This window comes from Streptomyces poonensis (assembly GCF_014650915.1).
GTDB classification, from domain to species: Bacteria; Actinomycetota; Actinomycetes; order Streptomycetales; family Streptomycetaceae; genus Streptomyces; species Streptomyces poonensis.
In genome coordinates this window covers 170,915-228,037 of record NZ_BMVW01000007.1, presented here as the reverse complement: position 1 = coordinate 228,037, position 57,123 = coordinate 170,915, and the positions used below count along the sequence as shown (strand labels likewise).

At 69.6% G+C, this 57,123-nt stretch carries 53 protein-coding genes and 3 tRNA genes (1 of these 56 running past the window's edge); 19 read left to right on the top strand and 37 right to left on the bottom strand.

The window, feature by feature from the left end; all coding sequences use genetic code 11:
* Positions 1-460 carry the 3' end of a putative hexosyltransferase gene (locus IE242_RS19675; protein ID WP_189861036.1) on the top strand. It extends 851 nt beyond the left edge of the window, so only the last 460 of its 1,311 coding nucleotides appear in the window; the start codon falls outside the window, past its left edge; it ends in the stop codon at positions 458-460.
* A 121-nt stretch (positions 461-581) separates the two neighbouring features.
* On the opposite strand, the gene IE242_RS19670 is transcribed toward IE242_RS19675, so the two are convergent.
* Entirely contained in the window at positions 582-788 is a 207-nt protein-coding gene (locus tag IE242_RS19670; protein WP_189861034.1) for a hypothetical protein, read from the bottom strand.
* 92 nt (positions 789-880) lie between these two features.
* Between IE242_RS19670 and IE242_RS19665 the strand changes: the two genes are divergently transcribed.
* Together IE242_RS19665 and IE242_RS19660 are read left to right on the top strand one after the other, a co-directional pair.
* Positions 881-1,285 (top strand): hypothetical protein, encoded by a 405-nt coding sequence (locus IE242_RS19665; protein ID WP_189861032.1) that lies wholly within the window; start codon positions 881-883, stop codon positions 1,283-1,285.
* A 79-nt stretch (positions 1,286-1,364) separates the two neighbouring features.
* Positions 1,365-2,258 carry a peptidoglycan-binding protein gene (locus IE242_RS19660; protein WP_189861030.1) on the top strand — a complete coding sequence of 298 codons (894 nt, stop codon included), beginning with the start codon at positions 1,365-1,367 and terminating at the stop codon, positions 2,256-2,258.
* A gap of 457 nt (positions 2,259-2,715) precedes the next feature.
* On the opposite strand, the gene IE242_RS19655 is transcribed toward IE242_RS19660, so the two are convergent.
* From IE242_RS19655 to IE242_RS19605, 11 genes are all read right to left on the bottom strand, one after another.
* Complete coding sequence (locus IE242_RS19655) at positions 2,716-6,615, bottom strand: DNA-directed RNA polymerase subunit beta' (protein WP_189861028.1); 3,900 nt, start codon at positions 6,613-6,615, stop codon at positions 2,716-2,718.
* Between the two features lie 96 nt (positions 6,616-6,711).
* Positions 6,712-10,194 carry a DNA-directed RNA polymerase subunit beta gene (gene rpoB / locus IE242_RS19650; protein WP_189861026.1) on the bottom strand — a complete coding sequence of 1,161 codons (3,483 nt, stop codon included), beginning with the start codon at positions 10,192-10,194 and terminating at the stop codon, positions 6,712-6,714.
* Between the two features lie 602 nt (positions 10,195-10,796).
* The gene (gene rplL, locus IE242_RS19645) at positions 10,797-11,183 is read right to left on the bottom strand and encodes a 50S ribosomal protein L7/L12 (protein ID WP_189861024.1); all 387 of its coding nucleotides are present in this window, start codon (positions 11,181-11,183) and stop codon (positions 10,797-10,799) included.
* 110 nt (positions 11,184-11,293) lie between these two features.
* A complete protein-coding gene (rplJ, locus tag IE242_RS19640; RefSeq protein WP_189861022.1) occupies positions 11,294-11,824 on the bottom strand; it encodes a 50S ribosomal protein L10 in 531 nt (176 codons plus the stop codon).
* Between the two features lie 337 nt (positions 11,825-12,161).
* Positions 12,162-13,169, bottom strand: a complete 1,008-nt coding sequence (locus IE242_RS19635; protein ID WP_189861020.1) for an SCO4651 family lipoprotein — start codon at positions 13,167-13,169, stop codon at positions 12,162-12,164.
* Between the two features lie 204 nt (positions 13,170-13,373).
* Positions 13,374-14,252, bottom strand: coding sequence for an SCO4651 family lipoprotein (locus IE242_RS19630; protein ID WP_189861017.1), 879 nt, complete (start codon positions 14,250-14,252; stop codon positions 13,374-13,376).
* A 222-nt stretch (positions 14,253-14,474) separates the two neighbouring features.
* Positions 14,475-15,200, bottom strand: a complete 726-nt coding sequence (gene rplA, locus IE242_RS19625; protein ID WP_189861015.1) for a 50S ribosomal protein L1 — start codon at positions 15,198-15,200, stop codon at positions 14,475-14,477.
* A 103-nt stretch (positions 15,201-15,303) separates the two neighbouring features.
* A complete protein-coding gene (gene rplK / locus IE242_RS19620; protein WP_019756559.1) occupies positions 15,304-15,738 on the bottom strand; it encodes a 50S ribosomal protein L11 in 435 nt (144 codons plus the stop codon).
* Positions 15,739-15,918: 180 nt separating this feature from the next.
* Positions 15,919-16,767, bottom strand: coding sequence for a transcription termination/antitermination protein NusG (nusG, locus tag IE242_RS19615; protein WP_189861013.1), 849 nt, complete (start codon positions 16,765-16,767; stop codon positions 15,919-15,921).
* 77 nt (positions 16,768-16,844) lie between these two features.
* Entirely contained in the window at positions 16,845-17,132 is a 288-nt protein-coding gene (gene secE, locus IE242_RS19610; protein ID WP_030572584.1) for a preprotein translocase subunit SecE, read from the bottom strand.
* A gap of 108 nt (positions 17,133-17,240) precedes the next feature.
* Positions 17,241-17,313: transfer RNA gene (locus IE242_RS19605), tRNA-Trp, on the bottom strand.
* A gap of 248 nt (positions 17,314-17,561) precedes the next feature.
* On the opposite strand from IE242_RS19605, the gene IE242_RS19600 reads away from it, so the two are divergent.
* Positions 17,562-18,788 carry a pyridoxal phosphate-dependent aminotransferase gene (locus IE242_RS19600; RefSeq protein WP_189861011.1) on the top strand — a complete coding sequence of 409 codons (1,227 nt, stop codon included), beginning with the start codon at positions 17,562-17,564 and terminating at the stop codon, positions 18,786-18,788.
* Positions 18,789-18,953: 165 nt separating this feature from the next.
* On the top strand, positions 18,954-20,012 hold the full coding sequence (locus IE242_RS19595; RefSeq protein ID WP_189861009.1) for an adenosine deaminase: 1,059 nt from the start codon (positions 18,954-18,956) through the stop codon (positions 20,010-20,012).
* Here the strand turns inward: IE242_RS19595 and IE242_RS19590 are convergent.
* From IE242_RS19590 to IE242_RS19565, 6 genes are all read right to left on the bottom strand, one after another.
* Entirely contained in the window at positions 20,002-21,057 is a 1,056-nt protein-coding gene (locus IE242_RS19590; RefSeq protein ID WP_189861007.1) for a UDP-N-acetylmuramate dehydrogenase, read from the bottom strand. The two genes, IE242_RS19595 and IE242_RS19590, sit on opposite strands and share 11 nt — an antisense overlap.
* Positions 21,058-21,195: 138 nt before the next feature.
* Positions 21,196-21,624: a MaoC family dehydratase gene (locus IE242_RS19585; protein WP_189861005.1), complete on the bottom strand. Its 429-nt coding sequence runs from the start codon at positions 21,622-21,624 to the stop codon at positions 21,196-21,198.
* A gap of 4 nt (positions 21,625-21,628) precedes the next feature.
* Positions 21,629-22,084, bottom strand: a complete 456-nt coding sequence (locus IE242_RS19580; protein WP_189861003.1) for a MaoC family dehydratase N-terminal domain-containing protein — start codon at positions 22,082-22,084, stop codon at positions 21,629-21,631.
* A 103-nt stretch (positions 22,085-22,187) separates the two neighbouring features.
* Entirely contained in the window at positions 22,188-22,352 is a 165-nt protein-coding gene (gene rpmG, locus IE242_RS19575; protein WP_004571794.1) for a 50S ribosomal protein L33, read from the bottom strand.
* A gap of 88 nt (positions 22,353-22,440) precedes the next feature.
* Positions 22,441-22,513 (bottom strand) — tRNA-Met (locus tag IE242_RS19570).
* Positions 22,514-22,559: 46 nt separating this feature from the next.
* Positions 22,560-22,632 (bottom strand) — tRNA-Thr (locus tag IE242_RS19565).
* Between the two features lie 459 nt (positions 22,633-23,091).
* On the opposite strand from IE242_RS19565, the gene IE242_RS19560 reads away from it, so the two are divergent.
* Positions 23,092-24,363, top strand: a complete 1,272-nt coding sequence (locus IE242_RS19560; RefSeq protein ID WP_189861000.1) for an amidohydrolase family protein — start codon at positions 23,092-23,094, stop codon at positions 24,361-24,363.
* A gap of 132 nt (positions 24,364-24,495) precedes the next feature.
* Positions 24,496-25,152, top strand: a complete 657-nt coding sequence (locus IE242_RS19555) for an SDR family oxidoreductase (RefSeq protein WP_189860998.1) — start codon at positions 24,496-24,498, stop codon at positions 25,150-25,152.
* A gap of 61 nt (positions 25,153-25,213) precedes the next feature.
* Here IE242_RS19555 and IE242_RS37795 read toward each other — a convergent pair whose 3' ends face one another.
* On the bottom strand, positions 25,214-25,420 hold the full coding sequence (locus IE242_RS37795; RefSeq protein ID WP_229859143.1) for a hypothetical protein: 207 nt from the start codon (positions 25,418-25,420) through the stop codon (positions 25,214-25,216).
* Positions 25,421-25,605: 185 nt separating this feature from the next.
* Between IE242_RS37795 and IE242_RS19550 the strand changes: the two genes are divergently transcribed.
* Together IE242_RS19550 and IE242_RS19545 are read left to right on the top strand one after the other, a co-directional pair.
* Positions 25,606-25,848 carry a hypothetical protein gene (locus IE242_RS19550; protein ID WP_189860996.1) on the top strand — a complete coding sequence of 81 codons (243 nt, stop codon included), beginning with the start codon at positions 25,606-25,608 and terminating at the stop codon, positions 25,846-25,848.
* A gap of 349 nt (positions 25,849-26,197) precedes the next feature.
* Positions 26,198-26,686, top strand: a complete 489-nt coding sequence (locus tag IE242_RS19545) for a YajQ family cyclic di-GMP-binding protein (protein WP_189860994.1) — start codon at positions 26,198-26,200, stop codon at positions 26,684-26,686.
* Positions 26,687-26,849: 163 nt separating this feature from the next.
* On the opposite strand, the gene IE242_RS19540 is transcribed toward IE242_RS19545, so the two are convergent.
* Positions 26,850-27,116, bottom strand: a complete 267-nt coding sequence (locus IE242_RS19540; protein ID WP_189860992.1) for a GlsB/YeaQ/YmgE family stress response membrane protein — start codon at positions 27,114-27,116, stop codon at positions 26,850-26,852.
* 252 nt (positions 27,117-27,368) lie between these two features.
* On the opposite strand from IE242_RS19540, the gene IE242_RS19535 reads away from it, so the two are divergent.
* Positions 27,369-28,637, top strand: coding sequence for an APC family permease (locus IE242_RS19535; protein ID WP_189860991.1), 1,269 nt, complete (start codon positions 27,369-27,371; stop codon positions 28,635-28,637).
* Between the two features lie 76 nt (positions 28,638-28,713).
* On the opposite strand, the gene IE242_RS19530 is transcribed toward IE242_RS19535, so the two are convergent.
* From IE242_RS19530 to IE242_RS19470, 13 genes are all read right to left on the bottom strand, one after another.
* Positions 28,714-29,280: an SMI1/KNR4 family protein gene (locus IE242_RS19530; RefSeq protein ID WP_189860989.1), complete on the bottom strand. Its 567-nt coding sequence runs from the start codon at positions 29,278-29,280 to the stop codon at positions 28,714-28,716.
* Positions 29,281-29,395: 115 nt separating this feature from the next.
* On the bottom strand, positions 29,396-29,791 hold the full coding sequence (locus IE242_RS19525) for a YccF domain-containing protein (protein ID WP_189860986.1): 396 nt from the start codon (positions 29,789-29,791) through the stop codon (positions 29,396-29,398).
* Positions 29,788-30,651: a zinc metalloprotease HtpX gene (gene htpX / locus IE242_RS19520; RefSeq protein ID WP_189860985.1), complete on the bottom strand. Its 864-nt coding sequence runs from the start codon at positions 30,649-30,651 to the stop codon at positions 29,788-29,790. Before htpX ends, IE242_RS19525 begins: the two co-directional genes overlap by 4 nt.
* A gap of 221 nt (positions 30,652-30,872) precedes the next feature.
* Positions 30,873-32,384 (bottom strand): NADH-quinone oxidoreductase subunit N, encoded by a 1,512-nt coding sequence (locus IE242_RS19515; RefSeq protein WP_189860983.1) that lies wholly within the window; start codon positions 32,382-32,384, stop codon positions 30,873-30,875.
* Positions 32,381-33,964, bottom strand: coding sequence for an NADH-quinone oxidoreductase subunit M (locus IE242_RS19510; RefSeq protein ID WP_189860981.1), 1,584 nt, complete (start codon positions 33,962-33,964; stop codon positions 32,381-32,383). Before IE242_RS19510 ends, IE242_RS19515 begins: the two co-directional genes overlap by 4 nt.
* Positions 33,965-33,970: 6 nt before the next feature.
* Positions 33,971-35,962: an NADH-quinone oxidoreductase subunit 5 family protein gene (locus IE242_RS19505; RefSeq protein WP_189860979.1), complete on the bottom strand. Its 1,992-nt coding sequence runs from the start codon at positions 35,960-35,962 to the stop codon at positions 33,971-33,973.
* Positions 35,959-36,375, bottom strand: a complete 417-nt coding sequence (nuoK, locus tag IE242_RS19500) for an NADH-quinone oxidoreductase subunit NuoK (protein WP_189860977.1) — start codon at positions 36,373-36,375, stop codon at positions 35,959-35,961. Before nuoK ends, IE242_RS19505 begins: the two co-directional genes overlap by 4 nt.
* Positions 36,375-37,136, bottom strand: coding sequence for an NADH-quinone oxidoreductase subunit J (locus IE242_RS19495; RefSeq protein ID WP_189860975.1), 762 nt, complete (start codon positions 37,134-37,136; stop codon positions 36,375-36,377). Before IE242_RS19495 ends, nuoK begins: the two co-directional genes overlap by 1 nt.
* On the bottom strand, positions 37,133-37,879 hold the full coding sequence (locus tag IE242_RS19490; RefSeq protein WP_189860973.1) for a NuoI/complex I 23 kDa subunit family protein: 747 nt from the start codon (positions 37,877-37,879) through the stop codon (positions 37,133-37,135). Before IE242_RS19490 ends, IE242_RS19495 begins: the two co-directional genes overlap by 4 nt.
* Positions 37,880-37,881: 2 nt before the next feature.
* On the bottom strand, positions 37,882-38,850 hold the full coding sequence (locus IE242_RS19485) for a complex I subunit 1/NuoH family protein (RefSeq protein ID WP_189860971.1): 969 nt from the start codon (positions 38,848-38,850) through the stop codon (positions 37,882-37,884).
* Complete coding sequence (locus IE242_RS19480) at positions 38,847-40,232, bottom strand: NADH-quinone oxidoreductase subunit C (RefSeq protein WP_189860969.1); 1,386 nt, start codon at positions 40,230-40,232, stop codon at positions 38,847-38,849. Before IE242_RS19480 ends, IE242_RS19485 begins: the two co-directional genes overlap by 4 nt.
* Positions 40,229-41,071, bottom strand: coding sequence for an NADH-quinone oxidoreductase subunit B (locus IE242_RS19475; RefSeq protein ID WP_229859141.1), 843 nt, complete (start codon positions 41,069-41,071; stop codon positions 40,229-40,231). Before IE242_RS19475 ends, IE242_RS19480 begins: the two co-directional genes overlap by 4 nt.
* Positions 41,062-41,484, bottom strand: coding sequence for an NADH-quinone oxidoreductase subunit A (locus IE242_RS19470; RefSeq protein ID WP_189861270.1), 423 nt, complete (start codon positions 41,482-41,484; stop codon positions 41,062-41,064). The genes IE242_RS19475 and IE242_RS19470 overlap by 10 nt, the downstream gene beginning before the upstream one ends.
* A gap of 607 nt (positions 41,485-42,091) precedes the next feature.
* Here IE242_RS19470 and IE242_RS19465 point away from each other — a divergent pair.
* The 5 genes from IE242_RS19465 to IE242_RS19445 all read left to right on the top strand — a co-directional run bounded on the left by IE242_RS19465 (position 42,092) and on the right by IE242_RS19445 (position 49,365).
* Positions 42,092-43,303 (top strand): sensor histidine kinase, encoded by a 1,212-nt coding sequence (locus IE242_RS19465; RefSeq protein ID WP_189860968.1) that lies wholly within the window; start codon positions 42,092-42,094, stop codon positions 43,301-43,303.
* Between the two features lie 386 nt (positions 43,304-43,689).
* Positions 43,690-45,045 carry a sensor histidine kinase gene (locus IE242_RS19460; protein WP_189860966.1) on the top strand — a complete coding sequence of 452 codons (1,356 nt, stop codon included), beginning with the start codon at positions 43,690-43,692 and terminating at the stop codon, positions 45,043-45,045.
* Positions 45,046-45,413: 368 nt separating this feature from the next.
* Positions 45,414-46,073, top strand: coding sequence for a response regulator transcription factor (locus IE242_RS19455; protein ID WP_276530289.1), 660 nt, complete (start codon positions 45,414-45,416; stop codon positions 46,071-46,073).
* Between the two features lie 279 nt (positions 46,074-46,352).
* On the top strand, positions 46,353-48,293 hold the full coding sequence (locus IE242_RS19450; protein WP_189860962.1) for a 2-oxoacid:acceptor oxidoreductase subunit alpha: 1,941 nt from the start codon (positions 46,353-46,355) through the stop codon (positions 48,291-48,293).
* A complete protein-coding gene (locus tag IE242_RS19445; protein WP_189860960.1) occupies positions 48,286-49,365 on the top strand; it encodes a 2-oxoacid:ferredoxin oxidoreductase subunit beta in 1,080 nt (359 codons plus the stop codon). The genes IE242_RS19450 and IE242_RS19445 overlap by 8 nt, the downstream gene beginning before the upstream one ends.
* Positions 49,366-49,566: 201 nt before the next feature.
* On the opposite strand, the gene IE242_RS19440 is transcribed toward IE242_RS19445, so the two are convergent.
* On the bottom strand, positions 49,567-49,968 hold the full coding sequence (locus IE242_RS19440; RefSeq protein WP_189860958.1) for a winged helix-turn-helix transcriptional regulator: 402 nt from the start codon (positions 49,966-49,968) through the stop codon (positions 49,567-49,569).
* A gap of 88 nt (positions 49,969-50,056) precedes the next feature.
* Between IE242_RS19440 and IE242_RS19435 the strand changes: the two genes are divergently transcribed.
* Positions 50,057-50,911 carry an SDR family oxidoreductase gene (locus tag IE242_RS19435; protein WP_189860957.1) on the top strand — a complete coding sequence of 285 codons (855 nt, stop codon included), beginning with the start codon at positions 50,057-50,059 and terminating at the stop codon, positions 50,909-50,911.
* A gap of 205 nt (positions 50,912-51,116) precedes the next feature.
* Entirely contained in the window at positions 51,117-52,124 is a 1,008-nt protein-coding gene (gene rarD / locus IE242_RS19430; RefSeq protein ID WP_373299547.1) for an EamA family transporter RarD, read from the top strand.
* A 107-nt stretch (positions 52,125-52,231) separates the two neighbouring features.
* On the opposite strand, the gene IE242_RS19425 is transcribed toward rarD, so the two are convergent.
* The gene (locus IE242_RS19425) at positions 52,232-52,900 is read right to left on the bottom strand and encodes a hypothetical protein (protein WP_189860953.1); all 669 of its coding nucleotides are present in this window, start codon (positions 52,898-52,900) and stop codon (positions 52,232-52,234) included.
* Between the two features lie 148 nt (positions 52,901-53,048).
* On the opposite strand from IE242_RS19425, the gene IE242_RS19420 reads away from it, so the two are divergent.
* Entirely contained in the window at positions 53,049-54,368 is a 1,320-nt protein-coding gene (locus tag IE242_RS19420; protein ID WP_229859137.1) for an amidase, read from the top strand.
* Between the two features lie 162 nt (positions 54,369-54,530).
* Positions 54,531-55,118 carry a flavodoxin family protein gene (locus IE242_RS19415; protein ID WP_189861266.1) on the top strand — a complete coding sequence of 196 codons (588 nt, stop codon included), beginning with the start codon at positions 54,531-54,533 and terminating at the stop codon, positions 55,116-55,118.
* 16 nt (positions 55,119-55,134) lie between these two features.
* On the opposite strand, the gene IE242_RS19410 is transcribed toward IE242_RS19415, so the two are convergent.
* Both IE242_RS19410 and IE242_RS19405 read right to left on the bottom strand, forming a co-directional pair.
* The gene (locus IE242_RS19410) at positions 55,135-56,136 is read right to left on the bottom strand and encodes an ABC transporter permease (RefSeq protein WP_189860949.1); all 1,002 of its coding nucleotides are present in this window, start codon (positions 56,134-56,136) and stop codon (positions 55,135-55,137) included.
* Complete coding sequence (locus IE242_RS19405; RefSeq protein WP_229859135.1) at positions 56,123-57,112, bottom strand: ABC transporter ATP-binding protein; 990 nt, start codon at positions 57,110-57,112, stop codon at positions 56,123-56,125. Before IE242_RS19405 ends, IE242_RS19410 begins: the two co-directional genes overlap by 14 nt.
* Between the last annotated feature and the right edge of the window lie 11 nt (positions 57,113-57,123).

Here is a 57,123-nt window from a genome sequence, read left to right as displayed (position 1 = left end):
CGTGGCCTGGGTGGGCCTGCGCATGGGCGATCTCACGGCGTACTTCACGCTCCAGCGCGAGGGGTGGGCGCACTTCTTCGACTACGGCGCCCACACGCTCGACGTCCTGGGCAACACGGCGGTCGGCAGACGCGACTACCTCTTCGCCTTCTCCGTACCGGACCTCATCGGCGTACAGCTGGTGCTGGCGCTGCCCTTCCTGCTGACGCTGATGCTGCGCAAGCGGCCGCCGCTGGTGCTGACCGCGTACACCCTGGCGACCGTGGTGACGGTGCTCGGCACCCAGCAGATGTTCGCCAACACCTCGCGCTACCTGCTGCCCGCCTTCCCGCTGCTGCTGGCCCCGGCGGCGGCGATGAGCCGGCTGAGGCTGCCGAGCCTGATCGTGTTCTTCACGACGGCGGCGGTGGCGTCGGGGTGGTACGCGCATTACGTGATCTTCGAGTTGGGGATTCCGTAGACCGGTCGGTCGTCGATCCGGTCGGTCCGGTCGGTTCGGTTGGTCCGGTCGGTCCGGTCGGTCCGGTCGGTCGTCGGTCCGGTCGGTCTACGTCCTCCGGCCGGAAGCGCCGGACCCGCCCTCAGGAGCGGTCGCGGCGGCGCGAGGGCAGGCGGGGGATGGTGGGCACCCTGGATTTGCGGCTCTTGGCGTCGAGTACCGGTCTGGGCGGTTCGGCGCCGTGGCCGTCGCCGGCCCGGTCGTGCCGGTCACCGTCCCGGTCGTCCTGGGGGAACGGGATGACCGCGGCCTGGCCCGGTGTGCGGCCGACCAGACGCAGGCGCCTCACCTGCTGAGATGGTCCGCAGGTGTGCGCGGTTGTCCACTGCTGTCCATCGGCGTTTTCACGCAGTCAGACGCCTCACCAACCTCGTCTTCTACGTGCCGGGATACGTGGGTGGCACGCTCAGCACCAGGTCCTGCGCCGGCCTCCACACGGACACCGGCACCCGGGTCGGCCTCACCGCCCCGTTGAACGGTCTGCTGACCGCGACCGAGGGCAAGACCTTCGTGCTCCCGCTGACCACCGCGTACCAGGCCGCCGCCGGGAACCACTGGGTGGCGCTGCTGGTCAGCGGCCCGACGACGAAGCAGAACGGTCCCGCGGTCATGGTGGGCTCCGCCAAGGGCGAGGCCCCGGGCAGCAGCGCCCGGATGCCGGGCGCGTTCATCCGCCACGGGCGGCTGTCGGCCACCGGCCAGACCTCCCTGCCGACCTCGTTCCCCGTCTCGTCGGTCTCGTCGGTGGTCGCGGACTCCAACGCCATCTGGGCCGCCGTCTCCTGACCCCGGCGGCCCCGCACTCCCTGCCCCGCCCCGTATCCGCCCCGGGTACGGGGCGGGCCCGTCCTGGAAGGCATCCTCCATGGCCACTCCCCTCACCGCCGACCGGCTCGTCTCCGCCCTGCGCGCCGAAGGCGTCACCGTCGTGGAACACACCGGCTGGCGCACCAACAACCGCAAGCACAAGGGAAGCTGGGGCCCGGTCAACGGCGTGATGATCCATCACACCGTCACCTCCGGCACCACCTCCACCGTCAACCTGTGCTTCAACGGCCACTCCGGCCTCCCCGGCCCGCTCTGCCACGGCGTCATCGCCAAGGACGGCACGGTCCACCTGGTCGGCCACGGCCGCGCCAACCACGCGGGCACCGGCGACCCCGACGTCCTGTCCGCCGTCGTCGCCGAGCGCACCGCCCTGCCGTCCCCCCACCAGCGCACGGCCGACGGCAACACCCGCTTCTACGGCTTCGAGTGCGTCAACCTCGGCGACGGCGAGGACCCGTGGCCCGAGGCCCAGCTCGACGCCATCGCCCGTGCCTCCGCCGCGCTGTGCCGGGCGCACGGCTGGAGCGCCGCGTCCGTGATCGGCCACAAGGAGTGGACCAGCGCCAAGATCGACCCGCGCGGCTTCGCCATGGCGGACCTGCGCGCCCGTATCGCCGAGCGCCTGACCGGCCGCCCCTCCGCGCAGCCCGGCAGCACCGCCCCGGCCACCCCTCGGTACCAGCCCTTCCCCGGCGCCGACTGGTTCCGCAGACAGCCGAAGTCGCCCGTCGTCACCGCCCTCGGCAGACGCCTGGTCGCCGTCGGCTGTTCCGCCTACGCGTCGGGCCCCGGCCCGCAGTGGACCGAGGCCGACCGCCGCAGCTACGCCAAGTGGCAGCGCAAGCTCGGCTACACCGGTACGGACGCCGACGGCTGGCCGGGTGCGAAGTCCTGGGCGGCCCTGAAGGTGCCGTACACCTCCGGGGCGTGAAGCGCATGGGGAGGAGCAAGGAAAAGAGCACCACGTGCACGATCCGCTCCCCCTCCGCGTCCCCCCTCTCCGACCCGGCCGTGGTGGCCGTCGAGCTGGAGCGGTCGCGCGGCACCGTCGAGGCCGGCTTCGCCCGCGTCGACGGATCGCTCGCGCTGCTCGTCCAGTGCAGCGACCAGACCGACCAACAGCTCGCCGACCACGAGCCTCGCCGACCACGAGCAGCGGCTGCACGCCCTGGAGCGCTCCCGCCGGCCGCTCACCGGCATCGGCGCCCTGCCCGCGGTGGCGACGGTGGTCGTCCCCACCCTGGAGCTGACCGCCCGCTGACCCACGCTCCACCGAGACACGCTCCACGAGACACGCACCGCCGAGACACGCCGAAGGGCGGTCACCCCGGACAAACCCGGAGTGACCGCCCTTCAGTGCGTCAGACGCTCAGACGTACGCCTTCGCCTTACTGGTTGTACGGACCGTAGTCGTAGTCCTCCAGCGGAACGGCCTGGCCGGAGCCCGTGCCGAACGGCGAGTAGTCGATGTCGTCGTAGCCGACGGCCGAGTACATGGCGGCCTTGGCCTCCTCGGTCGGCTCGACCCGGATGTTGCGGTAGCGGGACAGACCCGTACCGGCCGGGATGAGCTTACCGATGATGACGTTCTCCTTGAGGCCGATCAGGGAGTCGGACTTGGCGTTGATCGCCGCGTCCGTGAGGACCCTGGTCGTCTCCTGGAAGGACGCCGCCGACAGCCACGACTCGGTCGCCAGCGAGGCCTTGGTGATACCCATCAGCTGCGGACGGCCGGAGGCCGGGTGGCCGCCTTCCTGGACCACACGACGGTTCTCGGTCTCGAACTTCGACCGCTCGACCAGCTCGCCGGGCAGCAGCTCGGCGTCGCCGGACTCGATGATCGTCACACGGCGCAGCATCTGCCGGATGATGATCTCGATGTGCTTGTCGTGGATCGACACACCCTGCGAGTTGTACACCTTCTGGACCTCGCCGACCAGGTGGACCTGGACGGCACGCTGACCCAGGATGCGCAGCACGTCGTGCGGGTTGGTGGCACCCACGGTGAGCTGCTGGCCCACCTCGACGTGGTCGCCCTCGCGGACCAGGAGCTTGGCGCGCTTCGAGATCGGGTACGCCGTCTCGTCGCTGCCGTCGTCCGGGGTGACGACGATCTTCTTCGTCTTCTCGGTCTCCTCGATCCGCACGCGGCCGGCGGCCTCGGAGATCGGGGCGACACCCTTCGGGGTACGGGCCTCGAAGAGCTCGACGACACGCGGCAGACCCTGGGTGATGTCGTCACCGGCCACACCACCGGTGTGGAAGGTACGCATCGTCAGCTGGGTACCGGGCTCACCGATGGACTGGGCGGCGATGATGCCGACCGCCTCACCGATGTCGACCAGCTTGCCGGTGGCCAGCGAGCGGCCGTAGCACATGGCGCAGGTGCCGACGGCGGACTCACAGGTCAGGACCGAGCGGGTCTTGACCTCCGAGACGCCGTTGCGGACCAGCTCGTCGATGAGCACGTCACCGAGGTCGGTGCCGGCCGGGGCCAGCACACGGCCGTCGACGACGATGTCCTCGGCGAGGCAGCGCGCGTACACGGACGTCTCGACGTTCGTGGCCTTGCGCAGCACGCCCTCGGCGTCCCGCTCCGCGATCTCCAGGCGCAGACCGCGGTCGGTGCCGCAGTCCTCCTCGCGGATGATGACGTCCTGGGAGACGTCGACCAGACGACGGGTGAGGTAACCCGAGTCGGCGGTACGCAGAGCGGTGTCCGCCAGACCCTTACGGGCACCGTGGGTGGCGATGAAGTACTCCAGAACGGTCAGACCGTCGCGGTACGACGCCTTGATCGGCCGCGGGATCGTCTCGTTCTTGGCGTTCGACACCAGACCACGCATACCGGCGATCTGACGCAGCTGCATCATGTTTCCTCGCGCGCCCGACTCGATCATGATGAAGATCGGGTTGGTGCGCGGGAAGTTCGCCTGCATCGCCTCGGCGACCTCGCTGGAGGCCTTGTTCCAGATGACGATCAGTTCCTGCGTGCGCTCTTCCTTGGTGACGAGACCACGCTCGAACTGCTTCTGGATCTTGAGGGCCTGCTCCTCGTAGTTCTCGAGGATCGACGGCTTCTCCGGCGGACCGACGATGTCGGAGAACGCGACGGTGACGCCGGAGCGGGTGGCCCAGAAGAAGCCGGACGCCTTCAGGTTGTCGAGCGTCGCCGCCACGATGACCTTCGGGTAGCGCTCGGCGAGGTCGTTGACGATCTCCGAGAGCTGCTTCTTGCCGACCTCGTAGTCGACGAACGGGTAGTCCTCGGGCAGCAGCTCGTTGAAGAGCGCGCGGCCCAGCGTGGTGCGCAGCGTGAAGCTGTCACCCTGCTGCCACTCCGGCTCACCCTCCTCGCGCGCCGGCGGCGTCCATCCGCGCGGCGGGATGGTGCCCACCGGGAAGCGGATGTCGACCTTCGACTGGAGCGACAGCTCGCCCGCGTCGAACGCCATGATCGCCTCGGCGACGGACGCGAACGCCCGGCCCTCGCCCTTGACGTCGCGCATCTCGCCGTCGGTCGTCAGGAAGAACAGACCGAGGACCATGTCCTGGGTCGGCATCGTCACCGGACGGCCGTCGGCGGGCTTGAGGATGTTGTTCGAGGACAGCATCAGGATGCGGGCCTCGGCCTGCGCCTCCGCGGAGAGCGGCAGGTGGACGGCCATCTGGTCACCGTCGAAGTCCGCGTTGAACGCGGTGCAGACGAGCGGGTGGATCTGGATGGCCTTACCCTCGACCAGCTGCGGCTCGAAGGCCTGGATGCCGAGGCGGTGCAGGGTGGGGGCACGGTTCAGCAGAACCGGGTGCTCCGCGATGACCTCTTCCAGCACGTCGTACACGACCGTGCGGCCGCGCTCGACCATGCGCTTGGCGCTCTTGATGTTCTGCGCGTGGTTCAGGTCGACCAGGCGCTTCATCACGAACGGCTTGAAGAGCTCCAGCGCCATGGCCTTGGGCAGACCGCACTGGTGCAGCTTGAGCTGCGGGCCGACGACGATGACGGAACGCGCCGAGTAGTCGACTCGCTTGCCGAGCAGGTTCTGACGGAAACGACCCTGCTTACCCTTCAGCATGTCGCTGAGGGACTTCAGCGGACGGTTGCCCGGACCGGTGACCGGCCGGCCACGACGGCCGTTGTCGAAGAGGGCGTCGACCGCCTCCTGGAGCATGCGCTTCTCGTTGTTCACGATGATCTCGGGCGCGCCGAGGTCGAGAAGCCGCTTCAGACGGTTGTTGCGGTTGATCACACGGCGGTACAGGTCGTTCAGGTCGGAGGTCGCGAAGCGGCCACCGTCCAGCTGCACCATCGGACGCAGGTCCGGCGGGATGACCGGCACGCAGTCGAGCACCATGCCCTTGGGGCTGTTGCTGGTCTGCAGGAACGCGGAGACGACCTTGAGGCGCTTGAGCGCACGGGTCTTCTTCTGGCCCTTGCCGGTACGGATGATCTCGCGGAGCTTCTCGGCCTCCTCCTCGAGGTCGAAGGACTCCAGGCGCTTCTGCAGCGCCGCGGCACCCATCGAGCCGTCGAAGTACGTGCCGAAGCGGTCCCGCAGCTCGCGGTAGAGGAGCTCGTCGCCCTCGAGGTCCTGGACCTTGAGGTTCTTGAACCGGGTCCACACCTCGTCGAGGCGGTCGATCTCGCGCTGCGCACGGTCGCGCAGCTGCTTCATCTCACGCTCGGCACCCTCGCGCACCTTGCGGCGCACATCGGCCTTGGCGCCCTCGGCCTCGAGCTCGGCCAGGTCGGTCTCGAGCTTCTTGGCGCGGGCCTCGAGGTCGGCGTCCCGGCGGTTCTCGACCTGCTGGCGCTCGACGGAGACGTGGGCCTCCAGCGAGGGCAGGTCGCGGGTACGGCGCTCCTCGTCGACGTACGTGATCATGTACGCCGCGAAGTAGATGACCTTCTCCAGGTCCTTCGGGGCGAGGTCGAGCAGGTAGCCGAGGCGCGACGGAACGCCCTTGAAGTACCAGATGTGGGTGACGGGAGCGGCCAGCTCGATGTGGCCCATCCGCTCACGGCGCACCTTGGCGCGCGTGACCTCGACGCCACAGCGCTCACAGATGATGCCCTTGAAGCGGACACGCTTGTACTTGCCGCAGTAGCACTCCCAGTCCCGGGTCGGACCGAAGATCTTCTCGCAGAAGAGTCCGTCCTTCTCGGGCTTGAGCGTGCGGTAGTTGATGGTCTCGGGCTTCTTGACCTCGCCGTGGCTCCACTGCCGGATGTCGTCAGCGGTGGCCAGGCCGATCCGGAGCTCGTCGAAGAAGTTGACGTCGAGCACTATGCGTCAATCCCTCTCAGGGTTGTAAGTCTTTGGGTCTGAAACGGGGTCCCGGGGTCGGCGGGCCTTCCTAGAGGGAAGGCCCGCCGGACTCCGTCAGACCTCTTCGACGCTGCTCGGCTCGCGCCGGGACAGGTCGATGCCGAGCTCCTCCGCGGCGCGGAAGACGTCCTCGTCGGTGTCACGCATCTCGATGGACATACCGTCGCTGGACAGCACCTCCACGTTGAGGCACAGGGACTGCATCTCCTTGATGAGCACCTTGAAGGACTCGGGGATGCCGGGCTCGGGGATGTTCTCGCCCTTGACGATGGCCTCGTAGACCTTCACGCGGCCGGTCACGTCGTCGGACTTGATGGTCAGCAGCTCCTGGAGGGCGTAGGCCGCTCCGTACGCCTCGAGTGCCCACACCTCCATCTCGCCGAAACGCTGGCCACCGAACTGGGCCTTACCACCCAGCGGCTGCTGGGTGATCATGGAGTACGGACCGGTCGAACGGGCGTGCAGCTTGTCGTCGACCAGGTGGTGCAGCTTGAGGATGTACATGTACCCGACCGAGATCGGGTCCGGGAACGGCTCACCGGAGCGGCCGTCGAACAGCCGCGCCTTGCCGGACGGGAGCACCATGCGGTTTCCGTCGCGGTTGGGCAGGGTGTTCTCCAGCAGACCGGTCAGCTCGTCCTCACGGGCACCGTCGAAGACCGGGGTCGCGACGTTGGTCCGCGGGGCGACCTGGTCGGCGCCGATGACCTGGAGGCGCTGCGCCCACTCGTCGGCGAGACCGGAGACGTCCCAGCCCTGGCTGGCGAGCCAGCCGAGGTGGATCTCCAGAACCTGTCCCGGGTTCATTCGGGACGGCACACCGAGCGGGTTGAGGATGATGTCGACCGGAGTTCCGTCCTCGAGGAACGGCATGTCCTCGATCGGAAGGATCTTCGAGATGACACCCTTGTTGCCGTGGCGGCCGGCGAGCTTGTCACCATCGGTGATCTTGCGCTTCTGCGCGACGTAGACGCGGACCAGCTGGTTCACGCCCGGCGGCAGCTCGTCGCCCTCCTCGCGGTCGAAGACGCGGACGCCGATGACCTTGCCGGTCTCGCCGTGCGGCACCTTCAGCGAGGTGTCACGGACCTCACGGGCCTTCTCACCGAAGATCGCGCGCAGCAGGCGCTCCTCCGGCGTCAGCTCGGTCTCACCCTTCGGGGTCACCTTGCCGACGAGGATGTCGCCGGCGATGACCTCGGCACCGATGCGGATGATGCCGCGCTCGTCGAGGTCGGCGAGGACCTCCTCGGAGACGTTCGGGATGTCCCGGGTGATCTCCTCGGGGCCGAGCTTGGTGTCACGGGCGTCGACCTCGTGCTCCTCGATGTGGATCGAGGAGAGGACGTCGTCCTGCACGAGGCGCTGCGACAGGATGATCGCGTCCTCGTAGTTGTGACCCTCCCACGGCATGAACGCGACCAGCAGGTTCTTGCCGAGCGCCATCTCGCCGTTCTCGGTGGCCGGACCGTCGGCGAGGACCTGGCCCACGATGACGCGGTCGCCCTCGTTGACGACGACCTTCTGGTTGACCGAGGTGCCCTGGTTGGAGCGGGCGAACTTGGCCAGGCGGTACGTGATGTACGTGCCGTCGTCGTTGGCGGTGGTGATGTAGTCCGCGGAGACCTCCTGGACCACACCGTCCTTCTCGGCCTTGACCACGTCACCGGCGTCGACGGCGGAGCGGTACTCCATGCCGGTGCCGACGAGCGGGGCCTCGGACTTAATCAGCGGCACGGCCTGACGCATCATGTTCGCGCCCATGAGGGCGCGGTTGGCGTCGTCGTGCTCGAGGAACGGGATCATGGCGGTCGCGACCGACACCATCTGGCGCGGCGAGACGTCCATGTAGTGGACCTCGTCACCCGGCACGTAGTCGACCTCGCCGCCGCGGCGGCGGACCAGGACGCGCTCGGTGAAGCGCATGTCCGCGTCCAGCGGCGCGTTGGCCTGGGCGATGACGAACCGGTCCTCCTCGTCGGCGGTCAGGTAGTCCACCTCGTCGGTGACCTGGCCGTCGACGACCTTGCGGTACGGGGTCTCGACGAAACCGAACGCGTTGACCCGGCCGTACGAGGCGAGCGAGCCGATCAGACCGATGTTCGGGCCTTCGGGCGTCTCGATCGGGCACATGCGGCCGTAGTGCGAGGGGTGCACGTCACGGACCTCGAAGCCGGCCCGCTCACGGGAGAGACCACCCGGGCCGAGCGCGGACAGACGACGCTTGTGCGTCAGCCCGGACAGCGGGTTGTTCTGGTCCATGAACTGGGACAGCTGGCTGGTGCCGAAGAACTCCTTGATGGAGGCGACGACCGGCCGGATGTTGATCAGGGTCTGCGGCGTGATCGCCTCGACGTCCTGCGTGGTCATGCGCTCGCGGACGACACGCTCCATACGCGCCAGACCCGTACGGACCTGGTTCTGGATGAGCTCGCCGACGCTGCGCAGACGACGGTTGCCGAAGTGGTCGATGTCGTCGGTCTCGACGACGATCGTGTCGCCGTTGTCGGCGACCGTCTCGGTCTCGCCGGCGTGCAGCTGCACCAGGTACTTGATCGTCGAGATGATGTCCTCGACGGTCAGGACACCCGCGTCCAGCGGCGCGTCCGCACCCAGCTTCTTGTTGACCTTGTAGCGGCCGACCTTGGCGAGGTCGTAGCGCTTGGGGTTGAAGTACAGGTTCTCCAGCAGCGTCTGCGCGGCCTCACGCGTGGGGGGCTCGCCCGGACGCAGCTTGCGGTAGATGTCGAGCAGCGCGTCGTCCTGACCCTGGGTGTGGTCCTTCTCCAGGGTGGCGCGCATGGACTCGTACTCGCCGAACTCCTCGAGGATCTGCTCGGTGCTCCAGCCGAGCGCCTTCAGGAGGACGGTGACGGACTGCTTGCGCTTGCGGTCGATACGGACACCGACCATGTCGCGCTTGTCGATCTCCATCTCCAGCCAGGCACCCCGGGACGGGATGATCTTGGCGGAGAAGATGTCCTTGTCGGAGGTCTTGTCGATGGAGGAGTCGAAGTAGACACCTGGCGAACGGACCAGCTGCGACACGACGACACGCTCGGTGCCGTTGATGACGAAGGTGCCCTTGTTCGTCATGAGCGGGAAGTCGCCCATGAAGACCGTCTGGGACTTGATCTCGCCGGTCTCGTTGTTGGTGAACTCCGCCGTGACGAAGAGCGGCGCGGCGTACGTGAAGTCGCGCTCCTTGCACTCGTCGATGGAGTTCTTCGGCGGCTCGAAGCGGTGGTCACGGAAGGTCAGCGACATCGACCCGGAGAAGTCCTCGATCGGGGAGATCTCCTCGAAGATCTCCTCGAGGCCGGACTTGGTGGGGACGTCCTGACCGTTCTCCAGAGCCTCCTCGACCCGACTCTGCCAAGCGGTGTTGCCGAGCAGCCAGTCGAAGCTCTCGGTCTGCAGCGCGAGCAGGTTGGGAACCTCGAGAGGCTCCTTGATCTTTGCAAAGGAGATGCGCAGCGGGGCGGTGCTGGCGGCGTTGTTCGTATTCGCGGTCGAGGCAGTGCGCGAGGCGGCCAAGAGGGGTCCTTCCGAGGGCTCGGACTCACTACGCGCGTACCGGCCCCCCGACCGGGCACAGGAGTGGAAGTCCCAGGTCAAGGACGGTTCCATCGTCGGTGCTCGAGCGAGGGCATGCCCCTGGTGACGGGCAGGAGGCAGCTAACAGGCAGCGCAAAGGGTCAGTGTAGCCAGTTGGCCCACTGATGTCCAGTTCGGGTTTGCGGAACCTCGGAAACCCTCGTTGTTTCTCAACACCTGCGGCAAGCCACGCCCTCGATGCACATCGATCCTGCCCTCTTCGCCGTCGATCCATGCCTCGGATGCGGATCGTTGTGACGACGCGTCCTGAGAATTGCGCGCTGCGTGCAGTTCGTCAAGGCCCCCATGCCCGAAGCACATGCCGCGATCGTCACTCGCGACAGGACACCGGGGGTGCTCGGGAGGCACGACGAAGATCACCATACTCGCCGCGGCCGACAGTGCAAGGCGACCGTCCCCGGAGGTCCGGGAACGCCGAAGGGCGACCACCCACTTGGGTGATCGCCCTTCAGTACGTCTGCGTTACAGCTCCACGGAAAGAACTGCGCGGCGAGCGTGAGTCCCTGCGGACCCGTGAGGTCTTACTTGACCTCGACGGAGGCGCCGGCGCCCTCGAGGGCCTCCTTGGCCTTGTCCGCGGCCTCCTTGTTGACCTTCTCCAGGACCGGCTTCGGGGTGCCGTCGACGAGGTCCTTGGCCTCCTTCAGACCCAGGGAGGTCAGCTCACGCACGACCTTGATGACCTGGATCTTCTTGTCGCCGGCGCCGGTGAGGACGACGTCGAACTCGTCCTTCTCCTCCTCGGCGGCGGCGGCCGGGGCACCCGGGACGCCGGCGGCGGCAACGGCGACCGGGGCGGCGGCGGTGACGTCGAACTTCTCCTCGAAGGCCTTCACGAACTCGGAGAGCTCGATGAGGGTCATCTCCTCGAACTGCGCGAGCAGGTCTTCCTGGCTGAGCTTCGCCATGATGGGCGATCCTTCCACTAATTCGGCTGGTGCCGGATGTACATGTGAGGCGGGCGTACGTGCGGCCCGCTACGGCCTGTGCCTAGGCGGCACGGCCATGACGAGCCGAGTTACTCGGCACCGCCCTGCTCGTCCTGCTTGGCGCGCAGCGCGTCCACGGTGCGGACGAGCTTCGACGGCAGTGCCTGGAAGACGGCAGCAGCCTGGGACTGCTTCGCCTTGAAGGCACCGGCCAGCTTGGAGAGCAGAACCTCGCGGGACTCGAGGTCCGCAAGCTTCTTGATCTCGTCGGCGGACAGCGCCTTGCCGTCAAGGACACCGCCCTTGATGACGAGATTCGGGTTGTCCTTGGCGAAGTCACGAAGACCCTTCGCCGACTCCACCGGGTCACCGGTGACGAAGGCGACCGCCGTCGGACCGTTGAACAGGTCGTCGAGCGTCGTGATCCCGGCCTCGTTGGCCGCAATCTTGGTCAGCGTGTTCTTCACCACGGCGTACTGGGCGTTCTCACCGAGCGAACGACGCAGCGTCTTGAGCTGCGCCACGGTGAGACCCCGGTACTCGGTCAGCACAGCGGCGTTCGAGCTGCGGAACTGCTCCGTCAGCTCGGCTACCGCGGCAGCCTTGTCGGGCCTTGCCATAGAGCGTCGGCCTCCTTCCGGGTGATGGGACCGCTCGGAAGGGGCTGGGGTAAACGAAACGCCCCGGCGCAGGCGCACGGGGCGTAGCTCGACCGAACGGATTCCGTAAGGACAGGAACCGGTCCAGGAGCTCTTCCACAGTCACCTGCGCGGGTCGTCCGCTGTTCAGCGGATCCTTCGGCCACCGTGCCCTCTCGCGAGCGCACGGCAACGACCAGCGGTCTTTGGCTTCTCAAGGAAGGTACCTGACCGGTTCGCCGTCAAGCAAATCCGGTCAGCGAACCGTCGTCGCGGCAGGAGCCGCCGCTGCATCGCGGCCCGGCGGGGCCGCCACCGCTCAGACGCCGGAGCCGGACTCCAGCGACTCCAGCTCGGACTCCAGCGACTTGAGGTCGGACTCCAGCGACTCCAGCTCGGCCAGCTCCTCGTCGAGGGCGTCCTCGTCGAGGGAGCCCGCGTCGTCGGCCATCCCGCCCAGCCCCTGGAGCATCTCGAACAGGTCGAGCGTGTCGTCGGCCGGCGGTACCTCGACCTCGGTCTTGGCGCCGTAGTCCGAGAGCTTCATGCTCATGTCGATGTCGCCCTCGGGGGACTCGATCGTGACGTCCATGCGGACCGGCAGGTCGTCCTCGTTGACCCAGACCTCGGTGTCGTAGCCCTTGATGCCCGCCTTCTCGATGCTCTCGAAGAGCTGCTCGCGCTCCTTGGGCTTCAGGACGTCCAGGCTGTCGTTGCTCTCCATCATCTCCTTGACGGTGAGCGTGCCCTTGTAATGCTCGGCCTCGACGCCGTCGATCTTCTCGCTGCCGAGGTGCTTGAGGTTGGGCGACTCCAGGAGCATGGCGAGCTGCTCGGTCGGGTCCTGGTTCATGTTCTGCAGCTCGGACGTCATCTGCTTGGCCAGTTCCTCGTCACCGGAGGCCTCCGCGGCGGCCGCCAGGTCGACCTTCATCCAGCGCTTGCCGTCCATCTCCTTGGCGGACGCGGCCCCCATGTCCATGTACATGACGTCGTCCTGCCAGATCATCCGGGTCTGCTCCGGGGCATCCGCGCCGGCACCGAGCATCGATCCCTTCATGGTCAGGTCCATGACGGTCGGGTCCCAGCCCATGACGCCGCTCATGGTCATGTCACCGCCGCCGTCCATCGCGGCCGGCGTCGACATGGTCATCTCGACCTTGGCCGACTTCGCCTCGGCCGTTCTCTCGAAGGCCGCGGTCAGCACCTGCTGAACGGTCCGTTCGGAGCCGTCCCCGGTGCCGCATCCGACGGCCCCTCCGGCCACGACCAGTGCCGCGATCCCCGCGAGCTGCGCCCCGCCCCGCTTACGTACGGAAAGCCCCATTGTTCCCCCCAGGAACACAAGAAAGAGTTTGCCAAGTACATGAAAACTCTTTGAGCTTAGCCCAGTGAGCGCTATGACTCCGCTGAATATCCGCTGTGCCACCCGCCTCACCGCAAGCGGCGGGACGGCACGCTCGCGGGGCCGCGGGCACGCCGCTGTCGCCCCGGCCGTCGGCGCCGGGGCGGTGCGAGCATCTCCCGCCGGCTACGCCGACGGCTGGGTCTGGACCAGCTCCTTGAAGTCCACCGTGTCGTCCGCCGGGGGCTCCTCGGCCGAGACCTCGACGCCGTAGTCGGTGTAGAACGCCGTCTGGGACAGCGTGCCAGAGGTCATCTCGCCCTTTTCGACCTTCTTGACCAGCAGGTCGTCCTCGTTGATCCAGATGTCGATGGTCTCCGTGGTGATGCCGGCCTGCTCCAGCTGCTTCTTCAGGTCGGCCAGCTGGCTCGCCGTGAGGCCGGAGCTCTTGGAGGCGAGGTCCGCGACCTCGACCGCGCCGGAGTAGTGCGTCGTCCTCTGGCCGCGCACGGTCTCCTCGCCCACCTTCTGCACATCACCGGAGGCGAGCAGGAGCTTCACCGACTGGTTGGGCGTCGTGTTCTGCATCTGGTCCTTCATGTACGCGCCCGAGCCGCCGGCCATGTCCGCCAGGGCGTCGTAGTCGTACTTGATCCACTGCTTGCCGCCCGTCTGGCGGGCGAACGCGTCGCCCATGTTCGCGTAGTAGGCGTCCGGCAGATAGCGGGCCTCCATCGAGGTGCTGCCCAGCTGGCGCATCTGGTCGGCCATCGCGCCGCCCGTGTACTCGATGGTCATCGTGCCGGTGTAGCCGTCGGCCCAGTCGAGGACGCCGTCGGCCTTCATGGACATCATCGTGCCCATCGTGGTCGTGGACTCCACCCGCGCGGAGTCGGCCCCGCTCGTGGACTTGTCCGCCAGGCGCAGGGCGGCGACGGGGCTGAGTGCCGACCCGCCCTTCGCCTCCTTGTCGCCGGACCCCCCGGAGCCGCAGGCCGCCACCCCGGTCAGCGCGGTCACCGCAGCGATCGAAACGGCCATCCGGCGCACGTTCGTGCTCGTCATCGTCCCTACCCCCAAGCCTCTCCAGTGCCCCGCACGTTAGCGGAGGCCACTGACACTGGTATCCGGTTCACGGCTCGGGGAACGCGGTCGGGAGCGGTCCGCTAACCTTGCGCGGCCGTCTCCGAAGCATCCCCACAGGAACGGGGACGGGCCCCGCACCTCGAAAGGTTGCGGGGCCCGTCCTGGTGCGCGTGCGCGACGCGGCTACCGGTGAGCGTGGGCTCAGACGGCGGCCGGGTCCTCCTCGACGAGGAGGTTGCGGGTGCGGTTCGGGTCGACCGGAATGCCGGGGCCCATCGTGGTGGTGATGGCGGCCTTCTTGATGTAGCGACCCTTGGCGGCGGACGGCTTCAGACGGAGGATCTCCTCCAGCGCGGCGCCGTAGTTCTCCACCAGCTTGGTGTCGTCGAAGGACGACTTGCCGATGATGAAGTGCAGGTTCGAGTGCTTGTCGACGCGGAACTCGATCTTGCCGCCCTTGATCTCGGTGACGGCCTTGGCCACGTCGGGGGTGACGGTGCCGGTCTTCGGGTTCGGCATCAGACCACGCGGGCCGAGGACGCGGCCGAGGCGGCCGACCTTGCCCATGAGGTCCGGGGTGGCGACGACGGCGTCGAAGTCCAGACGGCCCTTCGACACCTCGTCGATGAGCTCGTCGGCGCCGACGATGTCGGCGCCCGCGGCACGAGCGGCCTCGGCACGGTCACCGGTCGCGAAGACCAGGACCCGGGCGGTCTTACCGGTGCCGTGCGGGAGGTTCACGGTGCCACGGACCATCTGGTCGGCCTTGCGCGGGTCGACGCCCAGACGGAAGGCGACCTCGACGGTGCCGTCGAACTTGGTCGTGGAGGTCTCCTTGGCGAGACGGACGGCCTCGAGCGGGGCGTACAGCTTGTCCCGGTCGATCTTGGCGTCCGCAGCGCGGAGAGCCTTGCTGCGCTTGCTCACAACTGCTCCTGTGGGTTCTGAAAGGAGGCGTGGTACGGGCCGAGCAGGCCCTGCCACGTGCGGCTGCTCGTACGGCAGCTGCATGTTTCTACGAAGGTGAGGGTCAGCCCTCGACCGTGACGCCCATGGAACGGGCGGTGCCGGCGATGATCTTCGCGGCAGCGTCCAGGTCGTTGGCGTTGAGGTCGGGCAGCTTGGTCTGGGCGATCTCGCGGACCTGCGCCTCGGTGATCTTGGCGACCTTGGTCTTGTGCGGCTCGCCGGAGCCCTTCTCGACACCAGCGGCCTTGAGGATCATCTTGGCGGCCGGGGGGGTCTTGGTGATGAAGGTGAAGGAACGGTCCTCGTAGACCGTGATCTCCACCGGGATGACCCAACCGCGCTGCGACTCGGTCGCGGCGTTGTAGGCCTTGCAGAACTCCATGATGTTGACGCCGTGCTGACCCAGCGCGGGGCCGACCGGCGGAGCCGGGTTGGCGGCGCCGGCCTGGATCTGGAGCTTGATGAGCCCCGTGACCTTCTTCTTCTTGGGAGGCATTGCTCTCTCCGGGTCCTAGTGAGAGTTTTCAGCCCGCTCATCCGAATCCATCCGGATGGAGGCATACCGCACAACGATAACGGGTATCCATGCGCGGCTAAAAACCGAGCAGGTCAGACCGGCTGTGGCAGCCGCTCTGACCTGGTCGGAGGCATGTGGTCCAGAGGTACCGAGGACGGCTCAGTTCTTCTGGATCTGGTCGAAGCTCAGCTCGACCGGGGTCTCGCGACCGAAGATCTCGACGAGGCCCTTGACCTTCTTCGAGTCGGCGTTGATCTCGTTGATGGTCGCCTGGAGCGTGGCGAACGGGCCGTCGGTGACGGTGACCGAGTCGCCGACCTCGAAGTCCAGCACCTGGACCTCGACCTTGCGCTGCGGCGCCGGCTTGCCCTCGGCCTCGGCGGCCTCGCGGGCGGCCTTCTCCTCGGCCTCCGGAGCGAGCATCTTGACGATCTCGTCGAGGGAGAGCGGGTACGGGTCGTAGGCGTTGCCCACGAAGCCGGTGACGCCGGGCGTGTTGCGGACGACGCCCCAGGACTCGTTCGTCAGATCCATGCGGACGAGCACGTAACCGGGCAGCTTGTTCTGCCGGACGGTCTTGCGCTCACCGTTCTTGATCTGGACGATCTCCTCCTCGGGGACCTCCGCCTGGTAGATGAAGTCCTCGACGTTCAGGGAGACGGCGCGCTGCTCCAGGTTTGCCTTCACGCGCTTCTCGTAGCCGGCGTACGTGTGGATGACGTACCACTCGCCGGGCAGCGTGCGCAGCTCCTCGCGCAGGGCGGCGACAGGGTCGACGGGCTCGGACGGCTCCTCGGCCTCGGCCTCGGTCTCCGCCTCGTCGTCCTCGACCTCGTCCTCGTCCACGACGTTCACGGCAGCCTCTTCGGCGGGCTCCCCGGCGGCGTCGTCCGCAGCCTCGGCCTCGTCGACCACGTCCGCGCCCTCGAGGATGTCGAGCTCGTCGTCCACGGACTCGACATCGTCCCCGCGAGGCTCCATGGCGTCGTTCACGTTGGGGTCAGACACGGTGGCTGCTTCTTCCTCGATACATGGGGGTGGAACACGCGAAAGGGGCGCCGGGTAGGGCGCCCTTCGCTTTCGGCTCAGCCGAAGACGTACTTGGCGGCCTTGTCGAGTCCGAAGTCAATCACAGTCACCAGACCGATCATGATGACCACGAAGATGATGACTACCGTCGTGTACGTCGTCAGCTGCGAACGGGTCGGCCAGACGACCTTGCGGAGCTCCGCGACGATCTGGCGGTAGAACAGCGCCAGACGCTTCAGCGGGCCCTTCTTGGCGCGCTTGCCGCCCTTGCGGGTCTTCTTCTTGGACTCCGGCGCCTCGTCCTCGGCATCAGGCATGTCGATGGAGCCCACGGCGTCCGTCACTCGTCCTCACCTGATTCCGGGTCGTGGCCGTGCCGCGCCCGGTCTGAGCCGCACGGCGGTGCATTGCTGTACGTACATGCGCACACATCCTGGCGAAGGTGTGTGTAGCAGGGCCGGAGGGACTTGAACCCCCAACCGCTGGTTTTGGAGACCAGTGCTCTACCAATTGAGCTACGACCCTTTGGTTCCCCCAACGTACCGCATCCACCCGGATGCTCGGTGTGCACCCGACGAGTGCGGCCGGTGAGAGGCCAACGAGGTGAGAGTGTACGTGTTCCGGGGCCGGTCGTCGAACAGAAAATGGCGGTACCGGCGTCGTCCGCCGAAGATCGGCCGGTGGCGGGCCGCGGTCCGGCCGGTGGTCCGGCAGGTGTTCAGTCCGTGAAACCCGTGTGCCGGGGGCATTTCGGGTCTGAAACGATGGGTGCCATGAGCGCTGCAACCCCTCCCACCGAGCGCCGGGTCTCCGCCCGAGTCGGCGCGATCTCCGAGTCCGCCACCCTCGCCGTGGACGCCAAGGCCAAGGCCCTGAAGGCCGCCGGGCGTCCGGTGATCGGCTTCGGCGCGGGTGAGCCCGACTTCCCGACCCCGGACTACATCGTCGAGGCCGCGATCGAGGCCTGCAGGAACCCGAAGTACCACCGCTACACGCCGGCGGGCGGCCTGCCCGAGCTGAAGGCCGCGATCGCCGCGAAGACGCTGCGGGACTCCGGCTACGAGGTCGAGGCCTCCCAGGTCCTGGTCACCAACGGCGGCAAGCAGGCCATCTACGAGGCCTTCGCCGCGATCCTCGACCCGGGCGACGAGGTCATCGTCCCCGCGCCGTACTGGACGACGTACCCGGAGTCGATCCGCCTCGCCGGCGGTGTCCCGGTGGAGGTCGTCGCCGACGAGACCACCGGCTACCGGGTATCGGTCGAGCAGCTGGAGGCCGCGCGCACCGAGAAGACCAAGGTCGTCCTCTTCGTGTCCCCCTCCAACCCGACCGGCGCCGTCTACAGCGCCGAGGAGACCGAGGCGATCGGCCGCTGGGCCGTCGAGCACGGTCTGTGGGTGCTGACGGACGAGATCTACGAGCACCTGGTGTACGGGGACGCGAAGTTCACCTCGCTGCCCGCGATCCTGCCGGAGCTGCGGGACAAGTGCATCGTGGTCAACGGCGTCGCCAAGACGTACGCCATGACGGGCTGGCGCGTGGGCTGGATCATCGGCCCGAAGGACGTCGTCAAGGCCGCGACGAACCTCCAGTCGCACGCCACGTCCAACGTGTCGAACGTCGCCCAGGCGGCCGCGATCGCCGCCGTCTCCGGTGATCTGACGGCCGTCGCCGAGATGCGCGAGGCCTTCGACCGCCGCCGCAGGACGATCGTGCGGATGCTGAACGAGATCGACGGCGTGGTCTGCCCGGAGCCCGAGGGCGCCTTCTACGCGTACCCCTCGGTCAAGGCGCTCATCGGCAAGGAGATCCGCGGCAAGCGCCCGCAGAACTCGGTCGAGCTGGCCGCCCTGATCCTGGACGAGGTCGAGGTCGCGGTCGTCCCGGGCGAGGCCTTCGGCACGCCGGGGTACCTGCGGCTGTCGTACGCGCTCGGTGACGAGGACCTCGTCGAGGGCGTGAGCCGGATCCAGAAGCTGCTGGCGGAGGCGCGCGACTGACGCGTCTTCGGCGTTCTCGCGTCTCCACGCGCGCGTGCGGGCCTCGATCTGCTCCTGATAGCAGATCGAGGCCCGCTTCGTCGTTTCCTCGGGTCTTTGTGCGAACAAGAGCACGATCGGGGAAAGCGCTACCGGCGCGACCGCGACGTGCGGCAGGATCACGGAATGGAGCACGTACGTGATGTCTCTGAGCTGCCCAAGGCCCATCTCCACCTGCACTTCACCGGTTCCATGCGGCCTTCCACCCTCCTCGACCTCGCGGACAAGTACGGTGTACGGCTGCCCGACACGCTGACCGACGCCCTCGCCGGCGGGGAGCCGCCGCGGCTGCGGGCGACGGACGAGCGGGGCTGGTTCCGCTTCCAGCGGATGTACGACGCGGCGCGGTCCTGCCTGAGAGAGCCCGAGGACATCCAGCGGCTGGTGCGTGAGGCGGCCGAGGAGGATGTCCGGGACGGCTCCGGCTGGCTGGAGATCCAGGTCGACCCGACGTCTTACGCTCCCCGGCTGGGCGGGCTCATCCCGGCCCTGGAGATCATCCTGGACGCGGTGGACACGGCGTCGCGCGAGACGGGTCTCGGGATGCGCGTCCTGGTCGCCGCCAACCGTATGAAGCACCCGCTGGACGCGCGCACGCTGGCCCGGCTGGCCGTGCGCTACAGGGACCGCGGCATCGTCGGCTTCGGGCTCTCCAACGACGAGCGGCGGGGCATGGCTCGGGATTTCGACCGGGCCTTCCACATCGCCCGGGAGGGCGGGCTGATGTCCGCGCCGCACGGCGGTGAGCTGACCGGCCCGTCGTCGGTCCGCGACTGCCTGGACGACCTGCACGCGTCGCGGATCGGGCACGGGGTGCGGGCGGCGGAGGACCCGCGTCTCCTCCAGCGGCTGGCCGACCGGCAGATCACGTGCGAGGTGTGCCCGGCGTCGAACGTCGCCCTCGGGGTCTACGAGAAGCCGGAGGACGTGCCCTTGAGGACGCTGTTCGAGGCCGGGGTGCCGATGGCGCTCGGTGCGGACGACCCGTTGCTGTTCGGCTCGCGGCTGGCGGCCCAGTACGAGATCGCCCGTCGGCACCACGCCTTCACGGACGCGGAGCTCGCCGAACTCGCGCGCCAGTCGGTACGGGGCTCGGCGGCTCCGGACGACGTCAAGCGAAAGCTGCTGGCCGGGGTCGACGACTGGCTGACCGCTCCCGGAGCCGAGGACGGGCTCAGAGGCTGACGCCCACCGTCACCGGCTCGTTGACGAGGGTGATCCCGAAGGCGTCCCGGACCCCGGCGACGACCTCGCGCGCGAGGGTGAGCAGGTCCTCGGTGGTGGCGCCGCCCCGGTTGGTGAGGGCGAGGGTGTGCTTGGTGGAGATACGGGCGGGGCCGGTGCCGTACCCCTTGGTGAAGCCCGCCTTGTCGATCAGCCAGGCCGCGGAGGTCTTGGTGTGCCCGTCGCCCGTGGAATAGGCGGGCGGCACGACGTCGTCGCCCAGACGCTCCCGCACGCGCGCGTGGAACGCCGTGAACTCCTCGTCCGTGAGGATCGGGTTGGTGAAGAACGATCCGGCCGACCAGGTGTCATGGTCCTCGGGATCGAGGACCATGCCCTTCCCCGCGCGCAGCTTCAGCACCGTCTCTCGGGCGTCGGCGAGGGGCACCCGGTCACCGACCTCGACGCCCAGTGTGCGGGCCGTCTCCGCGTACCGGACGGGCGCGGACAGGCCGCCCGCGTCCTCCAGCTCGAACCGCACCCGCAGTACGACGTACCGCCCGGGATCGGCCTTGAAGCGGCTGTGGCGGTACGAGAACGCGCACTCGGCGTTCGGGAGGGTGACCGTCCGGCGGTCGACGCGGTCGTAGGCGACCACCTCGGTGACCGTGGACGCGACCTCCTGGCCGTACGCGCCGACGTTCTGGATCGGTGTCGCGCCCGCGGAGCCGGGGATCCCGGCGAGGCACTCGATGCCCGCGAGCCCGGCCTCAACGGCGCGGGCCACCGCGTCGGTCCACACCTCGCCGGCGGCCAGTTCCAGCCGGGTGCCGTCGAGCGAGAAGCCCTCGGTCGCGACGACGAGCGCGGTTCCCGCGAAGCCCTTGTCGCCGATGACCAGGTTCGATCCGCCGCCGATGAGCAGCAGCGGCGTACCGGAGTCGTCGGCCTCCCGGACCGCGGCGATCACTTCGGCGTCGGTCGTCGCGGTGATCAGCCGGTCCGCGGGACCGCCGAGCCGGAAGGTGGTCAGCGGGGCGAGCGGGGCATCGTGGAGTTCCTGCACGGGCACAAGGGTACGAGACGGTGTCGGGCCACCATGTCGTGCCGGGGAAGCCTCACTGGCGTAGTGGGTAAGGCCCCCCATTGGTGCCAGGTAAGGGGCGCCCCGCCATGGAGGGCGCCCCTTACCTGTGCGTCTCTCTCAGGCCAGCCGTACGACGGCCCGGGACATCCCGAGAACCTTCTGGCCGGCGCTCCTCGCCAGGAGGTCGACGCGGACGGTGTTGTCGTCCAGCTTGGCCGCGACCTTGCCGCTGACCTCGATGGACGCGCCCTGGTCGTCGTTCGGGACGACGACCGGCTTGGTGAAGCGGACGCCGTACTCGACGACCGCTCCGGGGTCGCCCACCCAGTCGGTGACCACCCGGATCGCCTCGGCCATGGTGAACATGCCGTGCGCGATGACGTCCGGCAGTCCGACCTCCTTGGCGAACTTCTCGTTCCAGTGGATCGGGTTGAAGTCCCCGGACGCGCCCGCGTACCGGACGAGAGTGGCGCGGGTCACCGGGAAGGACTGGGCGGGCAGCTCGGTGCCGACCTCGACGTCCTCGTACTGAACCTTGGCCGTCATCCGCTCAGGCCTCCTCGTCCTCGCCGCGGGCCACCAGCTTGGTCCACGCGGTCACCACGTGCTCGCCCGCCTCGTCGTGGACCTCGCCACGGACGTCCAGGATGTCGTGGCCGGCCATGGTCTTGATCGCCTCGATGGTGGAGGTGACCGTGAGCCGGTCACCGGCGCGCACGGGGCGCCGGTAGGCGAACTTCTGGTCGCCGTGCACCACACGGTCGTAGTCGAGGCCCAGCTGGGGGTCGTCTATGACCTGTCCCGCGGCCTTGAACGTGAGGGCGAACACAAAAGTCGGAGGGGCGATCACATCGGGGTGCCCGAGCGCCTTGGCGGCCTCGGGGTCGGTGTACGCCGGGTTGGGGTCCCCCACCGCCTCAGCGAACTCCCGGATCTTCTCCCGGCCGACCTCGTAGGGGTCGGTGGGCGGGTAGGTCCGCCCCACGAAGGACTGGTCGAGCGGCATGAGCTCGGCACCTCCTGTGTTGTTCGGTACTGGCCGGTATCGGCTCGGGAACGACACGAGGCCGCCCCCCTTCAACGGGGGCGGCCTCGTGTACGAGCCTGAATCAGCGCGTCTCGCGGTGCGCGGTGTGCGCGTTGCAACGCGGGCAGTGCTTCTTCATTTCAAGACGGTCCGGGTCGTTGCGCCGGTTCTTCTTGGTGATGTAGTTCCGCTCCTTGCACTCCACGCAGGCCAGCGTGATCTTCGGGCGGACGTCGGTGGCAGCCACGTGAGTGCTCCTTGACGAACGGATGGGCTTGATTAACGCAAAAAGAGTAGCCGATCGAAGGACCGACCCCGCAATCGGCTACTGTGAGTAGCGGTGACCGGACTTGAACCGGTGACACAGCGATTATGAGCCGCTTGCTCTACCGACTGAGCTACACCGCTGCGATGCGATCGGTCCCCGCCTGACGGCGGGTACCTTTCACACCAGAGCCCCAAAACGGAATCGAACCGTTGACCTTCTCCTTACCATGGAGACGCTCTGCCGACTGAGCTATTGGGGCGAGCGATGAAGACATTACACGTCCCACCGCCGTTCCCCCAAATCCGTTCCGCGGGCCCTGCCCGGACCCGATCCCGTAAGCGCTCTGTCGGCCTCTCCCACCTCACAGGCCACAACCACGCAGGGAGTGCCCGCCGGAGCCGGCCCAGGTGAGCGATCGATGCCGGAACGATTGCGCACTGGAAGCCGGGGCGGACACGTGATGCGGGGTGCCGCGTGCGGGCCCCTGAGGAATGCGCGATGCGAAGCCGGGACGGGCGGCAGGCGCGGGTGCGCGACGGCTGCGACCGGAACAGCAACTTCCGCCCAGTACGGGTTCCCGGCACACCTGTACCGCCAGGAACCACACCGGTACGACTATTGCGCTCCTCCCCGACGCCAGGGACTCACCGTCCTAGGCTCGTCTCACGCTGCGTGATCAGGCGTCCTCTCCCCGCAGCAGCCCTACCCCAGGAGTGCGATGCCCGACAGCCAGCCGCAGCCTTCCCACTCCCCGTCAGACCCCTCGCCGGAACAGGCCGCGGGTTCCGCGCTGCTGCTGTGCGGGGCGCGGCTCACCGACGGCCGGACCGTGGACGTGCGGCTGGGTGGCGGGCGCATCGAGGCGGTCGGCACCGCGGGGAGCCTCACGGCGGGCGGCACCGGGCACCGGGGCACGTCCACCGCACGCGTGGACCTCAGCGGCTACCTGCTCCTGCCGGCCCCCGCCGAGCCGCACGCCCACAGCGACACGGCGCTGTCGGCCGACGCCGCCGGACCGGTCTCGTACGACCCCCTCGAGGTGCAGCGGCGCGCCACCGAGGCGGCTCTGCTGCAGCTCGGGCACGGGGTGACGGCACTGCGATCACACGTCCATGTCGGTGACGTACAAGGGCTGGGCGCACTCGCGGCGGTACTCAAAGCGCAACGGTCACTGCGCGGGCTGGTGGAGCTGACGACGGTGGCGATGCCCCGTGTCCTGACCGGGATCGCGGGGGCGGACGGGCTGGCGATGCTGCGGGACGCGATGAAGATGGGCGCCTCCGTGGTGGGCGGCTGCCCGGACGCGGATCCGGACCCCACGGGGTACGTGGAGACCGTCCTCAAGATCGCCTCCGAATACGGCCGTCCGGTCGACCTGCATGTCGACGGCTCCGATCCCGCCCGGCTCGGCCGCCTCGCGACGATGGCCGGAGGCCTGCGGCCGGGCGTGGCCCTCGGACCCTGTGGGGGACTTGAGGGTCTGTCCCAGGATGCGGCGGCGCGTGCCGCGGACCAGCTGGCCGCGGCCGGGGTGACCGTCGTGTGTCTGCCGCAGGGCGGCTGCGGGGGCGTGGACGGGCACGGCACGGCTCCCGTACGGCTGCTGCGGGCGGCCGGCATCCCGGTGGCTGCGGGCAGCGGGGCGCTGCGCGACGTGTCGAACCCCGTGGGCCGCGGGGATCCGCTGGAGGCCGCGTACCTGCTGGCCTCGCGGTACGGGCTGCGCCCCGAGGAGGCCTACGACGCGGTCAGCGCGTCCGCGCGGAAGGCGCTCGGGCTGCCCGAAGTCCGGGTGGAGGCCGGCTTCCCCGCCGAACTTCTCGCCGTTCGGGCCGACCGGCTGGCGGGGGCGCTGTCCCTGGGGTACAGCCGGATCGTGGTGCACCAGGGGCGCGTGGTGGCACGGACCAGCGCGGTCCGGGAGTACTGCCACTCACCGGCGGTCGCGGCGCTGGATCTGCCGCGGCAGGGACGGGGAGAGCTGTCGTAGTGGTCCTGGCCGTCGGCCGATCGGCCGGCTGAGTGGCTGACCGCTCGGCCGGTCGGCCTGTCGGCCATACGACCGCACGGCGGTTGCGCGGTCGTTCGGCGGATGGGCCCGTGCGGGCGTACGGTCGAAGACATGCGCATTGTCATCGCTGGAGGTCATGGTCAGATCGCGCTGCGGCTGGAGCGACTGCTCGCCGCGCGCGGCGACGAGGCGGTGGGGCTCGTCCGCCGTGCCGAGCAGGGCGACGATCTGCGGCAGGCCGGTGCCGAACCGGTGCTGTGCGACCTGGAGTCGGCCTCTGTCGAGGAAGTCTCGGAACATCTGCGGGGCGCGGACGTGGCTGTCTTCGCGGCGGGCGCGGGGCCGGGCAGTGGTGCGGCCCGCAAGGAGACGGTGGACCGGGCGGCAGCGGTGCTGTTCGCGGACGCCGCGGTACGCGCGGGCGTGCGCCGCCACATCGTCGTGTCGTCGATGAACGCCGACCCGAAGCACCCGGGCGACGAGGTCTTCGACGTCTACCTGCGCGCCAAGGGCGAGGCCGACGAGTACATCCGGAGCCTGGACGCCCTGGACTGGACGATCCTGCGTCCCGGCATGCTCACGAACGACGCCGGCACCGGTCTGGTCCGGCTGGAGGCCCACACCGGCCGCGGCCCGATCCCTCGGGACGATGTCGCCGCGGTCCTCGCGGAGTTGGTCGACACGCCTGCCACGGCCGGCCTGACCCTGGAAGCCATCAGCGGCTCGGCTCCCGTCTCGGTGGCGGTGAAGTCGGTGGCCGGCAACTGACGGCGGGAAAGATACTGACGGCTCAGGACGCTCGGCCAGCACACTCGATCAAAACGCGCGATCAGAACAACGGCAGCTGACCGGGGAACTCGGGCACGACATACCCGTCCAACGTCGGCTGGGCGGCCCCCAACTGCGCCGACGTGCGCGACCCGGGGCACGACACGAGCTCACCGCTCGCCCCGGGCGGATCGTGACGCGCGAACCGCCCGGCGACCACGGCGATCTCCCGGCGGCACACGGGGCAACTCCTGCGACGCGATGACATGGAGCCAGTGTGCCCCGTGCACGAAGGGCCGCATCGAACACGTCGACGAAAATCGACCCGCCCGACGGTTGCCCGCCTGGAACCTGCATGGCCGACAGTCGCCCACGCGAGCATGGATTGCCCGGCAGGGGGTATTACGGCACGGTTAGTCCTTCCGAGGGGGAGATCCGACGGGGAGGCTCAGGATGACCACACCACCCGGAGAGTGCGTCGTACTCGACATCCCGCAAGGACTGCGGCTGGACCTGCTGGGCCTCGTGGTCGAAGTCGGCCAGGTCCGCATCGTCGCCGACCGGGCAGGCCTGCTCGGCGGCCTCATCGCCTCCCTGACGTGCGGTGGGGGCGCAGCCGCAGCTCAGAGCCTCGAGGCGATGGCACAGATGCTCCGGTCCCAGGAACAGGCCGGAGGAGTCGATCAACGGCCGTAAGGACGGACGACGGCCATAGGGAACGAAGAAACCCCCTCCGATCTGCGTTTCCGCAGATCGGAGGGGGTTTTCCCCAGTGTGGCGGCGCCAGGATTCGAACCTGGGAAGGCTGAGCCACACCGCCGGGGTCGCTGCCTCTTCGAACCGCTTTTCGGCGGTGCTCCGTGGCAACGACGTAAACGATACCTGATGCACAGGGGTGCTTCGCCACTCGATTGATCGGCGCTCGGCGGGAAGCGGATGGCTAGGCTTATGCGGATGCGGCCCGGGACCTACACCGGGCTCGGCGGCCTCCCTCACGCACGCCGATCCGCACCCGATATTCACCCGATACAAGGAGCCACAGGACATGGCCGACTCCAGTTTCGACATCGTCTCGAAGGTCGAGCGGCAGGAGGTCGACAACGCCCTCAACCAGGCCGGCAAGGAGATCTCGCAGCGCTACGACTTCAAGGGCGTGGGCGCCTCCATCTCGTGGTCCGGCGACAAGATCCTGATGGAGGCGAACTCCGAGGACCGGGTCAAGGCGATCCTCGACGTCTTCCAGTCCAAGCTGATCAAGCGCGGGATCTCGCTGAAGGCGCTGGACGCGGGCGAGCCCCAGCTGTCCGGCAAGGAGTACAAGATCTTCGCCTCGATCCAGGAGGGCATCTCCCAGGAGAACGCCAAGAAGGTGGCGAAGATCATTCGCGACGAGGGGCCGAAGGGCGTCAAGGCCCAGGTGCAGGGTGACGAGCTCCGCGTCAGCTCCAAGAGCCGGGACGACCTGCAGGCCGTGATCGCCCTCCTGAAGGGCAAGGACTTCGACTTCGCCCTGCAGTTCGTGAACTACCGGTGATCGAGCCGGCGTCACTGCCGGAGGATCCGGTCTGAGTGGCCGGTCTCCCACCGGGCGGCCTTGTCCGCTTCACCGACAACGGCACGGGTCGGTCCGGCACCCCCTGGGGCGTCGGACCGGCCCGCGTCGTCTCACCTGCTGGCCACGGGTTCGAGGCACCTGATCAGCGGCGCGAGTGACCGAAGAGGATGCGGTAGGCGATCAGCAGGACGAGGGAGCCGCCGATGGCCGCCAGCCAGGTGGCACCGTCGTAGAAACTCTCGTTGATCGGGTGCTCGAGCCAGCGGGCGGAGATCCAGCCGCCGATGAACGCTCCGGCTATGCCGATGAGGGTCGTCCCGATGAGGCCGCCCGGGTCGCGGCCCGGCAGCAGGAATTTGGCGATGGCCCCGGCCAACAGTCCCAGAATGATCCAGCCGATGATGCCCATGCCGTGAACCTGCCCTTTCGTTCTCTGCTTGTGCTGTGCTCCTGCCCCGGCCGGGCTGTGCCCGAACGGTCCGTCCGTGTGTGACACAGAGGCCGCTCGGCTACCGGAGAGTCACAGCGGTCGCGCGCCGTCCCCCGCACCGTGCCGTCGCCGACTCGTTTGTCGAGGTCTTGTTCGTTCGTTGATGTCCTGTTATCGGTGAGGACGCCTGCACGGTGTCTTCCGGTTGCGCAGATCAGTAGGGTGCGGCGCATGACACAGCCAGGTGGGGAGCTCGGACTGCGGCGCACCCTCGGAGTCGGGGACGCGGTGGTCATCGGTCTCGGCTCAATGATCGGCGCGGGTATCTTCGCTGCTCTGGGGCCCGCCGCCCATGCGGCCGGTTCCGGACTGTTCCTCGGTCTGGGGTTGGCCGCCGTGGTCGCCTACTGCAACGCCATGTCCTCGGCACGGCTGGCCGCCGTCCACCCCGAGTCGGGCGGCGCGTATGTGTATGGGCGCGAGCGGCTCGGTGAGTTCTGGGGCTGTCTGGCGGGCTGGTCGTTCGTGGTGGGCAAGACGGCCTCCTGCGCGGCCATGGCGCTCACCGTCGGCGCGTACGTCTGGCCGGACCATGCGCACGGTGTCGCCGTCGCGGCCGTCGTGGCGCTGACCGCGGTGAACTACGGCGGTGTCCAGAAGTCGGCCTGGCTGACGCGGGTGATCGTGGCCCTGGTCCTGGCGGTCCTCGCTTCCGTTGTGGTCGTGTGCCTTACGTCCGCCGAGTCCGACGCCGGGCAGCTGGACATCGGGATGCCGTCGGGGGCCGACGGGGTGCTGCAAGCCGCTGGTCTGCTGTTCTTCGCGTTCGCCGGCTACGCGCGGATCGCGACTCTCGGCGGCGAAGTGCGTGATCCGGCACGGACCGTTCCGCGCGCGATCCCGCTGGCGCTGGGCATCGCGCTGGTGGTGTACGTCGCTGTGGCTGTCGCTGTCCTCTCCGTGCTGGGGCCGGGCGGGCTCGCGGGCGCCACCGCCCCGCTGGCCGACGCCGTACGGGCCGCCGGCGCCCCCGAACTCACTCCTGTGGTGCGGTTCGGTGCCGCCGTGGCCGCGCTGGGGTCGCTGCTGGCGCTCATTCTCGGTGTTTCGCGGACGACCCTGGCCATGGCCCGGAACCGGAATCTGCCCGGTGTCCTGGCCGCTGTGCACCCTCGCTACCGAGTGCCGCACAGGGCGGAACTGATCGTCGGCGCGGTGGTCGCCCTGCTGGCCGCCACCACGGACGTGCGGGGCGCGATCGGCTTTTCCTCCTTCGGTGTCCTCGCGTACTACGCCATCGCCAACGCGTCGGCCTGGACGCTGAGCCCTGCACCGGCGGCACGCATAGTGCCGGTTGCCGGACTCATCGGCTGCGTGACGCTGGCATTCGCGCTGCCGGGCGTGTCGGTGGCCGTGGGCGCCGCCGTCCTCGGCGCGGGTGCGGTCGCGTACGGGGCTAGGCGGTGGTGGGCATCGCGAAGACGGGCAGCGGCAGGCTGAGTTCTTGTGGCGGCCCTGTTCCTGTGATGGCTCTGTTTCCCATGAGGCTTGCGCGGCTCCCGTGGGCGCAGTTCCGTCACAGAGAACGCACGGCTCCCGTGCGTATGCGGAACTCGGTCCACGGTGCCATGTCCGTCCCGGCGTCGGGCTCGTCGTACCAGCCGTTGCCGTTGATCCAGACGTGCAGCCAGTCCGCCAGAGTGGGCGCATCCACGTACCAGGCGTCAGCGGCCCGGCCGGCGTTCGGCTCGTAGAGCAGGACCGTGCCGTCGGGGGTGCTGCAGTCCACGCACGCGTACATTCCGCAGCCCCAGTGGGATATCGGCAGGACTCGGTCGGGCCAGGGCCAGTCGGGGTCCTCTTGACCGCTTCTCAGGTTGGCGAGGTACTGGGTGACTGCGGCCGGCTCGGCCGCGGGCGGACTGTCGAGGAGGGGCAGCAGTCCGTATTCAGGGCCAAAACCCCCGTCGCCTATCCGCAGGTAGAGGGCGGCGAGCAGCGGCGGCAGGGGGAAGCCCAGGACCGACTCGGCTCGGGCGAGCGTGTCCGCGTCCGCGGGGTCGGGAAGTGCGGGCCAGCCCCATGGTCGGGTGGTACGGGCCTTTCCCGCCACCTTCCCCAGCAACTGCTCGGTCTCGGTCATGGATTCATCATGCCGCCCGGCACTGACAATCGAGCGGCCTGTGGATAAGTGAGCGTGCGCTCAGGCGAGTTGCTCCCCGGCGGCGCGCTCCTCTCCGCGCCGAGCGGGCGCCCTGCTACCAGCGCTGGCCGAACGCCTGGTCCGTGCGCACGATCTCGCGCCCCAGGGGCAGCAGCGAGACCGGGATCAGCTTGAAGTTGGCGATGCCCAAGGGGATACCGATGATCGTGACGCACAGGGCCAGCCCCGTGACGATGTGCCCGAGCGCCAGCCACCAGCCCGCGAGGACCAGCCACAGCACGTTGCCGATACAGGAGGGGGCACCCGCGTCACGGCGCTCGACCGCGGTGTATCCGAAGGGCCACAGGGCGTAGACCCCGATGCGGAAGGCAGCGATGCCGAACGGGATTCCGATGATCGTGACGCACAACAGCAGACCGGCGACCATGTAGGCGAGGAACAGCCAGAAGCCGCTCAGGAACAGCCAGATGATGTTCAGGATTGTCTTCACTGGTGACGACCTGCCATCTGCTCGAGCCGGGCGATGCGCTCCGCCATCGGCGGGTGGGTGGAGAACATCTTGGACAGTCCCTGGCCCGGGCGGAAGGGATTGGCGATCATCATGTGGCTCGCGGTCTCGATGCGCGGCTCGGGCGGCAGCGGAAGCTGTTTGGTACCCGCTTCGAGCTTGCGCAGGGCGCTCGCGAGGGCCAGGGGGTCGCCGGTCAGCTGGGCGCCCGAGGCGTCCGCCTCGTACTCCCTGGAACGGCTGATGGCGAGCTGGATGACGCTTGCGGCGAGCGGACCCAGGATCATGATCAGCAGCATGCCGAGGAGCCCGGGCCCGTCGTCGTCGTTCGAGCGGCCCACGGGGATCAGCCAGGCGAAGTTCACCAGGAACATGATCACCGAGGCCAGGGCACCGGCGACCGAGGAGATCAGGATGTCGCGGTTGTAGACATGACTGAGTTCGTGGCCGATCACGCCGCGCAGTTCACGCTCGTCCAGGATCCGCAGGATGCCGTCGGTGCAGCACACGGCGGCGTTGCGCGGGTTGCGGCCCGTCGCGAACGCGTTCGGCGCGTCGGTCGGGGAGATGTACAGGCGGGGCATCGGCTGGCGCGCCTGGGTGGAGAGTTCACGGACCATGCGGTACAGGGCGGGGGCCTCGAACTCGCTGACAGGCCGGGCGCGCATCGCGCGTAGAGCCAGCTTGTCGCTGTTCCAGTAGGCGTACGCGTTCGTGCCGATCGCCACGAGGAGCGCGACGACGAGGCCGGTACGCCCGAAGAAGCTGCCGATGACGATGATGAGTGCGGACAGCCCACCGAGGAGTACGGCGGTCTTGAGCCCGTTGTGCCGGCGGTGCACGGTACGCCCTCCAAGTCGTGCGGCAGGGGAACCCTTGCTTGCTGATGCTGTCGATGCCACTTCTCAGTGGACTCTTCCCTCCTGGTCAACGGCGGGGAGGAGGGACTAGTTCCCTTGTGCGCACTGGGGCGCCCCCTCCGCCTTCGGATGACCGGGCAGACGCCGCACGCGCGCGTGAGGGTCCGGGTTCCCTGCACGCGCGCGTGAATGCGGTCCGTGGCTCAGAAGAGGCCGGTGTCGGCGAAGCGCAGGACGAGCTGCGGTGCTCCGGAGAGGGCGATGCCCAGAATCCCGGTGAGGGCGATGGCTGCCGTCAGCGGGGCCGTGGCGCGGTACTTCTCGGGTGTGCCCTCGGGGGCCCGGAACAGCAGGGCCGTCCACTGGAGGTAGTAGAAGAGGGCGATCACCACGTTGACGGCCATGACCACGGCGAGCCAGCCGAGGCCCGCGTCGACGGCGGCCGAGAAGACGGTCACCTTGGCGAAGAGCCCGATGATGCCCGGGGGCAGCCCTGCGAGGCAGAGCAGGAAGAAGCCCAGGAGCAGGGCGGTGAGCGGACTGGCGGCGTACAGGCCCCGGTAGTCGCTGACGCGGTTCAGCGGCTTGGTTCGGGCGACCAGGGCCGCCACCGCGAAGGCGCCGAGGTTCACGGCGGCGTACATCAGCGCGTAGGCGACGGTGGAGCCGATCGGCTGCTGGGCGTCGTCGGAGTACGCGGCCGCCGCGATCGGCACGAGGAGATAGCCTGCCTGGCCGACTGAGGACCAGGCGAGGAGCCGTACCGCGCTGTACGCGCGCGTGACCTGCTGGCGAAGGGCACCGACGTTGCCGACGGTCATGGTGAGGGCCGCCAGAGCGGCGAGCGCCGGGCCCCAGACGTCCGCGTACGACGGGAGCGCGACGACGGTGACGAGGATCAGCCCCGAGAAGCCGACCGCCTTGCCGACGACCGACAGGTAGGCGGCCACGGGGATCGGCGCGCCCACATAGGTGTCGGGCACCCAGAAGTGGAACGGCACCGCGGCCGTCTTGAAGGCGAAACCGACGAGGGTCAGGACGACGCCGGCCTGGGCGAGCGTCTGAAGCTGTCCGTCGACGTTCTGGATGCCGTCGGCGATCTCGGTGAGGTACAGAGTGCCCGTGACCGCGTACACGAAGCTGATGCCCATCAGACTGACAGCGGTCGCGGTGACCGAGGACAGGAAGAACTTCAGGGCCGCTTCGGAGGAGCGTCGGTCGCCGTACCGGAGGCCGACGAGGGCGAAGGCCGGCAGGGAGGCGATCTCCAGCGCGACGATGAGGGTCGCGAGGTCGCGGGAAGCGGGCAGGAGCGCGGCGCCCGCGGCGGACGACAGCAGCAGGAACCAGAACTCCCCTTCGGGGAGTTCTCTGCGCGCGTCCTTCAGAGCCGTCATCGACAGCAGGGCGGCCAGGAGAGCGCCGCCGAGCACCAGGAACTGGATGACGAGCGCGAACCGGTCGGCGGTGTAGCTGCAGACGCCGGCGTCGCGAGCGAGGCAGAAGGTGGAGCGGTCGCCGTCCAGCAGAGGCAGCAGGGCCAGCACCGAGACGGCAAGGCCCGCGACCGACACCCAGCCGAGCAGGGCCTTCCTGTGGTCGCCCACGAACAGGTCGGCGACGAGCACGACCAGTCCGACGACCGCGGCGATGGTGGGCGGGGCGATCGTGAGCCAGTCGACGGACTGGACCACGGACTGGGCCAGGGAGCTCATCGGGTGCCTCCTGCGAGGAGCTGCTGCACGGCCGGGTCGGTCAGGCCGAGGAGCGCCGCGGGCCAGAGGCCGGCGACGACGGTGAGGACGACGAGCGGGGTCCAGGCCGCGAACTCGTACGTCTGGACGTCGGTGAGCTCCGGGCGGCTCCGGTCCTCGTGCGGCAGCGCGCCCATGCAGACGCGGCGTACGACGACGAGCAGGTACGCGGCAGTGAGGAGGGTGCCGAACGCGGCGATCGCCATGAACGTGAGGAAGGCCGGGCGGCTGAGACCGTCGGCGGGCCGGAACGCGCCGAACAGCGCCAGCATCTCGCCCCAGAACCCGGCGAGGCCCGGCAGCCCGAGCGAGGCCACGGCTGCGAAGGCGAGGAGGCCGCCCAAGCGCGGTGCCCGGCCGTAGAGAGCGGCGCCGGTCTCCTGGGCGAGGGTGTCGAGGTCGGTCGTGCCGGTGCGGTCCTTCAACGCGCCGACCAGGAAGAACAGCAGGCCGGTGATGAGGCCGTGGGCGATGTTCGCGAAGAGGGCGCCGTTCACTCCGGTCGGGGTCATCGTGGCGATGCCGAGCAGGACGAAGCCCATGTGGCCGACGGAGGAGTACGCGATGAGGCGCTTGAGGTCGCCCTTCGCGCCCTGCCGGGCGAGAGCGAGGCAGGCCAGGGAACCGTAGATGATGCCGACGACCGCGAAGGCCGCGAGGTACGGGGCGAAGGTGCGGAAGCCGTCGGGTGCGACCGGCAGCAGGATCCGGACGAAACCGTACGTACCCATCTTGAGCAGGACACCGGCCAGCAGGACGGAACCGACGGTCGGCGCGGCGGTGTGGGCGTCCGGGAGCCAGCTGTGCAACGGCCACATCGGCGTCTTGACCGCGAGCCCTACACCGATCGCCAGAACGGCGATGACCTGCACGGATGTGGTGAGCGACCGGCCGTTGTCAGTGGCGAGTGCCACCATGTCGAACGTGTCCGCCTTGAGTCCGATCAGGAGCAGGCCCAGCAGCATGAGCACGGAACCGAGCAGTGTGTAGAGGATGAACTTCCAGGCGGCCCGGGTCCGCTCCGCACCGCCCCAGCGGGCGATGAGGAAGTACATCGGGATGAGCACCGTCTCGAACGCCAGGAAGAACAGCAGCAGGTCGAGGACGGCGAAGGTCGCGAGGGTGCCGGACTCGAGGACGAGCAGCAGCGCCACGAAGGCCTTCGGTGCCGGGCCCGCGGGCGGCTTGAAGTACGAGTACAGCGCGCAGAGGAAGGTCAGCAGCGCGGTCAGGACCAGGAGGGGGAGGGAAATGCCGTCGACGCCCAGGTGGATGCGCACGTCGAGTGCGGGGATCCAGCTGATGTCCGTGCTGGCCTGCATCCTCGACGGGTGGTCGTGGTCGAAGCCGAGCGCGAGCACGACCATGGCGATGAGGATCGCGCCGGTCACGGTCACGCCGTGGCGTAGCACGGCCTGCTCCGGTGACTTCCCCTTCAGCCCGGGCGGGGCCGGCAGGAGGGCGGCGACCGCTCCGAGGAGCGGGCCGACGACGATCAATGCCAGAAGGAACTGCATCACGGACTCGCTGATATCGATCACGCCTGCTCACGCTCCCGTGGCGACGAGGAGGGCGGCGACCACCAGGACGACGGTGCCGGCGAGCAGCGCGCTCACATAGGTCTGCACATTGCCGGTCTGGGCACGCCGGACGGCCGCGCCGAGCAGGCGGGGTACGGCACTCGCGCCGCGTACGTAGGTGTCGACGACCTCGCGGTCGAGGAAGCGGACGAGACGCGCCGCGGCCTGGACCGGGCGGACGAAGAGGGCCGCGTACACGGCGTCGAGGTGGAAACCGGCGGCCGCGGGCCGGTGCAGCGGGCCGAGCAGCAGCCGGCCCGGGTCGGCCGGATCGGCTGCGGAGGCCACATCCCCGTAGGCGGGCGTGTGGCTCGCGATCGCCTCGGCCTCCACCTTGCCCGCGTCGGCCTCCGGGTGGGCGGCGACCGCACCCAGCGGGACGCTGCCCGCGAGGGCGGTGGTGTGCCGCCAGGTGCCGTACGTGACGAGTCCGCCGACCAGGGCGAGACCCGTACCGAGGACGGACGTGGTCAGGGTCGGGGTCAGGTCACGGCCGTCGAACCAGTCGGGCAGCACCCCGGTGGCCAGGCCGAACGCGATCGATGGCACCGCGAGGAGCCAGAGCACGGCGTTCATGGCGACCGGCTGCCTGCCGTGGTCAGGGGCTTCGGCCCCGCGGCCCCGGAAGGCGAGCAGCCACAGGCGGGTGGCGTAGGCGGCGGTGAGCAGGGCCGTGAGCAGGCCGGCGACGAGCACGATCCAGCCGACGGCGCCGGGGACGTGCTCGGCATGGCCGGTGGCCGCGTGCTCGGCGGCTCCGAGGACGGCTTCCTTGGAGAAGAAGCCGCTGAAGGGCGGGATCGCGGCGAGGGCGAGGAGTGCCACGGTCATCGTCCAGTAGGCGTCCGGGACGCGGGTGCGCAGGTCCTTCATACGGGACATGGCGGCCAGCGAGTTGGTGCCGGCGGCGTGGATGATCACGCCGGCCGCGAGGAACAGCAGCGCCTTGAAGGCGCCGTGCGACAGGAGGTGGAAGACGGCGGCACCGCGATCACCGACGGCGAGGGCGCCCGTCATGTAGCCGAGCTGGCCGATCGTCGAGTACGCGAGGACGCGCTTGATGTCGTCCTGGGCGAGCGCGGCGAGCGCCGAGCCGGCCATCGTGACCGCGGCCATGACGGCGAGGACGAGCAGGGCCGCCGAGGATGCGGCGAACACCGGGAGGAGCCGGGCGATGAAGTAGACACCGGCGGCGACCATCGTCGCTGCGTGGATCAGCGCGGAGACGGGCGTGGGGCCCGCCATCGCGTCGGGGAGCCAGGTGTGCAGCGGGAACTGTGCCGACTTGCCCGCCACACCGGCGAGGAGCAGCAGGGCGATGAGCGTCGGATGGTCGAGCCCGCCGCTCGCGACCGTGCCCAGGACGGTCGTGATGCGGAAGGACCCGGCGTCCACGGCGAGCGCGAACAGACCGATGAGGAACGGGACGTCGCCGAGCTTGGTGACGAGGAAGGCCTTGATCGAGGCGGCGCGGGCCTCGGGGGTCTCCCAGTAGTGGCCGACGAGGAAGTAGGAGCAGATGCCCATGATCTCCCAGCCGACCAGCAGCACCATCAGGTCGCCCGAGTAGACGACGAGCAGCATCGCGGAGGTGAAGAGGGAGACGAGAGCGGCGTACGAGGGGTAGCGCGGGTCGTCGCGCAGATAGCCCGTCGAGTAGATCTGCACGCAGGTGGCGACCAGGCCGACCAGAACGGCGACGAGCGCGGCGAAGCCGTCGATGTGCAGGGCGAGCTCGATGGGGATCGAGCCGGTGGGCGTGAGTTCCGTGGCGGCGTCCACGGCCCGGCCGCCACCCTGGCGCACGGCGACCAGCACGGCGAGGGCGAGGGCCGCGAGGGCCGGCAGGACGGCGAGGGGACGGACGAAGCCGGGGGCCGTGCGGCCCAGGAGCAGGCCTGCGGCGGCGCCCAGGAACGGAAGGAGGGGGACGAGGACGGCGAGGGTGGTGGTGGTCACGCGGTGGCCTCGGCCTTCTCGGCGGCCGTCCCGGTCGCGGAGGTCGCGGGGGCGTCGCTGTCGGAACCGTCGCTGCTGGGGCCGTCGTGCTCGTGGCCCTCGGCGGTGTCGCGGAGCTTGTCGATGTCCGCGGTGCCGCGGTTGCGGTGGACGGCGAGGACGATCGCCAGGCCGATGCCGATCTCGGCGGCGGCGATGGCGATGGTGAAGAGGGTGAGTGCCTGGCCGGAGTGCAGGGTCTCCTGGGCGGCCTTGCTGAGCCAGACGTCGAAGGCGACGAGGTTCAGATTGACGGCGTTGAGCATGAGCTCGACCGACATCAGGACCAGAATCGCGTTGCGGCGGGCGAGGACTCCGTACAGGCCCGTGCAGAAGAGGAGGGCGGAAAGCACGGCGGGGTAGGCGAGGTGCATCAGCGGGCCCCTTCCTGGGGCGAGGGCTGCCCGTTGGAAGCGGAGGAGCGCCCGTCGGAGGCTGAGGAGCGCCCACCGGGGGCGGGCGAGGGACCGTCGGAGGTCCCGCGGCTCGGGGTGGCTGCTCCGGTGGGGGTGCGCGTCGTGGTGCCGTTGCCGGGGGTGGGGCCGGTCGGAGTGGCGTCGGCAGAGGCGGCGCTGGTGGGGGTGGCCTTCGCCTTGCGGGACAGGACGATGGCGCCGACGAGAGCGGCGAGGAGGAGAACGGAGAGAGCCTCGAACGGGAGGACCCAGTTCTGGAAGAGGGCTTCGCCGGTCACCTCGGTGGAGCCCGCGGCGCGCCCGTCCAGATCGATCCAGGTCGTACGGAAGGCGTCGACGACGACCCAGACCAGAGCGGCAGCCGAGGCGACGGCCACGGCGAGGGCGGCCCAGCGGTTGCCGGAGTCGGCGTCCGGTGAGCGTCCGATGGGGGCTTTGGTGAGCATCAGACCGAACAGAAGGAGGACGACGACGGAACCGACGTAGATGAGGACCTGCACCCAGGCGATGAACTCGGCTGTGAGCAGGAGGTACTCGACGGCGAGGCCACCGAGGGCCACCACGAGCCACAGTGCGGCGTGCACCAGCTGCCGGGTGGTGACGGTGACGACGGCGGCGCCGAAGGTGACCAGGCCGACGAGGAGGAAGGCGATCTCCACGCCGGTCGGCGAGAGGAAACCTTGAGTGTGGGAAAGGCCGGCGGCCGCTGCGAGGGTCATTCCCGGTCCTCCTGCCGCGGCTGGTCCGTCTGCTGCTGGGAACCGCCCATCGGCCGGGTCGGCCGTTCGGCGGCTCGGGCCTGCTCGTCCGCGTGCGGCTCCGTCCCGGTCGGGGAGGTGGCCGAGGGCGGGGAGGGGGCGACGGGCTGAGCAGCCGCGGTCTCCTGCTGGGCGGCCAGCTTCTCGGCAGCCTTGCGAGCGGCGGCGATCTCCTTCGGCTCCTCCGCACCGGGGTCGAGGGCGGGCGGGGCCGGCACCGTCCACATCCACTCGCGGAGCTTGTCGCGCTCGTGGGTGAGGTCGCGGATGTCGGTCTCGGCGTACTCGAACTCCGGGGACCAGAAGAGGGCGTCGAAGGGACACACCTCGATGCAGATACCGCAGTACATGCAGAGGGAGAAGTCGATGGCGAAGCGGTCGAGGACATTACGGCTGCGCTCGCGGCCGCCCGGGGCGGCAGGCGGGACCGTCTCCTTGTGGGAGTCGATATAGATGCACCAGTCCGGGCACTCGCGGGCGCACAGCATGCAGACCGTGCAGTTCTCCTCGAAGAGACCGATGACTCCGCGGGTGCGGGGCGGGAGGTCGGGCTGCACCTCCGGATACTGCTCGGTGACGGTCTTCTTCATCATCGTGCGCAGGGTGACGGCCAGACCCTTGGCCAGGCCGGACCCGGGAATCGGCCGACGGGACCGCTCGGCAGACGTCGGCGAGGTGTGGTGGTCGGACAGCGGGCGGGACATCGTTACTGGATCACCACCTTGACGACGCCGGTGAGGGCGATCTGGGCGAGGGCGAGCGGGACCAGGAGGGTCCAGGAGAGCTTCTGCAGCTGGTCCTCGCGGAGCCGGGGGTAGGTGACGCGCAGCCAGATGACGACGAAGGCGAGGATGGCGGTCTTCAGCAGGGTCCAGACCCAGCCGAGGCCGTCAGCGCCCCAGGGTCCGTGCCAGCCACCCAGGAAGAGGACGGTGGTCAGGCCGCACAGGACGACGATCCCGGCGTACTCGGCGAGGAGGAAGAGAGCGAAGCGCAGGCCGGTGTACTCGGTGTACGCACCGAAGATGATCTCCGAGTCGGCGACCGGCATGTCGAACGGCGGGCGCTGCAGCTCGGCGAGGCCGGCGACGAAGAAGACGATCGCGCCGACGATCTGCCACGGCAGCCACCACCACTGAAAGGCGTCGACGATGCCGGGGAGGGAGACGGTGCCGGCCGCCATGGCGACGGAGGCGGCGGCGAGCAGCATCGGGAGTTCGTAGGCGAGGAGCTGAGCGGCGGTGCGGAGGCCACCGAGGAGGGAGAACTTGTTGGCGGAGGCCCATCCGGCCATGAGGGAGCCGAGGACGCCCACGCCCATCACGGCGAGGACGAAGAAGATACCCGCGTCGACGGCCTGACCGACCGCGCCCTCGCCCGGACCGATGGGGATGGCGAGGAGCACCAGGAGGTACGGCAGGAGGGCTACGGCGGGGGCGAGCTGGAAGATACGGCGGTCCGCTCCTGCGGGGACGACGTCTTCCTTCTGGGCGAACTTGACTCCGTCGGCGACGAGCTGGGCCCAGCCGTGGAAGCCACCGGCGTACATGGGGCCGAGGCGGCCCTGCATGTGGGCCATGACCTTGTGCTCGGTCTGACCCACGATCAGAGGAAAGGCGAGGAAGACGACGAAGACGACGAGGAGTCGCAGAGCGACGTCGAGAGCGTCGTTCACTGCGTGCCTCCTGCGGGGGCGTCGGGGGTCGGGGGGGCGGGGTCGGACGGCTCCGATGGTGCGTGTGGCGCTGGCGCTGGCGCTGGCGCTGACGTCGGCGTCGACGCCGAGGGGGTCTGAGGCGGGGTCGACTCGGTAGCGTGGTCCTGCCTTGGCTCGGGGTTCGGCTCGGGTTTCGGCTCCGGCTTCAGCTCGGGCTCGGGCTTCGGTTCCAACTTCAGCTCGGACTCGGGCTTCGGCTTTGGCACCGGCTTCGCCTCGGGCTTCGGCTCGGGCTTCGGCTCGGGCTTCGGCTCGGGCTTCGGCTCGGGCTTCGGCTTCGGCTCGGGTTCATCGAAAGTAGGGCGGGCATGGTGCCAAGGCGCGTCCGCGCTGCGGGGTGCCGTGGGGGCCTGCGGGCCGGGGCGCTCGGTGCGGGGCGAGGGCTCACCCGGACCGGAGGCCGGGCGCTGGCTCGCCGAGCCCTCGGAGGCACGGCGAGCACGTCGCGGCCCAGCGGCCGGGGATGCCGGATCGGTCGGCGGCGCAGGCTCGGCCGAGGGCGTCGCTTCCGGTGCAGCTGCGCTCCGGGCGCGCTGGCTGGCCGAGCCCTCGCTCGCGCTGCGCGAACGACGTTGACCAGCGGGAGGCGGCGTCGGCTCGGAGACAGCCGCCGCTTCCGGCGCAGCTGCGTCCTGAACGCGCTGGCTGGCCGACCCCTCACTCGCGGTGCGGGCGCGGCGTACCGGGCGGTCACCAGCGGCGCGAGCAGGTCGGGCAGGACGGTCGCCGGCCGCGCGGGAGGGGCGGTCACGGGTGGGGCGGGCCGGGGCTGGGGGAAGCTGGCCCTTCAAGGGGCCCCACTCGTTGGGGTCCGGCACACCTGGAGGCAGCATCTGACGGCGCTTGGGGCCGCCGTGGTCCGATTCGCCCGGCTCCTTGGCGCCCGGCCATGCTTTCGCGACCCGCGCAGCCAGGACGAAGTCTTTGCGCAGCGGGTGCCCCTCGAAGTTCTCGGGCAGGAGGAGCGGGTCGAGTCCGGGGTGGCCGTCGAAGGTCACGCCGAACATCTCGTGGGTCTCGCGTTCGTGCCAGGCCGCGCCCGCGTAGACGTCGACGGCCGAAGCAAGGACGGGAGCGCCGTGCGGAACCGTCGTGCGCAGGAGCAGGCGGCGCACCGGGGACAGGGCCACCACATGAGCCGATACGTGGAAGCCGGTGCCGGGCTCGTCGACCGCACTGAGCCAGTCGAAGTACGTGCAGCCCAGGCGTGAGTGGGCCGTTCGCAGTGCGTCCGTCCAGGATGCGGACGGGACGTCCACGGTGAGGACGCCGTAGGACTCCTCGGCTGCGGCGTCCGGGCCGAAGAGTTCCTCGACGGGGGCGGGGAGCCAGCCGGTCACCGGTCTCCCTCCCCTTCCGCGAAATCGGCGGACGCGGAGTCGGCGGACGCGGACGCGGAGTCGGAAGCGGCAGCGGATGAGGAAGGGGCAGCGGATGAGGAAGCGGAGATGGTGGCAGCGGAGGTGGTGGCAGCGGCCGTGGCGTCCGCCCCTCCCGGCATCGGCGACGGCGGGCGCACGAGCCCGCTCTGGAGAGCGGCCGTCGAGGGACGCACGCCGGTGCCGTTGCCGTACCGCTCCCCCAGGGATTCGCGTGCGATCTTCTCCTGAAGCTTCAGAATGCCCTGGAGCAGAGCCTCCGGACGCGGCGGACAGCCGGGGACGTACACGTCGACGGGGATGATCTGGTCGACGCCCTTGGTCACGGAGTACGAGTCCCAGTAGGGGCCGCCGCAGTTGCTGCACGCGCCGAACGAGATGACGTACTTCGGCTCCGGCATCTGCTCGTACAGACGCTTCACGGCCGGCGCCATCTTGTCCGTGACGGTGCCGGAGACGACCATCAGGTCGGCCTGGCGCGGGCCCGGCGCGAACGGGATCACACCGAGGCGGATGAAGTCGTGGCGGGACATCGACGCGGCGATGAACTCGATGGCGCAGCACGCGAGGCCGAAGTTGAAGACCCAAAGCGAGTAGCGGCGGCCCCAGTTCAAGACCACTTTCATCGGCTCGGGAGCGAGGCGGGCGAGTGCGCCCAGGCGCTTCGGCTCCGGTAGCAGCACTGGCCGAGAGGTCTCGGAGGCACTGGAGTCGCCGGAGATTCCGGAGGTGCCAGAGGTACCAGAGGTACCAGAGGTACCAGAGGTACCAGAGGTGCAGGTCGAGTGGGTCACGTCCATGCCAGGACGCCCTTCTTGTATGCGTACAGCAGGCCCACGGCGAGGAAGCCCAGGAAGACGAACATCTCCACCAGAGTCGTCGCGCCGTAGTCGCGGTCGGCGAAGACCGTCGCCCAGGGGAACAGGAAGATCGAGTCGACGGCGAAGATCACGTACAGGAACGCGTAGACGTAGTAGCGGACCTGAGTGTGGGCCCAGCCCTCGCCGACGGGGTCGACCCCGCACTCGTACGTCATGAGCTTCTCAGGCGTGGGCACGACCGGGCGCAGCAGGCGGCCCGCGGCGAAGGCGACAGCCACGAACAGCACGCCGACGACAGCAAGCAGTCCGACAACCGAATAGGACTGGAAGTAGTCCGACGCGATCACTGTTCCACGCTCCGCGACAGCGGCGACACCCGTCGGTTCCGGCACGTCCGTCCCTCGCTCCCTGACCTCGCCGACCTGGTAGACCTCGTACACCTGGTGCGACACGGCGAAACCGGGCTTCCGGCCTCTTCGGTCACTCCGGTCTCGCTCCTTGATACGCCATGTTCGACGATCTGTACGCACGGGAGTCTAGGCCCTGCTAAAGAGACGGTAAGCAGCCTGTCACGGCCCGGCATGCGGACGTTGTTCCGACGGGCTTGTGCCCAGCCGTACGGGACGCCTGTGAAGGGCGGGTTTCCCGCATTGGGGGAAGGGTTCCGCGGAGGGTGGGGTTTTCCCCAGGGTGTCCGGGCGGTCCACCTCATGGCGCGGCCCTGGTACCGACGGGCACGCTGGTGCCATGACCGCTCGCATCTCCGCCGATCCCGCACAGCCCAACGGCCCACAGGGGCGACCACCCTCCGGGGACGCTCCGCGGGACGAGCAGTCCCCGCCGCAGAGCCGACCCGCTTCGCAGGATCGGACTTCGCCACAAGAGCGAACCTCGCCGCGAGCGCAGACCTCGCCGCAGGAGCGGACCTCTGTGTACGGGCAAGGCCCGGTGCACGGACAGGGCTCGACGCACGGACAGGGCTCGACGCACGGACAGGGCTTGGCATACGGGCGTCGGGGTTCTTCCAGCGCACCGGTGTCCCCTCCGCTGCCGCCGGCCCGGTTCGCGTTCGGGGCGCAGACCTGGAAGGAGATCGCCCATCTTCTGGCCAATCTGCCGGTGACACTGATCGGTTTCACGTACGTCGTGAGCGTGCTGTTCACCAGCGCGCTCCTGACGGTGACCGTGATCGGTTTCCCGCTGCTCGCGGCCGCGCTGACAGGTGTCCGGCAGTTGGGGAAGCTGGAGCGGGCGCGGGCTCGGGTGCTGCTGGGAATACAGGTGGACGAGCCGAGCCGGCTGCCCTTGCGCAGGGGCGAGGGCGCTCTCGCGCAGTTGTGGATGGCCGTGAAGGATCCGGTGGGCTGGCGCACGATGCTGTACGAGCTCACACGGCTGCCCTGGAGTGTCGTGACGTTCACGGTCACTCTTGTGTCGCTGTTCGTGCTGTGGCCGGTGCTGCCGTTCATCGCACGCGGTCTGACACACGTGGACCGAGCCATGGTGCGCGGCCTGCTGTCCCCCTCGGAGCAGTTGGAGCGCCGTATAGCGGAGCTGGAGTCGGACCGGGGTGTCGTCGTCGACACTGCCGCCGCCGATCTACGGCGCATCGAGCGCGATCTGCATGACGGTGCGCAGGCCCGGCTGGTGAACCTCGCCATGGGCCTCGGGCTCGCCAAGGAGAAACTCCTGGAGGACCCCGACTCCGCGGCGGCGATGGTCGAGGAGGCGCACGGCGAGGTGAAGCTGGCGCTCCAGGAACTGCGGGACCTGGCACGCGGCATCCACCCCGCGGTGCTGACCGACCGGGGACTCGACGCGGCGCTGTCGGCGGTGGCGTCCCGCTGCACGGCGTCCGTGAAGGTGAGCGTGGACCTGGATACGCGGCCTGCCGCCGCCATCGAAGGCATCGCGTACTTCACGGTCTCCGAGCTCCTGCAGAACGTCAGCAAGCACAGTGGGGCCCGGTCCGCCTCCGTGGACGTGTGGCGGGCGGACGACCGGCTGCTCATCCAGGTCTGGGACGACGGCCGTGGCGGTGCCCGGCTGGACGGCGGTACGGGCATGGCGGGGCTCGCGGACCGGCTGGGCGCGGTGGACGGCCTGTTCGTCATCGAGTCACCGGTGGGCGGCCCGACCACGGTGACAGCGGAGCTGCCGTGGCGGGACCGAGGGGACGAGGGGACACGGCGAGCGTCCGCGAAGCCCTGAGGTGAAGGCAGTGAAGGCACAGAAAGCGGAGAAGGCGGAGAAGGCGGAGAAGACAGAGAAGAAAACGCGGGGCGAAGACCTGAGGCGAAGACCCGAGGCGAAGACCTGAGGCGAAGACCCGAGGCGAAGACCTGAGGCGAAGACCCGAGGCGAAGACCCGAGGCGAAGACCCGAGGCGAAGACCCGAGGTGAAGAGCTGAGGTAGGGAAAACCCCCCTTCCAAGACGCCGACGGCCTCCATGGTCCGTTTACCGCAACCCGAGCAGTGTGGAGCCAGGACGGAAACCCGGCGGATACCCGGCCGAAGAACAGCGGGACTCCGACGGAATGACGACATCCCAGGTGGGGGATCCCACTGCGGATCGCAGGAGAAACGGACGGCGGCGATGGCCACGGAGTACAGGTATGGGTATGGGCACGGGCACGGTAGCTGGGATGACGAGGTGTCCGAGGAGCGGCGACACCGGCTCCCGGCGGGGCTACGGGCACCGTTCGAGGCACGCAGCTGGCGGGAGCTCGCCTATGTGCTGCTGAGCCTGCCGGTCGCGGTGGTCATGTTCACGTACGCCGTGACCATGACGTCGCTCGGCGCGGGCCTGCTGATCACCTTCCTCGGTGTGCCGGTACTGGCCGCCGCGCTGGCGGGCTGCCGGGGGTTCGGGGCGCTGGAGCGGGCGCGGGCGCGCGGGCTGCTCGGTGTGACGGTGTCCGAGCCCGAGCCGCTGCGGACGAAGCGGGCGGGGATCACGGCCTGGATGGGTGCCGTTCTCAAGAGCGGGACCTCGTGGCGGCATCTGCTCTACGCGATCGTGCAGTTCCCGTGGGCCGTGTTCTCGTTCTCGGTGGCGCTGAGCCTGTGGACGTACGGGTGGGCGTTGCTGACGTATCCCTTGTGGTTCTGGGTCTTCCCGATGTGGGCGGGACAGGACGGTCTGCAGCTGTACGGCGACGAGACGCACAGCGTGTACCTGGACAATCCCTTCGAGATAACCGTGACCGCCGCGATCGGACTGCTGTTCACCCTGGCCACACCCTGGATCGTGCGGGCCCTGACGCTGGTGGACCGGTTGATGGTGCAGGGCCTGCTGGGGCCGTCCCGGCTGGTGACGCGCGTGGTGGAACTGGAGTGGGACCGGGGAACCGTCGTGGATACCGCCGCGGCCGACCTGCGGCGCATCGAGCGCGATCTGCATGACGGTGCGCAGGCCCGGCTGGTGGCGCTGGCCATGGATCTGGGGCTGGCGAAGGAGAAGCTGACGGACGATCCGGAGGCTGCGGCGCGCATGGTGGACGAGGCGCACGGCGAGGTGAAGACGGCGCTGCAGGAGCTGCGGGACCTGGCACGCGGCATCCACCCTGCGGTGCTGACCGACCGGGGACTCGACGCGGCGCTGTCGGCGGTGGCGTCGCGGTGTGCGGTGCCGGTGCAGGTGGACGTGGATCTACCGGCCCGGCCGGTGCCGGCGATCGAGGGAATCGCGTACTTCACGGTGTCGGAGCTGCTGCAGAACATCAGCAAGCATGCGCGGGCCACCCGGGCGAGCGTGGATGTGTGGAAGGTGGACGACCGGCTGATGTTGCAGGTCGTGGACGACGGGGTGGGCGGCGCCGAGGTGTCTGGGGGATCCGGGCTGGCGGGGCTGGCCGAGCGGTTGGATGCGGTCGACGGCATCCTGGTGGTGAACTCTCCGGTAGGCGGGCCCACTCGGGTGACGGCGGAGCTGCCCTGGCGCAACATGTAGGCATCTCGGAGGCGGGGGCGGCCGTGAGCACGCCCATTGCCTGCTTGAAAGCCTGCTCGCATGTACACCTCTTGCCCGGCCCGGCCCGCTCCTCGCTGCACCACCGCTCTTCTGCGCACCATCCGTCCTCCGGCGTCTCCCGCACTGGTCTCCAGCCTTCGTTCTGCGATGCGATGTCTCTTCTGCGCCCTCTGCCCCGCCGTTCCTACGGGCAGAGGGCGGTGCCGTGTGGCGGCCGTTCGCCTCAGTCGGCGAGGCAGTCGGCGAGTTATCCACAGGCCCCGTGGGAGACGGCGGATCGCGGGATACTGATGTGCCGAGGGGCATCGGACACACAGGGCTCGGGGGGCCGGAACGTGGAGGACAGGGTGCGGGTGGTCATCGCCGAGGACTCGGTACTGCTCAGAGAGGGGCTGACCCGGCTGCTGACCGACCGCGGGCACGAGGTCGTGGCGGGTGTCGGGGACGGGGACGCGCTGATCAAGACGATCACCGACCTGGCGGCGCAGGGCGAGTTGCCCGACGTGGTGGTCGCGGACGTCCGGATGCCCCCGACGCACACGGACGAAGGCGTCAGAGCCGCGGTGCAGTTGCGTCGACACCATGCCGAGCTGGGCGTACTCGTGCTGTCACAGTACGTGGAGGAGCAGTACGCCACCGAGCTGCTGGCCGGTTCCAGTCACGGGGTCGGCTATCTGCTGAAGGACCGGGTAGCCGACGTGCGTGAGTTCGTCGACGCGGTCGTGCGGGTGGCCCGAGGGGGCACCGCGCTGGACCCGGAGGTGGTCGCGCAGTTGCTCGGGCGCAGCCGGAAGCAGGACGTGCTCGCGGGACTCACCCCGAGAGAGCGGGAAGTGCTCAGCCTCATGGCCGAGGGGCGGACCAACTCGGCCATCGCCCGCCAGCTCGTGGTGAGCGACGGAGCCGTCGAGAAGCACGTCAGCAACATCTTCCTCAAGCTCGGCCTGTCGCAGAGCGACGGCGACCACCGGCGTGTCCTGGCGGTCCTGACGTATCTGAACTCGTGACGGGCTGACACCACGTCAGCTCTTGTCGATTGTTGAATGCGTCTGCCATCAGGGAATGGTCAGGACCAGGACCAGAACCAGGAGACGAGCGCGGAGCGTCTTCAGAGAAGCACCGGGGGGCGGGTAAATGGTGACAAGTCCGGGCACCAAGCGGTCTCAGATTGGTGTCCACTATGCGAACATCCAGGGGAAGTCGACCCTTACAGACGTAGGGTTGGCCGTGGGAAGGCCGGCGGGAGGGCAGCTCCCGGGCAGCCGCCTCGAAGGAGGTCCAGTTCAGTGACCAGCCAGGTCAGCAGTCCAGAGGAGCAGCCAGGAGAGCGGGTCGACGGACCCGGCGCGGGAGAGCAGCGCAATCCGGCAGGTGTGAAGGATGTCCGCCGGCTGGACCGGGTGATCATTCGTTTTGCGGGTGACTCGGGTGACGGTATGCAGCTGACGGGTGACCGGTTCACCTCGGAGACGGCGTCCTTCGGCAACGACCTGTCGACGCTGCCGAACTTCCCCGCCGAGATCCGGGCCCCCGCGGGCACCCTGCCCGGTGTCTCCTCCTTCCAGCTGCACTTCGCCGACCACGACATCCTCACCCCGGGGGACGCGCCGGACGTGCTGGTGGCGATGAACCCGGCGGCGCTGCGGGCGAACCTGGCCGACCTGCCGCCCGGCGCGGAGATCATCGTCAACACCGACGAGTTCACCCGGCGGGCACTGCAGAAGGTGGGCTATGCCGTCTCGCCGCTGGAGGACGGCTCACTGGCCGGCTACCGACTGCATCCGGTGCCGCTGACCACGCTGACCGTGGAGGCGCTGCAGGAGTTCGAGCTGAGCCGCAAGGAGGCCGAGCGCAGCAAGAACATGTTCGCACTGGGGCTGCTGTCCTGGATGTATCACCGGCCGACCGCGGGCACCGAGGAGTTCTTGCAGAAGAAGTTCGCGCGGCGGCCGGTGATCGCGGCGGCGAACCTGGCGGCTTTCCGGGCGGGGTGGAACTTCGGGGAGACCACCGAGGACTTCGCGGTCTCCTATGAGGTGGCGCCGGCCGGGGCGGCGTTCCCGCCGGGCACCTACCGCAATATCTCCGGCAATCTGGCGCTGGCCTACGGGTTGATCGCCGCGTCCCGGCAGGCGGATCTGCCGCTGTATCTGGGCTCGTATCCGATCACGCCGGCCTCGGACATCCTGCACGAGCTGTCCCGGCACAAGAACTTCGGGGTGCGGACCTTCCAGGCCGAGGACGAGATCGCCGGGATCGGCGCGGCGCTGGGCGCGGCGTTCGGCGGTGCGCTGGCGGTGACCACCACCTCCGGGCCCGGGGTGGCGCTGAAGTCGGAGACCATCGGGCTGGCGGTGTCGCTGGAGCTGCCGCTGCTGGTGGTGGACATCCAGCGCGGCGGGCCGTCCACGGGGCTGCCCACCAAGACCGAGCAGGCGGACCTGCTGCAGGCGATGTTCGGGCGCAACGGCGAGGCTCCGGTCCCGGTGATCGCCCCGCGCACGGCGGCCGACTGCTTCGACGTGGCTCTGGAGGCGGCGCGGATCGCGCTGGCCTACCGGACCCCGGTACTGCTGCTGTCCGACGGCTATCTGGCCAACGGCTCCGAGCCGTGGCGGATCCCGGAGCCGGAGGAACTGCCCGACCTGCGGGTGCAGTTCGCGCAGGGCCCCAACCACACCCTGGACGACGGCACCGAGGTGTTCTGGCCCTACAAGCGCGACCCGCACACCCTGGCCCGGCCGTGGGCGGTGCCGGGCACGCCGGGCCTGGAGCACCGTATCGGCGGCATCGAGAAGCAGGACGGCACCGGCCACATCTCCTACGACCCGGCCAACCACGACTTCATGGTCCGCACCCGGCAGGCCAAGATCGACGGAATCGAGGTGCCGGACCTGGCCGTCGACGATCCGCACGGGGCGCGCACGCTGGTGCTCGGCTGGGGCTCGACATACGGGCCGATCACGGCGGCGGTGCGGCGACTGCGGGCGGCCGGCACCGCCATCGCCCAGGCTCATCTGCGCCACCTCAACCCCTTCCCGAGGAATCTCGGAGAGGTTCTGGGGCGTTACGACAAGGTGGTCGTGCCCGAGATGAACCTCGGTCAGCTCGCCACGCTGATCCGGGCCAAGTACCTGGTCGACGCCCGCTCCTACACCCAGGTCAACGGCATGCCGTTCAAGGCCGAGCAGCTCGCCACGGCTTTCAAGGAGGCCATCGATGGCTGAGACGTCCGCGGAAGGCACCGGCACCCTCGAGGCGCTCTCGCTGGTGCCCAAGGCCGAGGCCAGGCAGTCCATGAAGGACTTCAAGTCCGACCAGGAGGTGCGCTGGTGCCCCGGCTGCGGCGACTACGCGATCCTCGCCGCCGTCCAGGGCTTCCTGCCCGAACTCGGCCTGGCGAAGGAGAACATCGTCTTCGTCTCCGGGATCGGCTGCTCGTCCCGCTTCCCGTACTACATGAACACCTACGGGATGCACTCCATCCACGGCCGCGCCCCGGCCATCGCCACCGGCCTGGCCACCTCCCGCCGCGACCTGAGCGTGTGGGTGGTCACCGGGGACGGTGACGCCCTGTCCATCGGCGGCAACCACCTCATCCACGCCCTGCGCCGCAACGTCAACCTCAAGATCCTGCTCTTCAACAACCGGATCTACGGCCTGACCAAGGGCCAGTACTCGCCCACCTCCGAGGTCGGCAAGATCACCAAGTCGACCCCGATGGGCTCCCTCGACGCGCCGTTCAACCCGGTGTCCCTGGCCCTCGGCGCGGAGGCGTCGTTCGTCGCGCGGACCGTGGACTCCGACCGCAAGCACCTGACCGAGGTGCTGCGGCAGGCCGCCGCGCACCCCGGCACCGCACTGGTGGAGATCTACCAGAACTGCAACATCTTCAACGACGGCGCCTTCGAGGTACTCAAGGACAAACAGCAGGCCGAGGAGGCCGTGATCCGGCTGGAACACGGGCAGCCGATCCGCTTCGGCACAGACCTGGCCAAGGGCGTCGTGCGGGACCCTGCCACCGGTGACCTGAAGGCCGTGACCGTCACCCCGCGGAACGAGGCGGAGGTCCTGGTCCACGACGCCCACGCCGCCTCCCCGACCACCGCCTTCGCCCTGTCCCGCCTGGCCGACCCGGACACCCTGCACCACACCCCGATCGGGGTCTTCCGCTCCGTCGACCGGCCCGTCTACGACACCCAGATGGCCGACCAGCTCGACGCCGCCATCGAGCAGAACGGCAAGGGAGACCTGGCCGCCCTCCTCACCGGGCACGACACCTGGACGGTTGTGGGCTGAGGGGGAGGACGGGGAGAAGTCGAGGGCGAGCCTCAGGTGAGCTGAAGGCGAGCTGTCGGTTGGCACGGCCGGGGCGTACGGGCATTCCGTACGCCCCGGTTCTGTTGTGCGTGACCGTCCGCGGTTCTGCCCAGCGTGCCCGGCACGCTCCGGCATGTGCACGATTCGCTCCGGCACGTGCATGACTCGCTCCCGCCTTGTTCACCGTCGTTCTCTCGCCGCGTCGTACGCCTCCCGTGCCTTCTGCACCTGGCCCATGCGGTCCTGTGTCCAGTTCGCGAGGGTGCGCACCTGCTCGGCCGCCTCACGTCCCAGCTCGGTCAGGGAGTAGTCCACCCTCGGCGGGATCACCGGCTTGGCGTCGCGGTGGACCAGGCCGTCGCGTTCGAGGGTCTGCAGCGTCTGCGTGAGCATCTTCTCGCTGACCCTGCCGATCGCCCGGCGCAGTTCACTGAAACGGTGCGGGCGGTCCAGCAGCGCGATCAGGACCAGTACGCCCCAGCGGCTCGTCACGTGCTCGAGGACCAGGCGGTACGGGCACATCGCCTCGCCGTCGGTGACCGACTTACGGGGCGAGGCCTCCGTCGAGGTACTTACTCCCATATCAGTACCTTACTTCAAAGTTGGTACTTTCGAATAGTTAGTGCTGGACATATGGTGAGCGTCAGAGCCACACACAAGGAGTCTGACCATGAGCATCGTCGTCACCGGAGCCACGGGAAACCTCGGCCGTTTCGTCGTCGAGGGACTGCTGGAGAAGGTCCCGGCCGAGCAGATCACCGCCGTCGTACGGAACCGGGAGAAGGCCGCCGGCCTCGCCGCCCGCGGGGTCCGGGTCGCGGTCGCGAACTACGACGACCCCACGTCCTTCGAGGGTGTCGTCTCGGCCGGCGACAAGGTGCTGCTCGTCTCGGGCAGCGAGGCCGACAAGGACCGCGTCGCCCAGCACCGCACCGTGATCGGCGCCGCCAAGGCGGCCGGTGCCGCGCTCCTCGCCTACACCAGTGCCCCCGGCGCCCTCAGGGCCGCCCTCGCCGACGACCACCGGGGCACCGAGGAGGCGCTCGTGGCGTCCGGACTGCCTTACGTCCTGCTGCGCAACGGCTGGTACAACGAGAACTACACCGAGCAGCTCGCCCCGGTCCTGGAGCACGGCGCCGTCACCCAGGCGGCCGGCGAGGGCCGGGTCGCCTCCGCCGCGCGCGCCGACTACGCGGCCGCGGCCGTCGCCGTCCTGACCGGCGAGGGACACGAGGGCAAGACGTACGAGCTGGCCGGTGACACCGCCTGGAGCTTCGCCGAGTACGCCGCCGAGCTGAGCAGGCAGACCGGCAAGGAGATCACGTACAACCCGGTGCCCGAGGAGACCTATGTCGGCATCCTCACCGGCGCGGGGCTGCCCGAGCCGTTCGCCCGGATCCTGGCGGGTGTGGACGCCTCCATCGCGAAGGGCGAGCTGGCCGGTACCAGCGGCGACCTGTCCCGGCTGACCGGCCGCCCGACCACTCCGATCGCCGACTCCATCGCGGCGGCGCTCAAGGGCTGACTCGTTCTTCCGAGGTCTTCCACACCTGCCTGTCATGACTGTATCGCGATACGGACATGACAGGCGGGGGTCGTCGGCGCTACCTTCATCAGGGTCGTGCGCGTCTACGCGGCTCACGGCGGCCCGCAAGAAGGAGGAACCGTTGACCGCGCAGTCGAAGCGAGAGCACCGGACAGGTCTGCTGAACGGTTTCGCGGCGTACGGGATGTGGGGGCTCGTTCCCCTCTTCTGGCCCTTGCTGAAACCCTCCGGTGCCGCCGAGATCCTCGCTCACCGGATGGTCTGGTCCCTCGTCCTCGTCGGCGTCGCGCTGCTGGTGCTGCGGCGTTGGGCCTGGGCCGGTGAGCTGCTGCGGCAGCCGCGCAAGCTGGGCCTGGTGACGATCGCGGCCGCGGTGATCACCGTCAACTGGGGCGTCTACATCTGGGCCGTCAACGCCGGGCACGTGGTCGAGGCGTCCCTCGGGTACTTCATCAATCCGCTGGTGACCATCGCTCTCGGCGTGCTGGTGCTGAAGGAACGGCTGCGGCCCGTGCAGTGGGCCGCGGTCGGTGTCGGCTTCGCCGCCGTCCTGGTCCTCGCCTTCGGTTACGGGCAGCCGCCGTGGATCTCCCTCTGCCTGGCCTTCTCCTTCGCCACGTACGGCCTGGTGAAGAAGAAGGTCAACCTCGGCGGGGTCGAGTCGCTGGCCGCCGAGACGGCCGTCCAGTTCCTGCCCGCGCTGGCGTACCTGCTGTGGCTGGGCTCGCAGGGCCGGTCCACCTTCGGCACCGAGGGCGCCGGGCACGCCGCTCTGCTCGCCGCGACCGGTGTCGTGACCGCGCTGCCGCTCGTCTGCTTCGGAGCCGCCGCGATCCGGGTGCCGTTGTCCACGTTGGGGCTGCTGCAGTACCTGGCGCCCGTCTTCCAGTTCCTGCTGGGCATCCTCTACTTCCACGAGGCCATGCCGCCGGAGCGCTGGGCCGGCTTCTCTCTGGTCTGGCTCGCGCTGGCCCTGCTGACCTGGGACGCGTTGCGCACCGCGCGGCGAGCTGCCCGGGCACTCGGCACGGCCGCCGACGCGGCGGGCAGTACCGGTGGTGCGGTCGGGGAGACGGGGAGCGCTGGAGGCGGAAGCGCCGGAGCCGGGAGCACCGGGTCAGCGCACGTCCGGGCAGAGAATGTCGAGTCCGTGATCGCCGCGGCTCCCGGCTCGGCGGACGCCAAGTCGTAGACCGGCCGCCCCGCCACCCGGCCGCCCCGCCGGCCGACCGCCCCGCCACCCTGCTCCCCCACCACCGGTCCGACGCGGGCCTGGGCGTGCGAGCGGCCCGCTCGGGCTCAGGGGGTGCCGTGGAGGGCGCGGGCGCGTTCGGCCAGTCGGCCCATGCGGGCATGTGCCGACTGCAGCTGTTCGATGTCGTCGGCCGCGGGGCCCTCGTCCGCCGCGATCTCGGCCCACACTCCGAGCAGCTCACGGCCGAGGCGCAGACCCTGCAGCGGATCGCGGACGGCACGCCAGGCCGCGGCGGCGCTCTGTACGTGCCCGTACGCGGCGAGCGGGTCGCGGAGGCGGTGGCGGAGCCGGGCGAGGGCGAGCGACAGCCGGCAGGACCTGAGCGGGTCACCGGCCAGGTAAGCGATGTAGGCCGTCAGTTCGCGCAGCCGGAGCACCCCCGGGTGCTCCTCTCCGAACATCGGCGCCGCCTGGTCCGTGGCCGTCTCGGCCAGCTCGGCGGCCTCCGCGATCCGGCCCGCCCTGATGGCCTCGTTGATCCGGGTGATCGGCTCCGCGAGCGGTGAGAGCACTGCCGCACCGTCCGCCTCGCCGCCTTCCACCACGGTCTCGGCGACCGCGAACTCCCGCACGGGTGCAGGCCTGTGCCCGGGGTCCGCTTCGGAGGCGAGCGCAAGGAGATGGAGGTGGCTCAGTACGGCGGTCTGCGCGCCCGGCTCCGGGTGCGGGTGGCCCGCCCCCTGAGGTTCCCTCTTGTGTTCCCGGTGCCCCATGCCGTCCCTCCTCCTGCCCCCTGCCAGTCGAGTCTCTCCGCTCACCCCGGCTCTGTGCGTCACCACCGCGTCACAAGCTCGTCCCAGGAGTTCACCCGCTGCTATCGATGAACGTACGTACGACTACGCCTGCGAACCGGGGAGAACCGTGGAAGCACACGACATCGCCGCCCGTTCCGCCGAGGAGATCGCCGACGCCGTACGGGCGCGCCGGGCGAGCGCCGTCGAGGTCGTCGAGGCCGCGCTCGCGCGGATCGCCGAGGTGGAACCGGTGCTCTGTGCGTTCACCGAAGTGTGGCACGCGGACGCGCTGCGACGGGCACGTGCGGTCGACGCCCGGATCGGCGCGGGCGAGTGGCTGCCGCTCGCAGGCGTACCCATCGGTGTCAAGGGACGGCGTGGACTGCGCACGGCGGAGGCCCTCGTCGCCGCCGGATGCGTGCCCGTGGGTGCGACCTCCGTACCGGGTCCCGGAACCGCCTGGCAGACATGGGGAGCGGGCGCGGGAGGACGTACGGTCAACCCGTGGCGGGCCGACCGCACGCCGGGCGGCTCGTCGGCAGGTTCGGCGGCGGCCGTGGCGGCCGGCCTCGTGCCGCTGGCCACCGGCACCGACGGGGCGGGCTCGGTGCGCATTCCGGCCGCGTGGTGCGGGGTGTTCGGCCTGAAGTCGACGAACGGGCGTCTGCCGGCCGCGGACCGTACGGCCCTGGCCGCGGTCGGCGCCTTCGCTCGTCGTGCCCCGGACTTGGCGGCGTACTGGCGGTGCGTGGCCGGCGTGAACGGTCAGGACAGCGAGGACTGCGAGGGCGGAGAGGGCGAAGAGGGCAGTGAGGGCGGAGAGGGCAGTGAGGGCGGTGGCGGGCTTCCGGTATCCCCCTCGGCCGCCCCTCCGACCGGCCCTCCGACCGGCCCTTCGACCGCTCCTCCAGCCGCTCCTCCGACCTGCCCTCCGACCGCCGTCTGGTCCGACGATCTCGGCTTCGCCCGCCCCGATCCCGAGCCCGCCCGCGTGGCCCGCGGCGCCGCGCTGCGGCTCGCCGCCGCCGGAGTCGTACGGTTGTCAACGGCACAGCGGGCGCCCTTTCGGCTCGCCGATCCCGGGCCCGCCTGGCTGGCCCTGCGTACCCCGGGTGCGGACACGGCGGACGCGGAGCGGCTGCGGGCGGCCAACGACGCTCGGCTCGCTGCCCTCTTCGGCGACGTCGACCTGCTGCTGACCCCGGCCACACCCAACGCGCCGCACGGCCACGAGGGGCCTGGCGATCGTTACTCCACGGCGTTGACCTGGGCGTTCAATCTGAGCGGGCATCCTGCGGCGAACATCCCGGCGGGCTTCGGTTCCGATGGCTGTCCGCTCGGGCTGCACGTCGTGGCCCGCCCGGGAGCCGAGGATCTGCTGCTGTGGGTCATGGTGGCGGCGGAGGCACGCGCCGGTCTGTGCGCACGGGTACCGGTTCCCGGCTGACGGCTGGCCTGTCGGCTCACGGCTCCCCCCTCACGGCCTTGAGGCACAAGGCCCGGACACCCCTGGCAGAACTACATGCACGCGCATATGATGCATGTGCAAGCAGCGCCTGTCGGCGCCGCCACGCCACCGCCGTGCCGCGACAACCACCTGGGGGACACCATGGCCCGCGACTTCCTGTTCGTACTCGGCAGCAGCCGTGCCGACGGCAACACCGAGATGCTCGCCCACAAGGCGGCGGAGCAGTTGCCCGCCGGGGTCGGGCAGCGGTGGATCAGCCTCGCCGAGCATCCGCTGCCCGACTTCGAGGACCTGCGTCATGACAGCGATCACGTGCGGCCGGAGGGCGACGCCGCGGCGCTGCTGCTGGACGCCACGCTGGCCGCGACGGATCTGGTGATCGCCTCACCGCTGTACTGGTACTCGGTCTCCGCGCACGTCAAGCGCTATCTGGACCACTGGTCGGGCTGGCTGCGCACGCCGGGCCTCGACTTCAAGCGGAGGATGGCCGGCCGCACCCTGTGGGGCGTCACCGCACTCGCCCACGAGGAGGAGGAGGTCGCCGATCCGCTCGTCACCACCCTCAACCACTCGGCCGCCTACCTGGGCATGCGCTTCGGCGGGGTCCTCCTCGGCAACGGCAGCAAGCCCGGCGACGTCCTGAACGACACGGCCGCCCTCGCCCGCGCCAAGACGTTCTTCGCGCAGGAACCGCCGCTCGCCCGCTACCCGTACGAGACGGCGGCCTGAGCCCGTCGGGCCGTCCTCACGCCGTGATGTCCCTCGTCGTGAACCGCGCCCACGCCGCCGAGCCGAACACCGCCGCGTAGAGAGCCTGGAGCTCCAGGTTGCGCAGCAGGTCGTCCCAGTGGACGGGGTCCCGCATCAGGTCCGCGAACGACAGCCAGTAGTGCGAGAAGAAGTACGGCTGAAGAGCGGACAGTTGCGGGATCTGGTCGAGGATCTGCACGGTGATCAGCAATCCGACCGTGGTGGCCATCGCCGCGATGCCGCTGTTGGTCAGGGTGGACACGAACAGGCCGAGGGCGGCCAGCCCGAGCAGGGACGCGGCCACCATCAGGGCGATCAGCACCGCCCTGCCGAGGCCCTCCGCCAGGCCGATCCTCGTTCCGGAGATCGTCGTGACCTCGCCGAGCGGGAACAGCAGGGCACCCACCGCGAGCGCCGAGGCCGCCACCACCAACGTGGCCACCAGGCAGAACACCATCGTGGTCGCGTACTTGACGAGCAGCAGCCGGACGCGGCCTGCGGGGGAGACCAACAGATAACGCAGCGTTCCCGCGTTCGCCTCGCCCGCGATCGCGTCCCCGGCGATCACCCCGACCGCCATCGGGAGGAAGAACGGCAGCGTCGCGGCCAGTGCCGTGAACACCAGGAAAAGCCCGTTGCTCGTGATCTGGGCGATGAATACCGGGCCCCCGCCACCCCCGCCGCCTCCACCGTCGATCGACGAACCGTCGCTCGTCTCGATCTCCACCGCCACGCCCACCATGACCGGCACGGCCGCGAGCACGGCGAGCAGCGCGAGCGTGCGCCAACGGCGGAAGGTGACACCCAGTTCGCTGCGCAGCAGCCCGAAGGTCCACAAAGGGCTCGGCGTTTTCGGTGCACCGGGCTTACCGGGCGTACTTGTCGTGCTCGGCACACCCGCACCCGCGTACGTACCGTCGGCAGGCCCCACGGCGAGCGCCTCACCTCCAGAAGGCGCCTCGCTCCCGGCAGACGCCTTGCCCTCAGCCCGCGACATCGAAGCCCTCCCCCGTCAGCGCCACGAACGCGTCCTCAAGGGATGCCCGTTCCAGTCCGAAACCGCGTACGCGCACCCCGGCAGCCACCAACGCGGCGGTGATGTCCGCCAGTTCGCGGCCCGGCGGCTCGCCGGTCACCCGGTTCTCTTCCACCACGACATCGGTGATGCCCTGTTCCTTGAGCACCCGGGCCGCGTCCCCGACGTCCGGCGTGGTCACGACCAGCCGCCCGCGTGCCCCTGCCGCGAGTTCGGCCACCGCGCCCTGGGCGATCAGCCGTCCCTGCGCCATCACGGCGGCGTGGGTGCACACCTGCTCGATCTCGTCCAGCAGGTGGGAGGAGAGGAAGACGGTGGTCCCCTCGGACGCCACCTCCCTGATCAGGGCCCGGATCTCCCGCATGCCCTGCGGGTCCAGCCCGTTGGTCGGCTCGTCCAGCACCAGGAGCCTGCGCGGCTGGAGCAGCGCCGCCGCGAGACCGAGACGCTGCTTCATGCCCAGCGAGTACGCCTTCGCCTTCTTCCCCGCGGCAGGTGTCAGGCCCACCCGGTCCAGCGCGGCCGCGACTCGCGTACGCCGGGTCCGCGGGTCGGCGGTGGGGTCGGCGGCGTCGTACCGCATGAGGTTGTCCCGCCCGGACAGGAAGCCGTACAGCGCCGGTCCCTCGATGAGGGCGCCCACGTGCGGCAGTACGGCCCGGGAGGCGCCCGGCATCGGACGGCCGAGCACCCGGGCCGTACCCGAGGTGGGCTCGATCAGGCCCATCAGCATGCGAATGGTGGTGGTCTTCCCGGAGCCGTTCGGCCCGAGGAAGCCGAAGACGCTGCCCGCCGGTACGGCGAGATCGAGTCGGTCGACGGCGAGCTGCCCACCGCGGTAGCGCTTGGTGAGCGCGCTGGTGGCGATGACGCTTTCACCCGAATCCGGGGCTACCGGAACCGTGACCGGTGCCGGAACCGGCTCCGGCTCCGGCACCGGCACCGGGA

Coding starts and splice junctions, on each gene's coding strand:
- IE242_RS19635 (WP_189861020.1), bottom strand. CDS start 13,169: ATGGGGCTTTCCGTACGTAAGCGGGGCGGGGCGCAGCTCGCGGGGATC.
- IE242_RS19560 (WP_189861000.1), top strand. CDS start 23,092: ATGCCCGACAGCCAGCCGCAGCCTTCCCACTCCCCGTCAGACCCCTCG.
- IE242_RS19540 (WP_189860992.1), bottom strand. CDS start 27,116: ATGGGCATCATCGGCTGGATCATTCTGGGACTGTTGGCCGGGGCCATC.
- IE242_RS37795 (WP_229859143.1), bottom strand. CDS start 25,420: ATGTCATCGCGTCGCAGGAGTTGCCCCGTGTGCCGCCGGGAGATCGCC.
- IE242_RS19475 (WP_229859141.1), bottom strand. CDS start 41,071: ATGGACGTGACCCACTCGACCTGCACCTCTGGTACCTCTGGTACCTCT.
- IE242_RS19440 (WP_189860958.1), bottom strand. CDS start 49,968: ATGGGAGTAAGTACCTCGACGGAGGCCTCGCCCCGTAAGTCGGTCACC.
- rplJ (WP_189861022.1), bottom strand. CDS start 11,824: ATGGCAAGGCCCGACAAGGCTGCCGCGGTAGCCGAGCTGACGGAGCAG.
- IE242_RS19530 (WP_189860989.1), bottom strand. CDS start 29,280: ATGACCGAGACCGAGCAGTTGCTGGGGAAGGTGGCGGGAAAGGCCCGT.
- IE242_RS19535 (WP_189860991.1), top strand. CDS start 27,369: ATGACACAGCCAGGTGGGGAGCTCGGACTGCGGCGCACCCTCGGAGTC.
- IE242_RS19435 (WP_189860957.1), top strand. CDS start 50,057: ATGAGCATCGTCGTCACCGGAGCCACGGGAAACCTCGGCCGTTTCGTC.
- IE242_RS19555 (WP_189860998.1), top strand. CDS start 24,496: ATGCGCATTGTCATCGCTGGAGGTCATGGTCAGATCGCGCTGCGGCTG.
- IE242_RS19580 (WP_189861003.1), bottom strand. CDS start 22,084: ATGCCGCTCGACCAGTCCTTCGTGGGGCGGACCTACCCGCCCACCGAC.
- nuoK (WP_189860977.1), bottom strand. CDS start 36,375: ATGCACCTCGCCTACCCCGCCGTGCTTTCCGCCCTCCTCTTCTGCACG.
- IE242_RS19660 (WP_189861030.1), top strand. CDS start 1,365: ATGGCCACTCCCCTCACCGCCGACCGGCTCGTCTCCGCCCTGCGCGCC.
- rplL (WP_189861024.1), bottom strand. CDS start 11,183: ATGGCGAAGCTCAGCCAGGAAGACCTGCTCGCGCAGTTCGAGGAGATG.
- IE242_RS19630 (WP_189861017.1), bottom strand. CDS start 14,252: ATGACGAGCACGAACGTGCGCCGGATGGCCGTTTCGATCGCTGCGGTG.
- IE242_RS19490 (WP_189860973.1), bottom strand. CDS start 37,879: ATGTCCCGCCCGCTGTCCGACCACCACACCTCGCCGACGTCTGCCGAG.
- IE242_RS19460 (WP_189860966.1), top strand. CDS start 43,690: ATGGCCACGGAGTACAGGTATGGGTATGGGCACGGGCACGGTAGCTGG.
- rplK (WP_019756559.1), bottom strand. CDS start 15,738: ATGCCTCCCAAGAAGAAGAAGGTCACGGGGCTCATCAAGCTCCAGATC.
- IE242_RS19410 (WP_189860949.1), bottom strand. CDS start 56,136: ATGTCGCGGGCTGAGGGCAAGGCGTCTGCCGGGAGCGAGGCGCCTTCT.
- IE242_RS19495 (WP_189860975.1), bottom strand. CDS start 37,136: ATGACCCTCGCAGCGGCCGCCGGCCTTTCCCACACTCAAGGTTTCCTC.
- IE242_RS19415 (WP_189861266.1), top strand. CDS start 54,531: ATGGCCCGCGACTTCCTGTTCGTACTCGGCAGCAGCCGTGCCGACGGC.
- IE242_RS19445 (WP_189860960.1), top strand. CDS start 48,286: ATGGCTGAGACGTCCGCGGAAGGCACCGGCACCCTCGAGGCGCTCTCG.
- IE242_RS19425 (WP_189860953.1), bottom strand. CDS start 52,900: ATGGGGCACCGGGAACACAAGAGGGAACCTCAGGGGGCGGGCCACCCG.
- IE242_RS19545 (WP_189860994.1), top strand. CDS start 26,198: ATGGCCGACTCCAGTTTCGACATCGTCTCGAAGGTCGAGCGGCAGGAG.
- IE242_RS19600 (WP_189861011.1), top strand. CDS start 17,562: ATGAGCGCTGCAACCCCTCCCACCGAGCGCCGGGTCTCCGCCCGAGTC.
- rarD (WP_373299547.1), top strand. CDS start 51,117: ATGTGGGGGCTCGTTCCCCTCTTCTGGCCCTTGCTGAAACCCTCCGGT.
- IE242_RS19515 (WP_189860983.1), bottom strand. CDS start 32,384: ATGAGCTCCCTGGCCCAGTCCGTGGTCCAGTCCGTCGACTGGCTCACG.
- IE242_RS19585 (WP_189861005.1), bottom strand. CDS start 21,624: ATGACGGCCAAGGTTCAGTACGAGGACGTCGAGGTCGGCACCGAGCTG.
- IE242_RS19595 (WP_189861009.1), top strand. CDS start 18,954: ATGGAGCACGTACGTGATGTCTCTGAGCTGCCCAAGGCCCATCTCCAC.
- IE242_RS19550 (WP_189860996.1), top strand. CDS start 25,606: ATGACCACACCACCCGGAGAGTGCGTCGTACTCGACATCCCGCAAGGA.